The sequence below is a fragment of the Nostoc sp. genome (assembly GCF_036917655.1).
In the GTDB taxonomy this organism is placed as follows: domain Bacteria; phylum Cyanobacteriota; class Cyanobacteriia; order Cyanobacteriales; family Nostocaceae; genus Nostoc.
Genome location: NZ_JBALCY010000018.1, coordinates 1 through 57671 on the forward strand (window position 1 = coordinate 1; position 57671 = coordinate 57671).

At 43.5% G+C, this 57671-nt stretch carries 53 protein-coding genes, 1 tRNA gene and 1 pseudogene (1 of these 55 running past the window's edge); 28 read left to right on the forward strand and 27 right to left on the reverse strand.

Annotation, left to right across the window (positions count from 1 at the left end):
- Positions 1-156 precede the first annotated feature (156 nt).
- The 5 genes from V7K30_RS09930 to V7K30_RS09950 all read right to left on the reverse strand — a co-directional run bounded on the left by V7K30_RS09930 (position 157) and on the right by V7K30_RS09950 (position 4068).
- Complete coding sequence (locus V7K30_RS09930) at positions 157-294, reverse strand: hypothetical protein (protein WP_334998886.1); 138 nt, start codon at positions 292-294, stop codon at positions 157-159.
- Between the two features lie 516 nt (positions 295-810).
- Positions 811-1701 carry a peptide chain release factor N(5)-glutamine methyltransferase gene (gene prmC / locus V7K30_RS09935; RefSeq protein WP_334998887.1) on the reverse strand — a complete coding sequence of 297 codons (891 nt, stop codon included), beginning with the start codon at positions 1699-1701 and terminating at the stop codon, positions 811-813.
- 25 nt (positions 1702-1726) lie between these two features.
- Complete coding sequence (locus tag V7K30_RS09940; RefSeq protein WP_334998888.1) at positions 1727-2572, reverse strand: Tic22 family protein; 846 nt, start codon at positions 2570-2572, stop codon at positions 1727-1729.
- Between the two features lie 570 nt (positions 2573-3142).
- Positions 3143-3216 (reverse strand) — tRNA-Pro (locus tag V7K30_RS09945).
- A 300-nt stretch (positions 3217-3516) separates the two neighbouring features.
- On the reverse strand, positions 3517-4068 hold the full coding sequence (locus V7K30_RS09950) for a GNAT family N-acetyltransferase (protein WP_334998889.1): 552 nt from the start codon (positions 4066-4068) through the stop codon (positions 3517-3519).
- Positions 4069-4493: 425 nt separating this feature from the next.
- Here V7K30_RS09950 and V7K30_RS09955 point away from each other — a divergent pair, with 425 nt between their 5' ends.
- A complete protein-coding gene (locus tag V7K30_RS09955; protein WP_096591211.1) occupies positions 4494-5213 on the forward strand; it encodes a hypothetical protein in 720 nt (239 codons plus the stop codon).
- A gap of 146 nt (positions 5214-5359) precedes the next feature.
- Positions 5360-6271: an alpha/beta fold hydrolase gene (locus V7K30_RS09960; RefSeq protein ID WP_334998890.1), complete on the forward strand. Its 912-nt coding sequence runs from the start codon at positions 5360-5362 to the stop codon at positions 6269-6271.
- 64 nt (positions 6272-6335) lie between these two features.
- On the opposite strand, the gene tsaD is transcribed toward V7K30_RS09960, so the two are convergent.
- Complete coding sequence (tsaD, locus tag V7K30_RS09965) at positions 6336-7385, reverse strand: tRNA (adenosine(37)-N6)-threonylcarbamoyltransferase complex transferase subunit TsaD (RefSeq protein WP_334998891.1); 1050 nt, start codon at positions 7383-7385, stop codon at positions 6336-6338.
- 272 nt (positions 7386-7657) lie between these two features.
- On the opposite strand from tsaD, the gene V7K30_RS09970 reads away from it, so the two are divergent.
- From V7K30_RS09970 to V7K30_RS09980, 3 genes are all read left to right on the forward strand, one after another.
- A complete protein-coding gene (locus V7K30_RS09970) occupies positions 7658-8152 on the forward strand; it encodes a Photosystem I reaction center subunit III (protein ID WP_334862157.1) in 495 nt (164 codons plus the stop codon).
- Between the two features lie 39 nt (positions 8153-8191).
- Positions 8192-8341, forward strand: coding sequence for a photosystem I reaction center subunit IX (gene psaJ / locus V7K30_RS09975; protein WP_334998892.1), 150 nt, complete (start codon positions 8192-8194; stop codon positions 8339-8341).
- A 272-nt stretch (positions 8342-8613) separates the two neighbouring features.
- Positions 8614-9135, forward strand: a complete 522-nt coding sequence (locus V7K30_RS09980) for a photosystem I reaction center protein subunit XI (RefSeq protein ID WP_334998893.1) — start codon at positions 8614-8616, stop codon at positions 9133-9135.
- A 92-nt stretch (positions 9136-9227) separates the two neighbouring features.
- On the opposite strand, the gene gmk is transcribed toward V7K30_RS09980, so the two are convergent.
- From gmk to tyrS, 6 genes are all read right to left on the reverse strand, one after another.
- Positions 9228-9827 (reverse strand): guanylate kinase, encoded by a 600-nt coding sequence (gene gmk, locus V7K30_RS09985; protein ID WP_334998934.1) that lies wholly within the window; start codon positions 9825-9827, stop codon positions 9228-9230.
- 173 nt (positions 9828-10000) lie between these two features.
- A complete protein-coding gene (remA, locus tag V7K30_RS09990; RefSeq protein ID WP_334971332.1) occupies positions 10001-10267 on the reverse strand; it encodes an extracellular matrix/biofilm regulator RemA in 267 nt (88 codons plus the stop codon).
- Between the two features lie 377 nt (positions 10268-10644).
- A complete protein-coding gene (locus tag V7K30_RS09995) occupies positions 10645-11094 on the reverse strand; it encodes a DUF29 domain-containing protein (protein ID WP_334998894.1) in 450 nt (149 codons plus the stop codon).
- A 42-nt stretch (positions 11095-11136) separates the two neighbouring features.
- Positions 11137-11787 carry a hypothetical protein gene (locus V7K30_RS10000; RefSeq protein WP_442941057.1) on the reverse strand — a complete coding sequence of 217 codons (651 nt, stop codon included), beginning with the start codon at positions 11785-11787 and terminating at the stop codon, positions 11137-11139.
- Between the two features lie 32 nt (positions 11788-11819).
- On the reverse strand, positions 11820-12539 hold the full coding sequence (pyrF, locus tag V7K30_RS10005) for an orotidine-5'-phosphate decarboxylase (RefSeq protein WP_334998896.1): 720 nt from the start codon (positions 12537-12539) through the stop codon (positions 11820-11822).
- A gap of 21 nt (positions 12540-12560) precedes the next feature.
- On the reverse strand, positions 12561-13751 hold the full coding sequence (gene tyrS, locus V7K30_RS10010; RefSeq protein WP_334998897.1) for a tyrosine--tRNA ligase: 1191 nt from the start codon (positions 13749-13751) through the stop codon (positions 12561-12563).
- Positions 13752-13924: 173 nt separating this feature from the next.
- On the opposite strand from tyrS, the gene V7K30_RS10015 reads away from it, so the two are divergent.
- Positions 13925-15850, forward strand: coding sequence for a transglycosylase domain-containing protein (locus V7K30_RS10015; protein ID WP_334998898.1), 1926 nt, complete (start codon positions 13925-13927; stop codon positions 15848-15850).
- Between the two features lie 71 nt (positions 15851-15921).
- Here the strand turns inward: V7K30_RS10015 and V7K30_RS10020 are convergent, their stop codons facing one another.
- Both V7K30_RS10020 and V7K30_RS10025 read right to left on the reverse strand, forming a co-directional pair.
- Positions 15922-16245 (reverse strand): DUF1825 family protein, encoded by a 324-nt coding sequence (locus tag V7K30_RS10020; protein ID WP_334998899.1) that lies wholly within the window; start codon positions 16243-16245, stop codon positions 15922-15924.
- A 125-nt stretch (positions 16246-16370) separates the two neighbouring features.
- The gene (locus tag V7K30_RS10025; RefSeq protein ID WP_334998900.1) at positions 16371-17303 is read right to left on the reverse strand and encodes a DnaJ domain-containing protein; all 933 of its coding nucleotides are present in this window, start codon (positions 17301-17303) and stop codon (positions 16371-16373) included.
- An 86-nt stretch (positions 17304-17389) separates the two neighbouring features.
- On the opposite strand from V7K30_RS10025, the gene V7K30_RS10030 reads away from it, so the two are divergent.
- Positions 17390-17764, forward strand: coding sequence for an NINE protein (locus tag V7K30_RS10030; RefSeq protein ID WP_334998901.1), 375 nt, complete (start codon positions 17390-17392; stop codon positions 17762-17764).
- Positions 17765-17778: 14 nt separating this feature from the next.
- A complete protein-coding gene (locus tag V7K30_RS10035; RefSeq protein WP_334998902.1) occupies positions 17779-18312 on the forward strand; it encodes a ComEA family DNA-binding protein in 534 nt (177 codons plus the stop codon).
- Between the two features lie 81 nt (positions 18313-18393).
- Here V7K30_RS10035 and lepB read toward each other — a convergent pair whose 3' ends face one another.
- Entirely contained in the window at positions 18394-18966 is a 573-nt protein-coding gene (gene lepB, locus V7K30_RS10040; protein ID WP_334998903.1) for a signal peptidase I, read from the reverse strand.
- 1596 nt (positions 18967-20562) lie between these two features.
- Here lepB and V7K30_RS10045 point away from each other — a divergent pair.
- Positions 20563-21474, forward strand: a complete 912-nt coding sequence (locus V7K30_RS10045) for a polysaccharide deacetylase family protein (RefSeq protein WP_334998904.1) — start codon at positions 20563-20565, stop codon at positions 21472-21474.
- A 999-nt stretch (positions 21475-22473) separates the two neighbouring features.
- Here V7K30_RS10045 and gltB read toward each other — a convergent pair.
- On the reverse strand, positions 22474-27195 hold the full coding sequence (gene gltB / locus V7K30_RS10050) for a glutamate synthase large subunit (RefSeq protein WP_334998905.1): 4722 nt from the start codon (positions 27193-27195) through the stop codon (positions 22474-22476).
- A gap of 775 nt (positions 27196-27970) precedes the next feature.
- On the opposite strand from gltB, the gene V7K30_RS10055 reads away from it, so the two are divergent.
- The 9 genes from V7K30_RS10055 to V7K30_RS10095 all read left to right on the forward strand — a co-directional run bounded on the left by V7K30_RS10055 (position 27971) and on the right by V7K30_RS10095 (position 37832).
- Positions 27971-30082, forward strand: a complete 2112-nt coding sequence (locus tag V7K30_RS10055; RefSeq protein WP_442941056.1) for a phosphodiester glycosidase family protein — start codon at positions 27971-27973, stop codon at positions 30080-30082.
- A 403-nt stretch (positions 30083-30485) separates the two neighbouring features.
- Positions 30486-30905, forward strand: a complete 420-nt coding sequence (locus V7K30_RS10060; protein ID WP_334998907.1) for a cupin domain-containing protein — start codon at positions 30486-30488, stop codon at positions 30903-30905.
- Positions 30906-31150: 245 nt separating this feature from the next.
- Positions 31151-31480 carry a HesB/IscA family protein gene (locus V7K30_RS10065; RefSeq protein WP_334998935.1) on the forward strand — a complete coding sequence of 110 codons (330 nt, stop codon included), beginning with the start codon at positions 31151-31153 and terminating at the stop codon, positions 31478-31480.
- 124 nt (positions 31481-31604) lie between these two features.
- On the forward strand, positions 31605-31988 hold the full coding sequence (rpsL, locus tag V7K30_RS10070) for a 30S ribosomal protein S12 (RefSeq protein ID WP_012410236.1): 384 nt from the start codon (positions 31605-31607) through the stop codon (positions 31986-31988).
- A 526-nt stretch (positions 31989-32514) separates the two neighbouring features.
- Positions 32515-32985 carry a 30S ribosomal protein S7 gene (rpsG, locus tag V7K30_RS10075; RefSeq protein ID WP_229545708.1) on the forward strand — a complete coding sequence of 157 codons (471 nt, stop codon included), beginning with the start codon at positions 32515-32517 and terminating at the stop codon, positions 32983-32985.
- Positions 32986-33122: 137 nt separating this feature from the next.
- Positions 33123-35201 carry an elongation factor G gene (fusA, locus tag V7K30_RS10080; protein WP_334998908.1) on the forward strand — a complete coding sequence of 693 codons (2079 nt, stop codon included), beginning with the start codon at positions 33123-33125 and terminating at the stop codon, positions 35199-35201.
- Positions 35202-35224: 23 nt separating this feature from the next.
- Positions 35225-36454, forward strand: a complete 1230-nt coding sequence (gene tuf / locus V7K30_RS10085) for an elongation factor Tu (protein WP_334998909.1) — start codon at positions 35225-35227, stop codon at positions 36452-36454.
- Positions 36455-36634: 180 nt separating this feature from the next.
- Positions 36635-36952, forward strand: coding sequence for a 30S ribosomal protein S10 (rpsJ, locus tag V7K30_RS10090; protein ID WP_008232935.1), 318 nt, complete (start codon positions 36635-36637; stop codon positions 36950-36952).
- 232 nt (positions 36953-37184) lie between these two features.
- Positions 37185-37832, forward strand: coding sequence for an LON peptidase substrate-binding domain-containing protein (locus V7K30_RS10095; RefSeq protein ID WP_334998910.1), 648 nt, complete (start codon positions 37185-37187; stop codon positions 37830-37832).
- A gap of 199 nt (positions 37833-38031) precedes the next feature.
- On the opposite strand, the gene pheA is transcribed toward V7K30_RS10095, so the two are convergent.
- Positions 38032-38907: a prephenate dehydratase gene (gene pheA / locus V7K30_RS10100; RefSeq protein WP_334998911.1), complete on the reverse strand. Its 876-nt coding sequence runs from the start codon at positions 38905-38907 to the stop codon at positions 38032-38034.
- Between the two features lie 223 nt (positions 38908-39130).
- Here pheA and V7K30_RS10105 point away from each other — a divergent pair, with 223 nt between their 5' ends.
- Entirely contained in the window at positions 39131-39517 is a 387-nt protein-coding gene (locus tag V7K30_RS10105; protein WP_334998912.1) for a VOC family protein, read from the forward strand.
- A 72-nt stretch (positions 39518-39589) separates the two neighbouring features.
- Entirely contained in the window at positions 39590-40177 is a 588-nt protein-coding gene (locus V7K30_RS10110) for a DUF1997 domain-containing protein (protein WP_334998913.1), read from the forward strand.
- Positions 40178-40185: 8 nt separating this feature from the next.
- Here V7K30_RS10110 and V7K30_RS10115 read toward each other — a convergent pair whose 3' ends face one another.
- The 4 genes from V7K30_RS10115 to V7K30_RS10130 form a co-directional block, all read right to left on the reverse strand.
- Complete coding sequence (locus V7K30_RS10115) at positions 40186-40842, reverse strand: ribonuclease HII (RefSeq protein ID WP_334998914.1); 657 nt, start codon at positions 40840-40842, stop codon at positions 40186-40188.
- Between the two features lie 8 nt (positions 40843-40850).
- The gene (locus tag V7K30_RS10120; protein WP_334998915.1) at positions 40851-43052 is read right to left on the reverse strand and encodes an Rne/Rng family ribonuclease; all 2202 of its coding nucleotides are present in this window, start codon (positions 43050-43052) and stop codon (positions 40851-40853) included.
- An 846-nt stretch (positions 43053-43898) separates the two neighbouring features.
- Positions 43899-46634, reverse strand: coding sequence for a TIGR03960 family B12-binding radical SAM protein (locus V7K30_RS10125; RefSeq protein WP_334998916.1), 2736 nt, complete (start codon positions 46632-46634; stop codon positions 43899-43901).
- A gap of 147 nt (positions 46635-46781) precedes the next feature.
- Complete coding sequence (locus V7K30_RS10130; RefSeq protein ID WP_334998917.1) at positions 46782-47111, reverse strand: STAS domain-containing protein; 330 nt, start codon at positions 47109-47111, stop codon at positions 46782-46784.
- Positions 47112-47582: 471 nt separating this feature from the next.
- On the opposite strand from V7K30_RS10130, the gene V7K30_RS10135 reads away from it, so the two are divergent.
- Positions 47583-47786 carry a hypothetical protein gene (locus tag V7K30_RS10135; RefSeq protein ID WP_334998918.1) on the forward strand — a complete coding sequence of 68 codons (204 nt, stop codon included), beginning with the start codon at positions 47583-47585 and terminating at the stop codon, positions 47784-47786.
- A 219-nt stretch (positions 47787-48005) separates the two neighbouring features.
- Positions 48006-48515: pseudogene (locus tag V7K30_RS10140) on the forward strand (aminotransferase class I/II-fold pyridoxal phosphate-dependent enzyme); the annotation flags it as partial.
- Here the strand turns inward: V7K30_RS10140 and V7K30_RS10145 are convergent.
- On the reverse strand, positions 48510-48875 hold the full coding sequence (locus V7K30_RS10145) for a hypothetical protein (RefSeq protein WP_334998936.1): 366 nt from the start codon (positions 48873-48875) through the stop codon (positions 48510-48512). The pseudogene V7K30_RS10140 and the gene V7K30_RS10145 overlap by 6 nt on opposite strands.
- 300 nt (positions 48876-49175) lie before the next feature.
- Here V7K30_RS10145 and clpS point away from each other — a divergent pair, with 300 nt between their 5' ends.
- The 3 genes from clpS to V7K30_RS10160 all read left to right on the forward strand — a co-directional run bounded on the left by clpS (position 49176) and on the right by V7K30_RS10160 (position 50975).
- Positions 49176-49457: an ATP-dependent Clp protease adapter ClpS gene (gene clpS / locus V7K30_RS10150; protein WP_334860704.1), complete on the forward strand. Its 282-nt coding sequence runs from the start codon at positions 49176-49178 to the stop codon at positions 49455-49457.
- A 71-nt stretch (positions 49458-49528) separates the two neighbouring features.
- Positions 49529-50353 (forward strand): CPBP family intramembrane glutamic endopeptidase, encoded by an 825-nt coding sequence (locus V7K30_RS10155; protein ID WP_334998919.1) that lies wholly within the window; start codon positions 49529-49531, stop codon positions 50351-50353.
- A 142-nt stretch (positions 50354-50495) separates the two neighbouring features.
- Entirely contained in the window at positions 50496-50975 is a 480-nt protein-coding gene (locus tag V7K30_RS10160) for a hypothetical protein (RefSeq protein WP_334998920.1), read from the forward strand.
- A 63-nt stretch (positions 50976-51038) separates the two neighbouring features.
- On the opposite strand, the gene V7K30_RS10165 is transcribed toward V7K30_RS10160, so the two are convergent.
- The 5 genes from V7K30_RS10165 to V7K30_RS10185 form a co-directional block, all read right to left on the reverse strand.
- The gene (locus V7K30_RS10165; protein WP_334998921.1) at positions 51039-51272 is read right to left on the reverse strand and encodes a hypothetical protein; all 234 of its coding nucleotides are present in this window, start codon (positions 51270-51272) and stop codon (positions 51039-51041) included.
- 123 nt (positions 51273-51395) lie between these two features.
- Complete coding sequence (locus V7K30_RS10170; RefSeq protein WP_334998922.1) at positions 51396-51638, reverse strand: hypothetical protein; 243 nt, start codon at positions 51636-51638, stop codon at positions 51396-51398.
- Positions 51639-51695: 57 nt separating this feature from the next.
- Positions 51696-52334 (reverse strand): pentapeptide repeat-containing protein, encoded by a 639-nt coding sequence (locus V7K30_RS10175; RefSeq protein WP_334998923.1) that lies wholly within the window; start codon positions 52332-52334, stop codon positions 51696-51698.
- A complete protein-coding gene (locus tag V7K30_RS10180) occupies positions 52331-53719 on the reverse strand; it encodes a DICT sensory domain-containing protein (RefSeq protein WP_334998924.1) in 1389 nt (462 codons plus the stop codon). The genes V7K30_RS10175 and V7K30_RS10180 overlap by 4 nt, the downstream gene beginning before the upstream one ends.
- 102 nt (positions 53720-53821) lie before the next feature.
- The gene (locus V7K30_RS10185) at positions 53822-55411 is read right to left on the reverse strand and encodes a photosystem II high light acclimation radical SAM protein (protein ID WP_334998925.1); all 1590 of its coding nucleotides are present in this window, start codon (positions 55409-55411) and stop codon (positions 53822-53824) included.
- Between the two features lie 588 nt (positions 55412-55999).
- Here V7K30_RS10185 and V7K30_RS10190 point away from each other — a divergent pair.
- From V7K30_RS10190 to V7K30_RS10200, 3 genes are all read left to right on the forward strand, one after another.
- Positions 56000-56395, forward strand: coding sequence for a DUF1830 domain-containing protein (locus tag V7K30_RS10190; protein WP_334998926.1), 396 nt, complete (start codon positions 56000-56002; stop codon positions 56393-56395).
- A 142-nt stretch (positions 56396-56537) separates the two neighbouring features.
- Complete coding sequence (locus V7K30_RS10195) at positions 56538-56999, forward strand: DUF4079 domain-containing protein (RefSeq protein ID WP_334998927.1); 462 nt, start codon at positions 56538-56540, stop codon at positions 56997-56999.
- A 117-nt stretch (positions 57000-57116) separates the two neighbouring features.
- Positions 57117-57671, forward strand: partial view of a hypothetical protein gene (locus tag V7K30_RS10200; RefSeq protein WP_334998928.1) — the 5' portion only. It continues 12 nt past the right edge of the window; the window shows 555 of its 567 coding nt (coding positions 1-555); its start codon is at positions 57117-57119; its stop codon lies off the right edge, out of view.

Below are 57671 nucleotides of genomic sequence, written 5' to 3' on the forward strand. Positions count from 1 at the left end.
TTAAACGAGCGCCCATATCTTAGTCACCTCGGTAGATGCATTTTCCGTATTTACTTATCTTCACATAGTTTGGTTTTTTCGTGCCGACTTACTTAGATACTCTCAAAGCTTCAGTTTGTTGAAAAAGCATAGATCCTCCAAAAGTTAGACTAAAAATTAGTTAGCAGTTTTTTTCGCTTCAATCATTCCTAGCGTGGGAACTTTAACATCCCAAGCTAAACCCAATACTTCAAGAGTGCGTTTGATAAAAACTATGTCTACCTTATTGGTAAAGGTATTCAGAATAACAAGCAATTTTTTCCTGAATAAAGGCTCTCTTACTAGCACTTTTTCTATTATCTATATACTGGAGCTTACAAAGCACTTGTATATCAGGAAAACGAGAAATTAATGCCTTGAGGGAAAAGGAATAGATGTATTTTCTAACCCAATTGCATTACCGAATTTACGATGTTTAAATTTTGGAAAATGGCATTGAAGATTCAAGATCCAAAATTTAAACAGGTCTGTTCGCGCAGCGTCTTGTAAGAGTTGCCCCCGAATTTAAACGCGAGAATAATTCTATTATCTAAAATTACTTGACTTGCCCCTGACTTGATTGCTCTTTTCAATCTAAAATCTAAAATCTAAAATCTAAAATCCAAAATTGATTGACGGTTTAGTAATCAAGGGAGTCTAGGAAGCAGTTGATTGATTCGGGTGCAGGTATGGGGGAAACAGTGGAAATAAGTTCTCTTGCAATTGATGATATTCCAGTGATATTGGAATTGCTCAAACAGATGGAGATAGCCAAATTGAGCAAGGGGAACCCTAACTTCTATAAGCAAGTGCAAAGCGTTCAATTCCAGCTAAATCAGCGTGAATTTGAATCTTACAATAGCTACCTTGATTTTGCAAAAGTTCTCGCACTGCATCCGCCTGTCCTGCCATCATCTCAATTAACCACACGCCACCCGGTTGCAAATAGCTAGGAGAAATTTCTATCAAATGGCGAATACAATCCAAGCCATCACCGCCACCATCCAGAGCTAGATGTGGTTCATGGTTAACTACTTCTGGTTGCAAAGTAGGTAAGGTACTGGTGGGTATATAAGGAGGATTCGACACCATACCACTGAACTGACCTTTGAGAAATGCCAGTGGTTCCCACCAAGAACCTTGATAAAATTTAATCCGGTCAGCAAAACCCAAATTATGGGCGTTGGTTCTTGCGATCGCCAAAGCTTCTAAACTGTAATCAACAGCATGAATTGTTGTTTTTGGCAAGATATCTGCTAATCCTATAGCGATCGCTCCACTCCCAGTCCCTAAATCTGCCCAGTGTCCTGAAGTATTGCTAGCAGATGCTTCAGCTAAATCAATTAAGCACTCTGTTTCTGGTCTAGGAATCAAAACCGCACTCGATACCGCGATTTTAAACTGACGCCAAGGTGTAACTCCGGCAATGTACTGCACTGGTAAGCGATCGTTTAATCGCCTCTGCCATAACTGCTCTAACTCTTCTAGAGGCAATTGCAGCTGAATTTGCGGCCAGTTTTTAAAAGACTCCAAACGCAGTGCCAAGCGGTCTAACCCAGCTACCTCTTGGAGCAGCCAATCTACCTCCATTGGTGGGACATCAGTGGCTCCTGCTGCTTGGTGAGCTGCATTCCGCCACTGCCAAAGTTGTAAACCAGAAACTATCAGATGTTTCTCCCCCATGCCTCAACCTTGGAGTGTATGTCCGTTATTTTTTCGGAGCGGGCGCAGCCGCTGGTGATTGATTCGGCGCAAGCGAGCGAATAAAATTGATGGACTCCCGCGATGGATACAGAACAATTTTATTTATACCAGGATCGTTGCTGCTATTTAGAGCCTCCATAACACCATACAAATCCACCACCTGGATTTCAGTGTTGTCTGCTTCCTTTGGCACGGCTTTTTTGAATTGGTCTAACAGAGCCACTGCTTGCTCTTTCTCAAAAAAGAAAGGGATTAATCGCTCGTTGCCTTTGGGGACGGGAATGGTCAAATAGCTATTATCTTTCTTAAATTTGGGTACAAATAAGGGAATACCATTGAATTGCTGCCCTTTTTTACCATTTTGATTCAGCATACTAGTTGCCGATGCTACCTGTTCTTGCGTCGGCACTAAAGTATAAATTACAGAGTCTGATTTCTTTTTGCTTTCTTGGACTATTTTATAGTAGTCTGCCAAGGACAAAGGTCTTACCTGTAGCGTACTTGCCAATTGGGGATTTTCTTTTTTGAGCCGATTGTCAAGGAATTTTTGAGCATCTTGCTTGCTAATAAAAAATCCCACTTGAGAGACAGGCTTGGATGCGTTGTTCCTCGAAAGAACTACGAATTCGCCTTTAGGATTGGTGAGCGTGAATACAGGCACTTCTTGAAGCTTTTTCACTACCTGATCTTGTGGCAATGCCATCGCCTCTAGATTGCCTATTCCTGGTAGATTGCCTATTCCTGAAAGTCCCGCTAAAAATACACTGCCAGCTATACCCAATGTTGCGCCCAAACGAATAAATGATTTCATGACTGCTCCTCGCATCAATAATCCAATTAAATTAAACATGGTTGGATTTGCACAGCACCAACTAGCTTTAGTTATATAGCAATCTATTTCAGTTGTGAAAAATTCATTGTGCGCGTTGAGGTTGAGTGTTAACCGTCAACGGTCAAAATCCAATATTCCACAACTATTTAGGGTTGCTATATTATCGTTTTCACAAATTGACTGTGTTCAAGTTGTGTTTTTTTCGATTTCGCTTTGCTATTCACCACCAAATGCTGTAGATGCCTATTATATGTCTTTTCAAACAGTTAAAAGTCTCTCCACCTCTCGACCTTGGAGATGATAAATGCCATTTTATCGGCTTTTTCTAATATCGGGTGACGCTGTTAGTTAATCAATCGTTCCATCTGCGCTTGCTTTAATATCTTCTCAAATCTATACATCTATACAAAGCTCAGTCTCAGGAACATCTTACTGCTTAAGGAGGAAATTTGCCTGTTAGGCTTCAACAGCCAACCCAACATCAGAACAGCCTAATTGATCTTCTGCCTAAAAATGTACAATTTAATTGCACATCTTAGCAAGAAAACTCTAGTTAATCCACCCTAACTGTTAACTATATTAATTAAATCGGGATGACAGGATTTGAACCTGCGGCATCCTGCTCCCAAAGCAGGCGCGCTACCAAGCTGCGCTACATCCCGGTTAGACTTATCTGCTTTTTGCGGTTTGGTTTTAATTTACCATCAAAGCGATCGCGCTTTCACAAAAGCATTAAATTAATCATATCAGATAACACGGCTCATGCCTAATATATTTTATTTTCTGTAAAGACGAGCTAGATTACATCATTACACTGATAAAGGTTTTTCTGCCGACTTAGTTTTACAAGATATATACTTGCTCGTTCGTCGGCTAAACCTTGCCAAACCAAATCAAAATAATAGATTTATACTATTATACCTAATTTTATTGTGCGAATCGGGTTTTATTTGGATTGAGCGCTAGTGAGGATACCAAAACATACCTTTGATGCCTTCTGGATCAGCCATAAACCCCATAGTTCGGTAGAAATCTACAACATGCGGGTCGGCGAAGAGAGTAACATTACTAATTTCTTCACTCCTAAGTTTTTTGAGAACGTATTTCATCAGTGCCTTGCCCAGTCCTTGACTTTGAAAGTCTGGGTGAACCACCACATCCCAAATAGTGGCATTAAACGCGTGATCTGAGGTAGCGCGGGCAAAACCAATGAGCCGCTTTTGGTTTCCTCTCACCTGCCACATTGAGGCGACAAGAAAACTATGCTCAATAGCTTTTTTCACTTTTCTTAGAGGACGACGCGACCAGCCAACTGCATCACAGAGTTCTTCTAGCTCATACAGGTCAATGTCTCGCTCCGTGCTGAAGACGATGCGAGCTTCCTTTGAAGAAGCTTCGCTAATGCTGCTGGGGTTAGAGTTGCCCGCAGCATCCGCTGTATGCTCTTCAAAGGGGTTTGTCCTAGTTGTCGCTACAGATTCAGGAGTACTAAACCAAGTTTTCCAAAAACCCATGCCAACGTGGTTCGGGTAGTATAACTGAATTGGTTTCCACTCTCAGGAGTGTTGATTCACGTTTAACACAGCTACCCCCATTTACTACCCCTTACACTCAAATTTTTTCGGTTGCTTTCGGGATTTGCAATGGTAACAGCCAGTTAGAGCGTGTTTCACACCAATCATTTTCAACTTTAGCATTTTGTTGTAAAGGCTAGGAGAAATTCACCAAAAGGGTAAGGATACAAGCAATTCAAAATTCAAAATTCACGCATTCAAAATGGAAAAACCTAATCCTGGCAATTGCTCGTATAGAGCTTAAATGCACGTTAGCTTAGGAGTGAATTGTATACAAGGGATTATTTGGGAAAATTCTTCCCTAGTCCCCAGTCCCCAACACCCAGCCCCCAGGTGACGAAAGCAAGCGAGTCTTACCCTTAACAATGGCTTCTGGTTTAAAATCTTCGACACTGGAACTCCTAAAGCGCTTTAACCGAGCGTTTCCCCAGTTTTATGAGCAATTCGTCAGCAGTGAGATTCAACTGCAAAATTTACGGCTAGCCTACCGTCTTTATAAAACTAGACGCGCTGTTATTGAGCTGAAACCGGAAGGTAGCAAAAGTGCCTTGCATTTTGCTTACCGCAACCAGTCTTTTCTCCTCAGCGATATTTTTGGTGTACTAGCAGCTTATGGGTTGACTATCCACGGTCTGAGTCTATACGGTCAGATCCGTCCGCCGATGTTAGTTTTTATCAAACTGTTGGTGTCTCGTGGTAGTAAAGCCTTGACCGAGAAAACCGCAGATAATGTGTGTCGTGCCATTCGCGAGGCTTTAGGAGGTCGGTTTGAGGTAGAAGAAATGCTGGCAGTGGAATTCAATCTTGACACTGGCTTAGAGCAGGTACAAACTGAGTTCTATGTCGATCCGGTCTTTCATCTCCCTGCCCTAGTGATTGAAGCCGATAATCAACCAGGATTATTCTACAAAGTGATGTACGCCATCTGGCAGGAAGACCTGCTGGTAGTCAATGCCAATTTATTGGTTTGGCGTGGACGTACACGGCTAATTCTCTACTTGTTGGGGCCGAATGAAAGCCTCATTCCTGAATATCTCGGTCACAAAATTGCCGAAGGGGTGCGACAGAGGTTGCTGGGTAAATGAAAAAAGTGAGGAGTTAATCAGTTAGGAGTTAGGAGTTAGGAGTTATGAGTTAAAAATTAACAACTCCTCACTTCTGACTCCTAACTCCTAACTCTCTTCTTAATTCCGTATTTAGTCGCACCCGCCCTTAGGGGTACGATATAAGTATGGCAACTATCGAAATCTTGGGCGTTCCACACGCATACGAGCTAACGGCTCCCACTTCCTGCCCCCATGCTTTAGTATTTATCCACGGTTGGCTCAATAGCCGTGGATATTGGCAACCTGTGATTTCCCGCCTATCAGATGATTTGCAGTGCCTTTCCTATGATTTGCGGGGTTTTGGTGAATCCCAATCCCAGGTAAAAACCGATTTTAGTCGGGCACAAACGTCTCTGAGTCTGATGCCCATCTCCAATAGTGCGCTTGGCTCACCAATCGATTCTCTTTATACTCCTGCTGCCTATGCTCAGGATTTAGCAATTCTCCTGAAACAGCTGAATATTACCAGTGCTTGGCTAATTGGTCACTCCTTGGGAGGCACGATCGCTCTTTGGGGAGCAGATCAAATACCTGAGTGTGTTAAGGGAGTTATCTGTATCAACGCTGGTGGTGGTATTTACCTCAAAGAAGCCTTTGAGCAGTTTCGCTCGGCGGGTCAGAAATTCTTGCAAGTCCGTCCGCGTTGGCTGTCCCAAGTGCCTTTGATTGATTTGCTGTTTACTAGAGCCAGTGTGGTACATCCTTTGGAGCGCTATTGGGCACGTCAGCGGCTGATTGCTTTCGTTGTGGCTGACCCGGAAGCAGCTCTGGGAACTCTGCTAGACTCCACAACTGAAGAGGAAATCAATCGTTTACCTGAGCTAGTATCCCAATTGAAGCAGCCAGTTTATTTTTTGGCTGGTGCCGAAGATAAAGTTATGGAACCCAAATATGTACGTCATTTAGCTAGCTTTCACAGACTGTTCCAATATTGTGGTGACAATGTTTTGGAAATTCCTGATTGCGGACACCTGGCTATGTTGGAACAGCCGGATGCAGTGGCTGATCACATCCGGTCGATAGTCAAAAGTCTATAGTTATTGGGCATTGGGCATTGGGCATTGGTTATTTTCTGCCCTGCTCCCCTGCCCCTGATGCCCCTCACGACTCAGGGTGATACAACTTCATCACCTGGGTAAGCGCTAACCTAGACTCAACGCCCAGCGTGAGGGGGGATGTATGACCACGGGATAGATGGTCAGCGGCGGCACAGCCGATCATGGCGGCGTTATCAGTACAGAATTGCAGAGGGGGAAATAGGACGCGTAGGTTATGTTCAACGGCGGCGGCTTGGAGGTTTTTTCTCAACCCGCTATTAGCTGCTACACCGCCACCAATGGCAATTGTGTCTAGACCATAGTCTAGGGCACAAGCGATCGCTCTTTTGGTCAGCGATCGCGCTACGGTTTCCTGAAAGCTAGCTGCTACATCTGCCACTGGTACTTGTCCACTATCTTTCTCTAACTGCTGCACCAAACGTAATACAGCCGTTTTTAACCCACTAAAACTCGTATCATAACGATGAAACCCCCCGCCCGGTAGAGAAACTTTTCCTTCTGGTAGGGCAAAGGCTTGAGGATTGCCCTGTTGTGCCAACTTGTCAATTATTGGCCCACCCGGATAACCCAGCTTTAACAATCGCGCCACTTTATCAAAGGCTTCACCCGCAGCATCATCACGGGTTTGTCCCAAGGTTTCGTAATTACCACAATCCTTGACATAAATCAAGCTTGTATGTCCGCCAGAAACTAATAAACTCAAGAAAGGGGGATTTAAAGTTGGTTCGCTCAAATAAGTGGCGTAAATGTGACCTTCAAGGTGATGAACTCCCAAAAATGGTTTGTTGTGTACCATCGCTAGGGTTTTGGCAGCAGTTAACCCCACCAACAGCGCTCCTACGAGTCCAGGGGCACAAGTGGCGGCAATTGCGTCAATTTTTCCCCAGTCTAGTTGGGCTTGCTCTAGGGCTTGTGCGATCGCAACATTTATCGTTTCCAAGTGCTGGCGAGACGCTACTTCCGGCACTACCCCGCCATACTGCTGATGGACTGGAATTTGCGAGGCTACGATACTGCTGCAAACTTTACGATTGTTAACAATTGCGACGGCTGTTTCATCACAACTGGTTTCTATTGCTAAAACGGTTGTCATTGAGAGTGCTGAGTGCTGAGTTTTGAGTAGTAGAGACAAAATCTTGCTTCTTTACTACCCTACAACAACAATTCTTATACTCAAGACTCGTTACTCACCACTTAGCACTCGATAAAGACTTGGTTGAGAAGCTTTAACTTTTATTTACTTAAACTTTACTCGGTTCCCACCCAAGAGTATGATGACTTCCTAGTTATGCAAATAAACAACTGTACAAGCCGCTTCGTTTTGTACAAAGAACTTTTTGTTTTGTAGTAAAAGGAAACAACTCTATGCGACGATTGTTTGCTTTGATGTTAGCGATTTGTCTTTGGTTCAATTTTGCCTCCCCAGCACAAGCTTTAGGGGCTAATTTGACACCGTGCAAGGACAATCCCGCTTTTCAAGAGCTAGCAGCTAATGCCCGTAATACCACCGCTGACCCGGAATCCGGGAGAAAGCGGTTTGAGCGTTATTCTCAGGCGCTGTGCGGTCCTGAGGGCTATCCCCACTTGATTGTTGATGGTCGTTTGGATCGTGCTGGTGACTTTTTGATCCCCAGCATTCTGTTTCTATATATTGCTGGTTGGATTGGCTGGGTAGGTCGTGCCTATCTGCAAGCGATTAAAAAGGAATCTGACACTGAACTAAAAGAAATCCAAATCGATCTTGGTTTGGCACTACCCATAATGGCGTCAGGCTTTACTTGGCCAGTAGCAGCAGTCCAAGAACTTCTCTCTGGCAAATTAGCAGCGAAGGATTCAGAAATCCCTATTTCGCCACGCTAAATCAGCTTAACTAATTCATTCGTCTAGGAGACTAAATTCATGGCAGACAAAGGCGACCAATCAGCTTATTTGATTAAATTTCTTTCCACAGCGCCCGTGGCAGCTACCATCTGGCTGTCCATCACAGCAGTTATCTTGATTGAATTCAACCTGTTTTTCCCCGATCTACTTTTCCACCCACTGCCATAAGTGGAAAATGAGATTTGGAAAAGTTGAATGTCTTGTTTTTTGCCTAATATTGTGTAGTTGATTTATTCAGCTTAGTTAGGCAGAATTATCACCAAAATAGGCAGCAAAAATGGTTTTTTGAAACTCGTGATTCTGTTTACAGATCGCGAGTTTCAAAGTTTTTAAACTAGCTAAATTAATTTTTCTAAACTTCCTAGCTAAAAGACATATTTAGCTACAATTATTATTAATATAAAAATGCCACCATTTTAATTTAGAGGCGAACATAAAATATGGCACAAGCAGTAGATGCATCAAAGAATCTCCCCAGCGATCCCAGAAATCGGGAAGTTGTTTTTCCCGCATTCGGCGATCCACAGCTAGGCAACCTAGAAACCCCGATTAATGCTTCTCCCTTGAGCAAGTGGTTCATTAATAACTTACCTGCCTATCGTCCAGGTCTTAGCGCTAGTAGACGTGCGGTAGAAGTTGGTATGGCTCATGGTTACTGGATATTTGGCCCCTTTGCCAAATTGGGCCCACTGCGGGACACAGCTAATGCTAACTTAGCTGGATTATTAGGAGCCATAGGCTTGGTTGTTGCCCTCACCGGCGCTCTATCCCTATATGCGAATAGCAATCCGCCCAAAGCACTTCCTAGCGTTACCGTACCCAAACCTCCAGCAGATGCTTTTAACTCTAAAGAAAGCTGGAACGACTTCGCCTTTTATTTCTTGATTGGTGGTATTGGTGGTGCAGTAGTTGCTTACTTTTTGACTAGTAATTTGGCACTAATTCAAGGTCTATTTGGTTAATTAGTAGGAGTTAGGAGTTAGGAGTTAGGAGTTTAAATTCATAACTTCTAACTCTTAACCGGAGGCGGAGCATCTCCGGCTCCGCTCCTAACTTATTTAAACAAAACAGCTTCAATATCATTTAAAGCAGTTTCAAAATCGTCATTAACGATTTGAATATCAAATTCATCTGCGGCTTGAATTTCTTCTTGGGCGCGGAGTAGACGACGAGCGATCGCTTCTTCAGAGTCTTGGGCACGAGAGCGTATCCGTTTCTCTAATTCATCAAAGGAAGGCGGTAAAATAAAAATTCTGAGGGCACTGGGGAAGGAAGCACGAATTTGTCTTGCTCCTTCTAGTTCAATTTCCAGCACCACCAACTTACCGGAATTAATTTGGTTAAGTACAGCTTCCCGCGGAGTGCCGTAATAGTTACCAGTAAATTCTGCCCATTCTAAAAATTCACCTTCAGCAACTAATTGTTCAAACTTATTGCGGCTGATAAAGTAATAATTTTTGCCATCGATTTCCCCTGGACGGGGAGAACGAGTCGTCACGGATACGGAATAATATAGTTCCGGGTGACGTTGTAAGAGCGATCGCATTAAAGTACCTTTACCGACCCCACTGGGGCCAGTTAAAACAATCAACCTGCCTAAATGTAAGCATTCTTCGGTAGTAGCACTACTCTGAATGGGTAAAACTGGCATCATCCCTTCAACCTGTGAATCAATCAATCAATAGATATTATTTATTAGTCTTGTGTTCCTGGACAAGTCCACTAGTGACTAAAGAATTTGTAGCAAGGGTGACAGAAAACTTGTCTAATTCACATGGTACTGCCGCTATGGTGCAAATAGAAGTGGGATTGTTAATCTACTGCTAGTCAATTATCTACAGTTTGATGATCGCGGGAAATCACAAAGCGATTCGCTACCGTTTCCGGCTGAATCGCTGACAGAATTATGTGGCTGGAATCGGTGATAATTACAGCTCTAGTCCGACGACCGTAAGTTGCATCAATCAGTTGACCTCTATCCCGTGCATCGGTAATAATCCGCTTAATCGGGGCAGACTCTGGACTGACAATGGCAACTACTCGGTTGGCAGACACGATGTTACCAAAGCCGATGTTGATTAACTGAATGTCCATAAAAAAACTGACGCTAAACGCGGTTTGAGAAGCTTGAAATAAACTTATTCCCATGTTATCGCCAAAAAACGGGAGTTACAACGCTTAAATTCAAGCCAGCATTCGTTTTTAAATAATGTCTGCTTTTTTTAGCTGTTTATCAGCTATATTTCCTGAAAATCTTCCCAAAGATATATGTGCAATTCCACTGATACAAGCTAGTTAGGTGATGTACATTTATAAAAGGATTAGGAACTAGTACACTGTGGCGGAAGTTTGCCTACCTTTAACAAGGAGCTAGTCCGCGCCAGAGCAGTTTCTTAGTAATAGCTCTTAAAACTCTTATCAATAAAGCGTTTGAGCTTATTCATCAAAACTTTTCTTACTTGTACACCTGATCAATAAATAAATGGTGGTAAATAATCCACATCTAAAATTTGCTCAATGCTATAAGGACAAGTTTGCGGAAAACAATTCAATCCACTTTTCTTTTTTGCTTGTCGTAGCACATCAATATAGACTTCTTCAACCACTGTGAGCAGATAGTTGTAGAGGTTTTTAGATTTGGTTAATTTCCTGAGTTCCACCCGAAAATTATCAATTTCCACTTCCCAATGATTTTTACATCCAGGAAGACTCCAATGTTGATACAAAAGCAGATGTTTGAGAAGTTGCAGTAGATAACTTTCGAGCTTGTGTTTGTGTTCATTACCCAATCTTTCAATCTCCTCAATCAAATGCTCCCAATCCAGATGCTCTAAATCTCGTTCTTGCAATTGTTTCAACGTAGTTTCTAACCACAAGTGATAATCCTGTTCATAAAGAATTTGAGTGAGTATTTTAGACATTATTTAATATTCTCCTAATTTACGAAGATTTGGAATTAGGTTTTATTGACGTACACTTCCAGCTTGACAATCACGTAACCAAGCATTAACCGCTTGAGCGATCGCACCATTACTACTATCACGTGGCGGAGATAGTGGCTGCTGTGCTGAATGGGAAGCAATTTGAGAAAACATCATCACTAAACGCCAACCTGTTGTAGTTTTAGTCAACAACAGCCAGTGGAATTCCTGCAATTCTACCGCTTTCTTTCCTATGTACTGCCGCTCCAAGGTAGTAAAGAAAACTTGCTCAACGCCTGATGCAGAGCTTTTAGCCGCATCTGCACTATATTCTTCAAGGTTAAGGGGTAGAGGAGTAAACTCAGGTCTTCCTGCCACTAGCATATAACTGTAAACATCACCGCTTCTACTGAGGCGACGGGCGCGTTGACTAACACGGTTGGTATAACTAGGCAAATCTTGCAGTAGCTGTACAGTTAATGTTTCTAAATTTTGCTCAGAACACAAAGACTTCACCCCGTCGTTGACATTTTCCCTTTCTGCGATCGCAAAGGGTTTAGGGGTGAGGTTTGTCGAGAACGCTGGTAAAGCTTGGTTATTTGATCCTAAAACCCAGAAGCCACAAGCTAAAAGCCAACTATAATTTTTCTTCCTGAGCGAAGAGGCAAGATTTTTCTCCCCAACACCCTGCATCCTATCGCCCATTTTCTTACTGACTCTTAGCTTCATGCCACTGTGGTTAACTCCTCAGAAATCCTCTTCCAGGCTAACTCCGGCTCAGTAGCAGTAGTGATGGGACGCCCAATTACTAGATAATCTGCACCAGCTTTAATAGCTTCGCCTGGGGTGAGCGATCGCTTTTGATCATCAATATCAGCCCAAGTTGGTCTAACCCCCGGACAAACTAGCAAAAAGTCATCTCCACAAGTTTGTCGTAGTTGTGCCACTTCTTGCGGCGAACAAACTGCCCCATCCAATCCCGCCTCTTGAGCCAGCAACGCCATTTTTAGGGCATATTCTGGTAATTCTAGGGGAATCTTTAAATCAAACGCCAGCTGTCTAGCAGAAATGCTCGTTAACAAAGTAATGGCAATTAATTTAGGCGGTTTTACACCTGCTTGGGCTGCCCCTTCCTGTGCCGCCTCTGTTGCGGCTTTGAGAGCATCCATACCAGATGGAGCATGAATTGTCAACAAATCCACCCCGTAACGAGCAGCACTACGACAAGCACCAGCGACTGTGTTAGGGATATCGTGAAACTTTAAATCCAGGAAGATGCGCTTTTCCTTAGATTTCAGCACTTCCAGAATTTTCGGGCCAGTGCTGGTAAACAACTCTAAGCCGACTTTCCACCAAACCACTTGCGGAAGTTGCTCCACAAGAGCGATCGCCCTTTCTTCATCCGGCACATCCAAAGGCACTATAACTCGTTGTTCTGCGTTCATTTGCGATTCCCCACTCCCCATTTAAGGTACTAAGCGCACAAACTTATTTTTCCCAACTTGTAAAACCTTACCTTGTAACTCAGCCGCAGAAGCAAAAGTAGTATCAACATCGGTAATGCGATCGCCATCTAAGCGCACCCCACCTTCTTGAATTTTCCGCTTTCCTTCCCCGGTACTTTTGCACAAGCCACTGACATTGAGAATATAAGCTAATTTAGCGGGGAACTGCGATACCTCAGCTAGAGAGAATTCTGGAACTGCACCTTCCTTGCCGCCGCTTTGTGCAGCTTCTTTCGCTTCTTGGGCTGCGATTTCGCCGTGGTACTGTTTGACAACTTCCCATGCTAGGAGTGTTTGGCGATCGCGGGGATTTTCTGGCAGTTTATCCAAAGGTAAATCCGTCAACAGTTCAAAATACTGTTCCAGGAGATGATCGGGAACTCCTTGCAACTTTTGATACTTTTGTCCTGGGTGTTCTGACAATCCGATATAATTACCTAAAGACTTAGACATTTTTTGCACGCCATCTGTGCCAATCAAAATTGGCAACAGCATCCCAAATTGGGGCTTTTGACCAAAATGGCGCTGCAAATCTCTGCCTACAGCAATGTTAAATTTCTGATCAGTGCCACCTAATTCCACATCTGCCTCAACTGCAACCGAATCAAAACCTTGCATTAACGGGTACAGGAACTCATGGATAAAAATCGGATTCTCTTTTTTATAGCGATCGGCAAATCCTTCCTTCGCCAACATCTGCCCCACCGTCATCGTGGAGAGTAACTCCAAAATTTTCTCTAAGTTGAGCTTAGAGAGCCATTCGGAGTTATAGCGCACCTCCAACCTTCCTGGTGTGTCAAAATCCAAGATAGGACGTACTTGGTCAAGATAAGTCTGAGCATTTTGCGCTACGTCTGCTTCTGTCAGCTGACGACGCACCTCAGATTTACCAGTTGGATCACCAATCCGGGCTGTAAAATCGCCAATAATTAAAACTGCTATATGGCCTGCATCTTGAAATCCTCGCAGTTTTCGTACTGGTATGCTATGACCGAGATGAATATCAGTACCTGTAGGGTCAATCCCCAATTTGACCCTCAAAGGTTGCTTTGTAGTTAGCAAGCGTTTTTCTAGACTTTCGCTGTTAACATCAACTGATTGTGGAAAAACTTCTACTACACCACGACGCAGCCAAGCAAAATCTTGCGTCATACTAGGAGACTCATTATTAGCTATGTTTTGCACACTAGAAGTTAAGTTGGTTATAAACACTGGCAATTTATCCGCTTTCTCATCTGCCAAACTACTATAATTGCAAAAAACTAACCGCCTTGCTTCGCCCAATCAATTACAGTTAAATTTACAAGTGAGGAAGTGAAATAGCCGTGTCGTCGTCTAGGACTTTTGAAGATAAACAGCCACAGCGTCGGGCTTCATCAGGTTTTGAGTTTTTGAAAGGAGTCGGTCAGGTAACTGGCGGTACTCTCCTTTCAATCACCATGCTGGCAAGTTCCATTGTAGCCGGAGGACTGGTTGGTTTAGCCATCAGTTTCCGTAATTTGCCAGATGTGAGACAGCTACGTAACTTCTTTCCCTCAGAAACAACTTACATTTATGACGTTAAAGGCAAACTCTTAACGAGTATTCACGGGGAAGCCAACCGGGAAGTCGTACCCCTAGATAGAATTTCCCCGAATCTTAAACGGGCGGTGTTGGCAAGTGAAGATAGCCACTTCTACGATCACCACGGTATTAACCCCGTGGGCGTTGGGCGGGCTGTAGTAGTTAACGCTGTAGCAGGCGGAGTCAAAGAGGGTGGCTCTACTGTTACTATGCAATTGGTAAAAAACCTGTTTTTGTCTCGCAAGCGTGCTTTTACCCGGAAGTTAGCAGAAGCGGTGCTAGCAATTCGGTTAGAACAAATTCTCAATAAAGACCAAATTTTAGAAATGTACCTCAATCAAGTTTATTGGGGTCATAACAATTATGGTGTACAAACAGCAGCCCGCAGTTACTTTAATAAATCAGCAGAATATTTAAGCTTGGGTGAGTCAGCAATGATGGCGGGTTTGATTCAAGCACCAGAAGAATTCAGTCCGTTTGTGAGCATGAAGCTAGCAAAACAGAAACAAAAAGAAGTGCTGGGACGGATGCTGGAATTGAATTGGATCAACCAGTCAGAGTACGACGATGCCCTCAAGCAAGAAATCAAACTTGGTAGAATCAAATCCTTTCAAGGTAGTGCCCTACCTTATGTAACCAATACCGTAGCGCAGGAGTTGGCTAAGAAGTTTGGGCGTGAGACACTACTCAAAGGCGGGATGCGGGTGCAAACTACAGTTGACGCCAACTTCCAAATGATGGCAGAGGAAACCGTCACGAAGTGGCATAAATTACTACTAGAGCAGGGATTATCTAAGAATCAAATGGCCCTGGTAGCAATTGATCCGCGCACACATTTTATCAAAGCACTGGTAGGTGGTATAGATTCTAAGACTAGTGAATTCAATCGGGCAACTCAATCTCAACGCCAGCCCGGATCTTCTTTTAAACCGTTTGTATATTATACTGCTTTTGCTAGTGGTAAATATACGCCGGACTCAACGGTATTAGATGCCCCAGTTAGCTATCGAGATGGTAACGGTTGGTACTTTCCCAGAAATTATGATGGCACTTTTAGGGGAGAGATGGCAATCCGCACAGCTGTAGCCCAATCGCGCAACATTCCCGTGATCAAAATTGGTAAGGCTGTGGGGATGAATAGAGTCATAGAAACCTGCCGGACTTTGGGGATTATGAGTCCGATGGAACCTGTGTCTTCTTTGCCACTTGGGGCAATTGGTGTCACTCCTCTGGAAATGGCTAGTGCCTATGCTACCTTTGCTAATTATGGCTGGCAATCTCCACCAACTGTAATTGCCCGCGTCACCGATAGTAGTGGTAACGTGCTGCTAGACAATACCCCTAAACCCCAGCTAGTTCTCGATCCTTGGGCATCAGCAGCCATTATCGATGTGATGCGATCGGTAATCTCTGAAGGTACAGGTAAAGGTGCTGCGATCGGTCGCCCAGCCGCAGGGAAGACGGGAACAACATCATCAGAAAAGGATATTTGGTTTGTTGGTACTGTGCCACAGTTAACAACTGCTGTCTGGGTAGGGAGAGACGACAGCAGACAATTAGCTGACCATGCAACAGGTGGTGTTATGGTCGCTCCCATTTGGAAAGATTTTATGGAGAAGGCACTTAAGAACGTACCAGTAGAAAACTTCAAGCCAACTTCCCAGTTTTCTCGTCCCAAGTCACAATAATTTTAGATTTTAGATTTTAGATTTTGGATTAATTGCCAATCCAAAATCCAAAATTCAAAATCTAAAATTGACTAAGCCTGTTTTTCTAGCTCGGATTTCATCCGTTCTAAAGTGAGGTGCATTTGATCAAACATTTGTTGCGGGGTGACACCGAACTGACTTAATTGCGTTTTCAGTTGTTCTACTGTCATTTGTGCCATGAAATCTTCTGATAGCTCGAAGCGCTTCATAAAGATGCGATACCGATCCATCATGGCTTCCATTTGCTCAATAAATAGCTTTTTGCCCTCGCGGTCAAATTTTCCGTAGCCGTTGCCAAGCTTGATCAGCGCTTGATAATCCTCAAACAGCTGTTTTGCTTCTTGCTGAACTATTTCAGAATCGAAGAATCCCATATTGCTTATATTAAACTGAGTGCCCAGACTCAGTAGCTTAATAGTTTTACTTCTATTTTTATTTTAGTCTAGGGGAGTAATCTAGTCACAAAGCTTCGGTTTTAGTACGGTTTGTTACCGAAATTTCAACACTTGACTTGAGAACGTTTCCCCTCGCTAAACCGACTTAATAAAGCCGCAATACTTACAGCTTTAGCCATTGATTTAGGATTAATGTTTTCACCCGGTTGAATTTTCAGTCCAGGAGCGTATTTCAAAGCTAGTGAATCTTCGGGGTTCAGTTTTAAGGCTTGACGGATGTAAACCCTAGCCATGCCGATCAATTTCTGTTGGAGATGTACCAAACCTAATAAAGCATAATAGTCGCTGTTATTTGGCTCTAACTTGATGGCATCGCGCAATTCTTGCACGGCTAGAGTCCAGTTGGCTAGCCTGACGTACTCAATAGCTCGCTGGTAGTGACGTTGAGCGTAGTTTGTCAAAACTGGTTTGACATTAGTTTTTTCATCTAATGTCAATTCAACTGGTTTGACTTCTACCTCAGGGATGATGCAAACAGCTTTTTGCGGTAAGAACAGGTCAGTTTTATGCAACTGTAAGTAAACTAAATTTAGTATACTAATTTGTTGTGTAACTTGATAAAACTGATGGAGTGATTTGTGTTGAGCTTCTGCATAGCAGGCGATCGCTTCTTCGTAAAATAATTCTGCTTGGGGTGCAGACATTTCCATAATTTCCTGAGCTATGGCACTTTGAGAAGATAAAGCTTGCTGCTGTAAGACTCTTGCGTTTGATCGCAGCATAGCTATGGCAATAAAGCGCTTGTGTCGATGTTTCAATTGTTCATAAGCTGGATTGATTAAATGGCTAAATATTGCCGTTGCTAATTCTTGGTCTGGATTGCAGCTTTTGGTATAGCGATCGGGATGTAGCAGCTTCGCTAAAGTGTGATAGCGTTTAAAAATCTGACGATCATCAGCACTCACAGAAATTCCTAGCACAGCGTAAGGATCACAAAGCTTTTCAAGCCATTCTGGCGGTAGGAAGGTCTGTGACATGGCAGTAATCTAGATCCGTTAAAAACTTAAAATTAGCATCAAAGCTCAATGCACAGTCATGTGAAACTTACTCAAATATTAGAAATATGTTGACTAAGCGCAAAAGCCGAAGTGTTGCCGCTGTTTTAGCTTTTTCTGGCACGCTGACAATTTCAGGATTACATAAATTTTATCTGGGACAGCCGCTGTGGGGTGTTTTGTATGTGTTGCTTTCCTGGACGCCTATCCCCAAGGTAGCTAGTGCTATTGAGGGAGTTTGGTATTTAGCCCAAGACGAAGAAGCTTTCGATCGCAATTTTAATCTAGGCAAGTCAGGGGCAAGGAACTCACAACGGGTGAGTAATCAGGTAGGAGCGATCGCTGATGCAATGCGAGAATTAGATGCTCTGCGCCAGGATGGACTGATTACAGAGTATGAATTTGAGCAAAAGCGCCGCCAATTGCTAGACCAGATTTCTTGAGGTAAGCGACAATCATGAATAACTGGCTACCTTTGAACCCCAGGCTGCAAAAACTCCGCGCCAAGCTCCTCAACGATCCTTACTATCGCCTACAATCTGGGGAAGAAATTCAGATAGCGGCCAAATTAGGTATCCGCATTGATGCTAATCAAGCGACTGTAGATGATTGGTTACGCCTACCAGGTTTGTCAATTCACCAGGCGCGATCGCTTGTGGAACTTTCGCGTTCGGGTGTTAAATTTTACTGTATTGAAGATATCGCTGCGGCTTTGGCTATACCAGCGCCGCGCCTAGAGCCATTAAAGCCTCTGCTGAATTTTATTTACTATGACCACGAATCTCTAGAAAATCCGACCCATTTAGTCAACCCAAACACAGCAACAGTTGAAAAGTTAGCACAAATTCCATTTATAGATTTGTCTCTTGCAGAAGCAGTTATACAAAATCGGCAATCAGTTGGGCCTTACCGGAACCTGGCTGATTTTCAGCGGCGATTGCAGCTATCTGGTGATGCGATCGCTCAACTGATGTATTATTTAAGGTTTTAAATTAAAAGTTAGAAGCTTTAAATTGTAGTAACTCCTAACTCCTGTACAGACGCGATTAATCGCGTCTGTACTCCTAACTCTTTAAATGAACCCGATGCGATTGAGAGGCCAAAAGCGAAACGTTGCTCGACCGATGATATTTTTTCTGGGTAAAAAGCCCCAATAGCGAGAGTCATTACTATCGTTGCGGTTATCGCCCATGACAAAAAATTCGTCTTCTGGAACTTTCACCGGTCGATATGGCTGATTTGGTGGTTCAGCGATGTAGTCTTCTGCCAAAGGTTTACCGTTGAGGTAGACTTTGCCAGAAGCAACACTAATGACCTCACCAGGCTGGCCAATAACCCGCTTGATGAAAGCTTGGTCTTTGGGATATCCTCGACGTTGTAGTTCTGCGGGTGGCTGAAAAACAATAATATCCCCAGTTATGGCAGGGTGAAAATGGTAAGAGATTTTTTCAACTACCAAGCGATCGCCTGTATGTAAGGTGGGCAACATCGAGTCAGAAGGTATATAGCGGGGTTCGGCGATAAAAGTCCTGATCAGGAATGCCAAACACAATGCGATCGCAATTAAAATCAGATTTTCTTGCCAACTACGCCATACTTTTAACGACGCACGCTCTTTATTTGCATCACTTTCGTGAGGAATCATAAAAGTTTCTAGCCAGTTTCAGAAGTGGGACAAATACCTTGATTATTTTGACTCAAAAGGTATACTGATAGACAAGTCTGGTTTCTGTACCAATCTATACAGATATTAAATAATACAGTTATTGCATCTACCAAGGATAAGCAAAAGTAGTGTAAATAAACTATGACCCATCTTAGGCAAGATAAGCCGATGATTAGGATTCCTAAATAGATAATTAAAAACTTAATTCTAATTGCTGTAATTATAAGGCAAGTTATTAGATGATTTTCAGTTTTGCTTACTTCTGCTAAAAAAGCTAGTGACCGACTGGTAGAGCGATACAGCCAGTACGTTTTTTATTTGAGCAGAAAATTGGTCGTTGAGTGGTAAAACAGTTTACCGAATGTCTGACAATATCTGCTTCACTTTACCCAAAAAAGGCAGAGGGCAGTCTTGCTGGAGGCTGAGTTGAAAGAAATATATTTTGATATGTATTATTAAGTGATATTACATAAAATTCATCGCGACTTAAATGTACTTTTAAATACAAATTTCTCGCTTAATCAAGTGTTATTAGTAAAAAATATTACATTTAAATGTAATATTTAATGGTTCAATAGATACGTACCATACTATTGCAATTTTAACAACTTGCCCATATATGATATATGCGATTAAATTCCGTAATTACACGGTGACAGTACATATTGAATTGTACTATTAATAAGATATAAATCTCTTGAATTATCGAGAAAAATATTAACAAACAGAAAGCTACCAGCAATTTAGGCTAAAGTATCAGCATCAAAAATAAAACTATACTGCCAATAAAATTATTTTTGCTGAATGAGTCAAAAGTATCTAGATTAACGAATAAGTGCCCCTTGGCAATGAGAAACTATATTGAATCAATTTTCGTCTGTCTATTTCATAGAAAGTACAAGGCAACATTCTGCCAGTTAAAAATTTAACTTTTTCTTAAAAAGGAAGCAATGGCAGCAGGCAGTAGAATATATCTTATCAAGAATAGAACTAATAGTTTATTATCCTCTTTTTTGAAAGATACTCCGTCTCTTGTAAGTAGTTTTGTATGTTAATAAAATAATTCACTAAGGTGGAAATTAGACAACTTTCCTGTTAGAAAGTCTTGCTATAAAAACTTCAGCCCGTGAAAAGTGGAAATTGTAGGCGCAACAGCTTGGCTCATCTTATTTGCAAAGCTATAAAACTTGAAAGCATAATGCTGCCTTAGCGGTGAAGTGAAAGACAGTAACTAATTCAGAACTCCTATTAAGAGGATTATTGGGGTGTGGTTAATTCTCTGATTGTGCTCCTTCTTAAAGATAACGGTAAGAATATGGAAGTGCAGACTTTGCCTTTTATGAGTGGGTTGACATTAAACAGTACCAAGTATTGTATAAGCTTTGTCTAAATCTAGAGCATCTAGATTTAGACAAAGCCATATAGTCTGTCTTCTCGATTGTGAATTTCCGTTAGTTTCAATTCCAATTTTAAGGATTACCAGAAAGCAACTGGTATCTAAGATATCTAAAAAAATGTGCTATAACGTACCGTCATAACTGTGGTTTATGGTTCGATCTTTGCAGGAGCTATCAGGTGGAAAACAATAAGTCGTTTCTGTGGCCAGAAGGAATATTAATTGCACTACTTGCATTAGGTGGTGTTTTTAGCCTTGCTTTTATGATGCTTCTAAGGCCAAATGCTTCGGAGGCTCAGAGTAGACAAAGTATAAATGTCAAGGATGTAGCTGCAAACGTAGGAACTCAGCAGCGCATTGAGAAATTAAAGGCGGCGATGCTTACAAGTTGGCAGCAAGAAGCACAAACAAAAGGACTATCCTACGCTGTACCATCACGTTTTCAAGGGGCAATAATTGAGAGTGCGAAACTTACTCAGGGTGAGAAAGTAATTGCTCTCACCTTTGATGATGGCCCTTGGCCTGAGACTACAGAGCAAGTGCTAGATATCCTGAAATCAAATAATATCAAAGGGACGTTTTTTGTCGTCGGGCAGAACCTGAAAAATTATCCAGAAATAGGAAAGCAAATTGTCGCTCAAGGTCACGTCATTGCCAACCATACTTGGCATCACTGGTATCACTTCTTGAATCCACAAGCAGCTGCTTTTGAAATAGATCGCACAGAAGACCTAATTTATCAAGTTACAGGTGTTAAAACAAATCTCTTTCGACCGCCTGGTGGCTTCCTGCACAATGGATTAGCTGCTTATGCTAAAGGCCAAAAATATGCTGTGGTGATGTGGTCAGCTGACTCCACAGACTACAAGCAGCCAGCTGTACCAAAGTTGATCAATAACGTGATTAAAGATTCAAAACCTGGTGGGATTGTGCTAATGCACGATGGTGGTGGGAACCGTTCTAAAACTATACAAGCTTTACCAGAAATTATTAGCAATTTTAGAAAGCAAGGCTATCGCTTTGTGACTATTCCAGAACTTTTAGAAATAGAAGATGCAGACCAAAAGTTGCTTGCTAACAAAAAGCAATAATTATTAATTAGGGTTAATTGGTCAATAGTAATTGGCTAAAAACTAAAATTTATCATCATGAATAATTTAGATTATGTGTAAACCAGACGATCTAACATTATCAATACTTCTACCAATATTTTTTGAATCACCTTTTCCTGAACCACCAAGCACTCTAGAGTTCTTAATTATTCTCGCAACAGTATTTTAACCATGTTTTTTTGTAGGAGCATTTGCTGGAATAGCTACTCTAATTATCACAAGGAAAACCAATTTATTTATTGAAATATTTAGACTATTAATTGCGCCTATAGGAGGGTGTGAAGGTCTAATATAGCAGTCGCCAAAGCCGTTAGGACAAGTTGGCGGTAGACGCGTTCAACAGCATACATTGTGAATTTATCGTTGTCCTAACCATCTTGGCGACTGCTATAATAGTGAAGATTTTTCTTATTAAAGATTCACTGAAAAATCTAAATGAAATACTTAAACTAATTATTGATTCTCATCAAGGTTTCCCTGGATTATTCATTTTGAGTATATCGAGTATCTTGGGTGCAATAGGTGCAAGTATAGCTATATTTATGATGAGAAAGGTATTTCGCTGGCGTTCATAAATTAATGAACTATAATTCAATACGCTTGGGTTAGAGCCAAAAACCAAAACCAGCGTAGGTTGGGTTGAGGAACGAAACCCAACATTTTGCAGGGTTTGTTTGGTTTCACTTCCCTACGGGACGCTGTTCGCGAACGTTCAACCCAACCTACAATTATCCTTAACTGAACTGTATTGAACTATAATTGAGCCTTTTTATGTCGTTTTATTGTATAAGTATTCGTTTTTAGATTATTATTTGGGATGTTCGACGGAGCTATTACAGGAGTGTTTTTAATTAAAATTATCAAGCACAACAATAGCTCAATATAGCGGTTCTCGGTTGAATGAGGTAGAAAAACCCCACCCCCAACCCCCTCCCCGCAAGCGAGGAGGGGGCTATGATGTACCTCATCTGATTATGTCTAATGACTAGTTACTAAACTGAACTCAGTTGTTTTTTCAGGATTAGCTTCGGGACTATCAGCTTCAGAAGGTGGAACCAACTGCCAGAATTTCGGCAAAAATTCTTGCCAGTTTTGCAGAATTTTCTTCGCCTTTGGTGAACCAGTGCATTCTGCATGAGTTTGGATTAACTCTTGCAGTTGTTTTGCACCTACTTCTGTAATCACCCGTTGGATTTTGACAATTTCCGGGTTGACTAACTCACGAAATGAGTCGTCTTCATCTAAGAAGTATGCCAGTCCACCAGTCATTCCAGCAGCGACGTTGCGCCCTACCTTGCCAAGGACGACAATTACACCACCAGTCATATATTCGCAGCAGTGATCCCCTGCGCCTTCAATCACTGCTATGCCTTTGGAGTTTCTCACAGCAAAGCGCTCTCCTGCTAGACCGTTGGCAAATAACATGCCACCAGTAGCACCATATAGGCAAGTATTGCCAACTATGACGTTTTGTGATGCGTTATAGGTAGCATCAGTTGGAGGTTTGATGATGATTTCACCACCGTGCATCCCTTTACCTACGTAGTCGTTTGCCTCTCCTTCCAGGGTTAGAATTATGCCGGGGAGGTTGAAAGCACCAAAGCTTTGCCCAACACTGCCTGTAAAGTTGAGATTAATTTGTCCTTCAAAACCACTGTCACCGTATTGAGAAGCGATCGCTCCCGCTAATCTTGTGCCTACTGTTCTGTCAGTATTGACAATAGGGTATGTCTTGGTGACAGTAGACTGGTTGCGAATGGCAGCTTGAATATCGGGATCGGCAAGGAATTTGTCATCTAGAACCACGCCGTTGCTGTGGACTTCTTCATGCAGCAACCAGCTACGATTTTCTCTGCTATCTGGTAACTGAAGTAAACAGTCCAGATTTAGCGATCGCGTTTTGGTGAGTTTTGCCTCTGGGCGCAGTTTCAACAAATCTGCACGTCCAATGATTTCTGACAAAGAACGGTAACCTAATCGGGCTAGCAGACTCCGCACTTCTTCGGCGATGAAGTAGAAGAAGTTGACAACCTGTTCCGGTATTCCCGTAAACCGTTTGCGGAGTTCTTCTTTCTGAGTAGCAACACCTACAGGGCAGGTATTCATGTGGCAAACTCGCGCCATGATACAGCCTTCAGCAATCATGGCAATGGAGCCGAAACCGAATTCTTCACCGCCCATCAATGCACCTATTACCACATCCCAGCCACTCTTCATACCGCCATCTACGCGTAAAATCACGCGATCGCGCAGGCTATTTTCCATTAAGACGCGATGCACTTCGCTTAAGCCCAATTCCCACGGTGAGCCAGCGTGTTTAATCGAACTTAGTGGTGATGCACCTGTACCACCATCATGGCCAGAAATCTGGATGATATCAGCGTTTGCCTTAGCTACACCAGCAGCGATCGTGCCAATGCCAACTTCGGCAACTAGCTTCACCGATACCTTTGCTTTCGGATTAATTTGGTGCAGGTCAAAAATCAGTTGCGCTAAGTCTTCAATGGAATAGATATCGTGGTGTGGTGGCGGCGAAATCAGCGTCACACCTGGCTTGGAACGCCTTAACATCGCAATGTATTGGCTCACCTTGGGGCCTGGTAGCTGTCCACCTTCTCCAGGCTTGGCACCTTGGGCAATTTTGATTTCAATTTGTTTGGCGTTGACTAGATACTCTGGCGTGACACCAAAGCGTCCCGATGCAATTTGCTTAATGGCGCTATAGGCTTTATCACCATTCCGCAATCCTTTTAAATGAGGTAGGGTTGGTGAGTGACCAGACTCGTCCACATCATCTAAAACTGTATAGCGCACTGGGTCTTCGCCACCTTCTCCAGAGTTAGATTTACCGCCAATGCGGTTCATAGCGATCGCTAAAGTTTCATGGGCTTCTCTTGACAAAGCGCCTAAAGACATGCCACCTGTGCAGAAGCGCTTGACAATCTCAGCTACCGACTCCACTTCTTCTATAGGAATTGCAGTTTGATCGCCTTGGAAGTCTAGCAAGTCACGCAAGGCTGTTACTGGTCTGCCTTGGAGGTGCTTTTTGTAAACTTCGTAGTGGTCGTAGCTTTTGCCATCTAGAGCCTTATGCAGCGCCTTGACCATTTCTGGGCTATTCATGTGGTACTCGCCACCGGGACGGTACTGCACAAAGCCGAGGTTTTCTAACTTCTTGGTCGTCAGTTCTGGGAAAGCCTTGCTGTGGAAGGAAAGCACTTCATCAGCGAGTTCACTAATACTCAAACCACCAATGCGGGAAGTTGTACCCCGAAATCCTAGTTCGATTAAATCCCCACCAATGCCAATAGCTTCAAATATTTGGGCTGCTTGATAACTGGAGAGCAGAGAAATTCCCATCTTGGAGAGAATTTTTAGCAAACCTGACTCTACCGCTTTGCGATAGTTTCCTAAAGCTTGTTCTACGGTGAGGGCTGGAATTTTCTCCACAGCCATTAACTTTTGGGTTTTGGGATCAATGCACCAATCACGCACCGTGTCCAAAGCCATATACGGGCAAACTGCACCAGCACCGTAGCCAATCAGACAAGCAAAGTGATGAGTACTCCAGCATTGGGCAGTATTGATAATCAGGGATGTTTTCATTCGCAACCCTTCACGAATCAGGTGGTGATGTACGGCACCCACTGCTAACAAGGGAGGAATGTAGGTATATTCTGTACTGATCCCTTTATTGCCCCCCTTATCAAGGGGAGTTGGGGGGATCTGGTCGCTTAATATTAAAATCTTTGCACCTGCCCGGACTGATTCAGCTGCTTGTGCTTGTAAAGACTGGACTGCGGCTTTCAATCCTTCCGGGCCAGTGGCGATCGCAAATAGGGTTGACAACTCGGCTGTGGCAAATCCTGACAGCTTAATCGCCTCTAATTCAGCATCCGTTAACACTGGCGATTCAAGTTTCAATCTCCGAGCATATTCTGGCTTGGGTTCTAATAAGTTACCCCGCTCACCCAGTTCGACTTTCAAAGACATCACTAGCTTTTCCCGTAGGGGATCGATCGCTGGGTTAGTCACCTGAGCAAAGCGCTGTTTGAAATAGTCATAAAGCAGGTGAGGTTTTGTTGACAGCACTGCTAAAGGAATATCATCCCCCATACAGAAAGTCGGCTCTGAACCTGCGATCGCCATTGGATGAATCACCATTTCTACATCTTCTGTGGTGTAGCCAAAGGCAGTTTGACGCTGAAGCAAGGTTTGCTTGTCAATTTTGTCAGTTGTACTATGCCCATTACCATTTTCAGCAGCCAGATGTCCATTTCCATTCACATCTGACGACTGACTACTGACAATTTTTTTAAGTTCTTGACGATGCTGTTGCAGCCATTCTCCATAAGGGTGCTGCTTGGCGATCCGCTGCTTAATCTCCCAATTCTTCAGCACTTCCTGGTTTACTAAATCCACGGCAATCATTTGCCCTGGGCCAAGTCTACCTTTCTCGACAATATCGGCTTCTGGAAAGTCCACTACACCAGCTTCGGAAGCTACGACAATGTAGTCATCTTTGGTGATCACGTAGCGAGCTGGTCTTAAGCCATTACGATCTAGTGTTGCACCAACTTTTTTGCCATCGCTAAATACTAAAAGTGCTGGCCCGTCCCATGCTTCTTGCAGACCGCTGTAATATTCGTAGAAATCAACAATTTCTGGAGAGTCACGTAAAGAAGGCTGATTTTGGTAAGCCTCTGGAACCATAATCATTAAAGCTTCCAAGGGAGTGCGTCCAGAACACACCAGCAATTCCAGTACGTTGTCTAAGGTAGCTGAGTCGCTGTTATCAATATGAACTAATGGCTTGAGTTCGTTGATGCGATCGCCCCATACAGGATGATTTAGGCTAGCTTCTCGGGCCATCATCCAGTTGATGTTACCCAACAATGTATTGATTTCGCCGTTGTGACCCAAAAGCCGCATTGGTTGAGCTAGAGGCCACTTGGGCATCGTGTTGGTACTAAAGCGGCGGTGATAGACAGCAAAGGGGCTTTTGTAAACCGGATTTTTTAAATCTTTATAAAATTCTCCCAATACAGCGGAACGCACCATGCCTTTGTAGACAATTGTGCGATTTGACAAGGAGCAGATATAAAATTCTTCTGAGATATTGGTTGCAACTTTACTAATTCGGCGGCGGGTAATATACAACTGTCGTTCCAATTCATCGCCGCTTTTGTCAACAGAAGCTAACAAAACTTGTTCAATCTGGGGTTGATTTTCTCTTGCTTGTACCCCCAATAAATCAGATTGCACTGGCACTACTCGCCAACCCAGTACAATCAATTTTTCTTCGGTAGCTACTTGCTCAACTGTCGTCCTAGCTTTTTGTGCTGCTTCCTTGTCTTGTGGTAGAAATATCATCCCCACAGCTATATTATTGGTGGATGGAAATTCCTTCCCCTTTTTAGCAAAGTCTTCTTGGAACAACTCCCAAGGGATAGCTGTCAATACTCCAGCACCATCACCAGAGTCTTGATCAGCGCTACAACCTCCCCGGTGTTCTAAGCAGGTTAAAGCAGCTAAGGCTTTTCCTACAATTTCGTGGCTGGTATGATTCTGACGATGAGCAATAAAACCGACACCACAGGCATCTCGTTCTTCTACTAACCACTTTTGCCCCTGATAGGTATCTCTTGAGTTTATATTCGCTGTGATTTTCTGGTCTTGATTCATCGGTTGATTATTCATACCCTGTTCCTGAAGTATTGAGTTATCAATTTTGCCACTACTTATGGAATAAATTTCTAAATTCAGCGATGTGAGAAATATATAAGCACCGAAATTTAGGGAAAAAAAATTTTAACTTCGGTTTTACTTTATTAGTTCACCCGTGTTAAAATAGCTGCGTGTTATTTATGTATTTATGCGGTGTTAGACAAGCTACCTCCGCCAAGACATGATTTTTGCCCTGACAGTTTCTTTTTTATATTGTGAAACTAAGTATTTTCTCAATTCCCTTTTTCCAGATGCACGGTAGCTACTCACAGAGCCTATTTCGGCTCACCTGAAACAAAACTAAAACTGAACGCTCTCTTATGCTTTTAAGCCAAACTCATCCTGATCCGGCAATAAATTCAGCGTATTACAATATATACCCATTTGACAATTCCCAAATATTTTTGTTGTTGTCTGGAGTTTTGCTGCTTACCAGTTGCTACATGTCTTACTATTAACTAGACCTTACTGAAGTAGCAACACTAGCAACGTTCAGTAAGGATTGAATATCTTAATCTAGTTTTGATAACCAAGACTACCGTGTATAGTGTGGTTATAATTAGTGCCAGTTAAAACACTTGATTGCAGTGGCTTTAGCGTCTAAATTTCTTGATGTCTAAAAGAGATAGCTAGCCAATGTATATAATACCATGTATTTTCAAAAATAAAGTCATATTTTTTTTATATTTCCAAATAATTTAGTTAGTTTATACCTTGGGTGATAGTTTTCAAAAGTACCTAGTGAATTATGGTAAAAATGCCGAATTGTTGCCAACAACAATACCCCAGTGCTATTTCCCTTATTAGCGATGGCTTCTCTACGAGACGCTGCGCGAACGCCAACGCCGAACGCAGATTTTTCTGGGCTACTGTGTCACCAATACTTTTAACAGTACTGTGCTTAACTACTACCTGTGCTACCAACGCCCAGGAGTCTCTGAAAAACACCAAACCAATACCAAGGCTTACCTCCCAGTCACCTGCACCTCCTTTAACAGGCGTGGTATCCTCTGGTAATCAAATTTCCCTCAATGGTCGTACTTTACCAGGAACTTGGTTACAGCGACCTGGAAAATCTGGTCAGGTGACAACTCATCTCAGTGATGGGGTATTTAGGCAATTAATTGGAGTAAATTTCTTAAACAGTAGTAATTCAGCGAAGCAACCAATACAGTGGTTTTCATCGGTGACAACGCCACTGGTTTTAGCCACCAGGCTACTAGGAGCATATCGCTATCTGGATATTACTAATTTTGCTCAAACATCAGGATGGCAAATCCAAACCAATGGCAACATTTTGATGATTGCTACTCCAAAGGCGCAAATCACAAATATTGTTCAGAGCCAGGAACCTCCATCCGCGAGTGCCCCTTTGCAACAGGCTCGGATTCTTGTCAATTTAGATTATCCAACTCCCTGGCAAGTTGCACAAGGGTCAGCTGTTAAAAAAATTCAACCTCCATCCTCCGATCAAGATACACCAACCCCCAAATCCACTACACCGCCAAATCGAGAGTGGACAGTTACCCTGGATGGAATAGCCGATCCCGTTTTGATAGAACGCTATACCCCCCAGCCACCAGCACCAACAGTAGCACCACCAATATTGCTGCCAAACCTGCTTAAACAATTATCACCAGCGACACCAACACAACCAATACTACCAGCACCAGCACCAGCCCCTGAACCACTGATTCAACAAGTGGAGGTGGTGAAAAACCAAACCATTATTTCTCTGAGCGTTCCCTTTGGTCTATCGCCTCAAGTTAGTACTGTAGGTAGTCCCAATCGCCTGATTATTGATATTCGACCCGATCCTCTAGAAGAACGAGATATTACTTGGGCCCCAGGATTGCGCTGGCGACAGCATTATGTCAACTTAGGCACAGAACGCTTTCCGGTGGTTTGGTTAGAAGTTAATCCCCGCAAATTTGGGCTAACGTTGAAACCTATGTGGGCTAGTCCTGATGGGCTTGCGGGTACTGCTCCCTTAATTCAAACAGCACAACGTTACTTAGCGGTAGCTGGAATTAACGGTGGTTATTTTAACCGCAATAATAGATTGCCATTGGGTGCGATTCGTCGGGATAGTCAGTGGTTATCAGGCCCCATTCTTAACCGGGGTGCGATCGCTTGGAATGATTCTGGCCAATTTTACTTCGGTCGTCTCACCTTGGAAGAAACTTTAATCACGGCAAATAACCAGCGCCTACCAATTCTATTTCTCAACAGTGGCTATATCCAGAGCGGCATTGCTCGTTACACCCCAGTTTGGGGATCAACTTACACGCCCCTGACAGACAACGAAATTATCCTCGTGGTACAGAAAGACCAAATTACTAATCAGTTACCAGGCGGCAAAGTTGGTGGGACGGTGGTTCCCATTCCTCAAGATGGCTATCTACTAACCTTACGCGCCAACGCTGTTACTGCTGCCTCACAGCTACCTATTGGAAGTGCAGTAAGTATTTCCAGCGCCACTGCTCCGGCTGATTTTAGTCGTTATCCCTACATTATCGGAGCGGGGCCGCTATTAGTCCAAAATCGTCAAATTGTCCTCGATGCCAAAGCCGAAAAATTCAGCAATGCCTTTATTGCAGAAAAGGCTATTCGGAGCGGTATTTGCACAACGGCAACAGGCACACTGATGATTACTGCTGTCCACAATCGTGTCGGCGGTTATGGCCCTAATTTGGCGGAACATGCCCAATTGATGCAACTCATGGGCTGTGTGGATGCCCTAAATTTGGACGGTGGTAGTTCTACCAGCCTTTACTTAGGAGGACAACTACTCGACCGATCGCCTAGTACCGCTGCTCGTGTTCATAACGGCATTGGTATTTTCTTGAAACCACGATAATCAGGGAGTAGGGAATAGAAAAGTCTTTTAATTACCCATATCCTATACCCCCTCAATTTGGGATTTGCGTTAGCGAGTCTACGGCACGCCTTGGCGAACGAGCGTCTTTTAGATTTTAGATTGTTCAATCCAAAATCCAAAATCCAAAATCCAAAATTTAAAATTATTCTGCCCAATGCCCTATCCTTTTTTAAAGTTTAGAACAAGCTGTCATTTTGCTTGATGAAGACTTAGTGTAGATACAAGAGTTTTAGTAGTGATGATTTACACCATAACGTCTGATTTTGCTATGTTTATCAAGGTGTCACAAAATTGCTGATTTTTAACGTTGCAAGATAGCGCCAGATTTTTTATCAATAGTTAAGAGTACCAACGGTTTGTTATGTCTCCAAATGAGGTAACTATGGCTCGATATCAAGAAACTACACAGACTGACACTCTACACCTACCTCCAGCCATCACTTCCAGAGGCGTTGCTGCAACTGAGTTACGTCCTTGGGGTGCTTTTACAGTTTTGGAAGAAGGGCGCGGATACAAAATCAAGCGCATCGAAGTTAAGCCCGGACATCGCCTCAGTCTACAAATGCACCACCACCGCAGTGAACATTGGATTGTTGTCTCTGGTACAGCTAGGGTAACTTGTGGCGAGAAAGAAGTACTACTGAGCAATAATGAGTCAACCTATGTACCCCAATGTACATCTCATCGTTTAGAGAATCCTGGCGTCATCCCCTTGGTGTTGATTGAAGTGCAAAATGGCGAATACTTGGGAGAAGATGATATTATTCGCTACCAAGATGACTATGCCCGTACCAAAGATTAAAATCAAAAGAAAGCTATTAAAGCTCTAATCCCAAAACTAAATAAATTTTTGGGCAAACTGTCTTTGTGAACCACTGCACCCCAGAAGTCCCTACCTAGTCAAGGTGGGGACTGAAGCATGTTAGTGCTATAAATGTAGTAATAGCGATCGCGCTCATGGGTTCGATAATTTGGCATAGAGAGATAGCGACTGTCAACCCATCTGTAAAATCAAGATGGGGTATTCAATTACAAAAAACAAGTTCCATGATTCATCTGAGTCAAGCAGCCGCCAGTGAGATTGGGCGAATAAAGTCCAAGCAGCAGCCAAATGTATTGTTTCGATTGGCAGTAAAACCAGGTGGTTGTTCTGGGTTCTTTTATGATATGTCCTTCGATAAAGCAATAAAAGTTGGCGACCAGGTTTTGGACTTGGATGAGATTCAAGTAGTCATAGATAAAGCAAGCTTAAATTACCTCAACGGTTTGAGGGTGGATTATTCAGAAGACTTAATGGGTGGTGGTTTTCGCTTCCACAATCCCCAGGCGATCGCTACCTGTGGCTGTGGCAATTCCTTCTTGACAACTAGTCAATAGTCCTTAATTACTGATCGTTTGCCAATGATTAAGGAAAAATAATGATTGACATAAAACTGTAAAAAACGATATAATCAGGATTTGTTAAAACTTAGACCATAAGCAGCTTTACGCGCTGTAACTCATGCCAACAATACAGCAGCTAATACGTAACGAGCGCGAACAAGCGCGTCAGAAAACCAAGTCACCGGCTCTGAAACAATGTCCCCAACGTCGGGGAGTTTGTACCAGAGTATACACGACCACACCAAAAAAGCCTAACTCAGCTCTACGCAAAGTAGCAAGAGTCAGACTTACCTCTGGATTTGAAGTCACAGCCTACATTCCAGGCATTGGTCACAACTTACAAGAACACTCAGTTGTGATGATTCGTGGCGGTCGGGTAAAGGATCTACCAGGCGTGAGATACCACATTATCCGTGGCACCCTAGATACAGCCGGAGTTAAAGACCGCAAACAAGGGCGTTCCAAGTATGGAACCAAGCGTCCCAAAGAAGCGAAAAAATAGGATTAGGCGATTAATCGCACCCAACACGGTTAATCGTCTACCTTAGAAGCGCCCAAGGACAAAAAAACTATCAGGTCTATAGTTCTAAAAGCAGTTATGAAAGCTGCTCAAGTGTGTTTAAAAAAATCAAGCAAGCTACACCTACACTAAGCGAGCAAGTGTAGAAGTTCTGAGGAGAACGCTGTAACCCACAGCAGAATTCTAATCTGGACATTAAGGTTTAGAATCGTGTCGCCTTGAGTATTTAGTTGCAGGTAGCAAGTCAATGAATTTTAGATTTTAGATTTGCGGTTTTGGATGGGTCGAACCCACAAGGGGATGAGGCTTACAGACTTTTGATTTTTTCCAATCCTTGTGGTCGGAACATCTACCAAAACTCTAATCCAAAATTGGCAGTTAATAGGTCAGCCTTGCTGCAACAGTCGAAACAAAATTGAAAAAGTCTGAGGGTTGGGTTCCACAGCTTTTAGTTTCCGGTGTCTGATAGCATATAATTTCGTTGCCAATTCCGAATTAAAGGTGAAGTATGTCTCGTCGTGGTGTTATTCAAAGGCGCCCAGTTCCGTCTGACTCCGTATATAACAGTCGCCTTGTGAGCATGATTATCAGGCGGATCATGCGTCATGGCAAGAAATCACTTGCCGCACGGATTGTTTATGAAGCATTGAAAACTATTGAGGAACGCACTGGTAACGCTGCCTTAGAAACCTTTGAAAGAGCAGTGCGAAATGCCACGCCTTTAGTAGAAGTAAAAGCTCGGCGAGTTGGCGGAGCAACCTACCAAGTACCAATGGAAGTGCGTACAGAACGGGGCACTACCCTAGCACTGCGTTGGTTAGTGCAGTATTCCAGGTCTAGACCAGGCCGCACAATGGCAAGCAAACTGGCAAATGAGTTAATGGATGCTGCCAATGAAACTGGCAATGCCATTCGGAAACGGGAAGAAACGCACCGGATGGCGGAAGCAAACAAGGCATTTGCCCACTATCGTTACTAAGTAGAAAAGCGATATATCGCCCTCCCGAAGCGTTATATCGTGGATTTACAAAAAAAGACGGTTTTCCCTAAAAGTATAGAATCTTAACAAAGAGTAATATACAAGATATCATGAGGCAAAAACTATAGGAGGCAGCTGTGGCACGCACGATCCCGCTAGATAAAGTACGCAACATTGGTATTGCGGCGCATATAGATGCGGGCAAAACAACAACAACAGAGAGAATATTATTTTACTCTGGGATAATTCATAAAATTGGCGAAGTTCATGAAGGAACTGCCGTCACAGACTGGATGGAGCAGGAACGGGAGCGGGGAATTACTATTACTGCTGCTGCTATCAGTACCAGTTGGAAAGATCATCAAATTAACATTATCGATACTCCAGGTCACGTAGACTTCACAATTGAAGTTGAGCGTTCCATGCGCGTGTTGGATGGTGTAATCGCAGTATTTTGTTCTGTGGGCGGCGTGCAACCGCAGTCTGAGACAGTGTGGCGTCAAGCAGAACGCTACAAAGTTCCTCGGATAGCCTTTATCAACAAGATGGATCGCACTGGAGCGAACTTTTATAAGGTTCACGAGCAAATCCGCGATCGCCTGCGGGCGAATGCGATCGCCATTCAACTACCAATTGGTAGTGAAAACGACTTCCAAGGTATCGTTGACCTAGTACGGCAACGTGCGTATATTTACGCAAATGACCAAGGAACCGATATCCAGGAAACCGATATCCCGGAAGAATTGCAAGCGCAGGTAGACGAATTCCGCACCAAGCTAATAGAAGCGGCAGCAGAAACCGATGATGCTCTGATGGCTAAGTACTTCGATGGCGAAGAACTTACAGAACAGGAAGTTCGGACTGCCCTGCGTAAAGGCACAATTGCGGGGAAAATTGTACCAGTACTTTGCGGTTCAGCATTCAAGAACAAAGGCGTGCAGCTGATGCTGGATGCCGTTGTAGATTACCTGCCAGCGCCAAGTGAAGTACCGCCAATTCAAGGCTTATTGCCGAATGGCGAGCCTGTTGAGCGGCGGGCTGATGACAACGAACCCCTAGCGGCTCTGGCATTCAAGATTATGGCTGACCCTTACGGTCGCCTCACATTTGTTCGCGTTTATTCTGGTGTCCTGAAAAAGGGCAGCTACGTCCTCAACGCTAGTAAGAATAAAAAAGAACGGGTTTCCCGCCTAGTTCTAATGAAGGCAGATGACCGACAAGATGTCGATGAACTGCGAGCCGGGGATTTGGGAGCAGCTCTGGGATTGAAAGACACCTTGACAGGTGACACGCTCTGTGATGATGCATCGCCAGTAATTCTGGAATCCCTATTCATTCCTGAGCCTGTAATCTCGGTGGCGGTTGAACCCAAAACCAAGAACGACATGGATAAACTATCCAAGGCTCTGCAATCTCTCTCAGAAGAAGACCCCACCTTCCGTGTCCGCGTCGATCCGGAAACAAACCAAACCGTGATCGCGGGGATGGGAGAGCTACACCTAGAAATTCTAGTAGACCGGATGTTACGAGAATTCAAGGTGGAAGCGAATGTAGGTGCGCCACAAGTAGCTTACCGAGAAACAATTCGGAAAGCTGTGAACAAAGTTGAGGGCAAATTCATCCGTCAAAGTGGTGGTAAAGGTCAATACGGTCACGTTGTGATCAATTTGGAACCTGGAGAACCCGGTACTGGCTTTGAATTCGTCTCCAAAATTGCCGGTGGTACAGTACCTAAAGAGTACGTTGGCCCCGCAGAACAAGGAATGAAAGAAAGCTGCGAATCCGGTGTTCTAGCTGGATATCCGTTGATTGACGTCAAAGCGACGCTAATTGATGGGTCATACCACGATGTAGACTCTTCAGAAATGGCTTTCAAAATCGCTGGCTCAATGGCGATGAAAGAGGCTGTGCTGAAAGCTTCACCCGTCATCTTAGAGCCTATGATGAAAGTTGAAGTTGAAGTTCCTGAAGACTATATCGGGAACGTCATTGGCGACCTCATCTCCCGCCGAGGGCAGATTGAAAGCCAAAGCACCGAACAGGGACTCGCTAAGGTCGCATCCAAAGTTCCACTGGCGACCATGTTTGGCTACGCCACTGATATCCGGTCGAAGACGCAAGGTCGGGGTATCTTCACGATGGAGTTCAGCCACTACGAAGAGGTGCCTCGCAGCGTAGCTGAAACTATCATTGCTAAAAGCAAAGGGAACGCTTAGTTAAAATAAGGAAATGAGCATTCATGGCACGCGCAAAGTTTGAAAGGAATAAACCCCACATCAATATCGGTACTATTGGCCACGTTGACCACGGTAAAACCACGTTAACAGCAGCCATCACTATGACCTTGGCGGCTATGGGTCAAGCTATAGCTAAGGGCTACGATCAAATCGATAACGCGCCAGAAGAAAAGGCACGGGGTATTACCATCAATACCGCTCACGTTGAGTATGAAACCGCTAGTCGGCACTATGCTCACGTAGACTGCCCTGGACACGCCGACTATGTGAAGAACATGATCACCGGCGCTGCTCAGATGGATGGTGGCATCCTCGTAGTAGCTGCTACCGATGGCCCGATGCCCCAAACCCGTGAACACATCCTGTTGGCAAAACAGGTGGGCGTTCCCAGTCTGGTTGTCTTCTTGAATAAGGAAGACTTGATGGATGACCCAGAACTCTTAGAATTAGTAGAACTAGAACTTAGAGAACTGCTTTCCAGCTACGATTTCCCTGGCGATGATATTCCCATTGTCAAAGGATCTGGTCTGCAAGCTCTTGAAGCAATGGCCAAGAATCCCAAGACCCAACGTGGTGAGAATCCTTGGGTAGATAAAATCTACGAATTGATGGACGCTGTGGATTCTTTCATCCCCACTCCTGAGCGGGATGTTGATAAGCCCTTCCTGATGGCTGTAGAAGACGTATTCTCCATCACAGGTCGTGGTACTGTCGCCACTGGTCGGATTGAACGGGGTATAGTCAAAGTCGGCGATAACGTTGAACTAGTGGGTATCAGAGATACTCGCGCCACTACCGTAACTGGTATTGAAATGTTCAAGAAGAGTCTCGACCAAGGTATGGCTGGGGACAATGCAGGCGTACTCCTCCGGGGTATCCAGAAGGCTGATATTGAACGGGGTATGGTAATTGCTAAACCTGGTTCAATTAAACCTCACCTGCAATTTGAAGGTGAAGTGTACGTCCTAACGGAAAAAGAAGGTGGTCGGAAGACTCCATTTTTCTCCGGCTACCGCCCCCAGTTCTACGTGCGGACAACCGATGTAACTGGTACCATCAAAGCTTTCACCTCCGATGATGGTAGTGAAGCGGAAATGGTGATGCCAGGCGATCGCATCAAGATGACAGTAGAATTGATCAACGCGATCGCTATTGAACAAGGAATGCGCTTCGCTATCCGCGAAGGTGGTCGCACCATCGGTGCTGGTGTAGTCTCCAAAATTCTGAAGTAGCACCTTTTGGCTCATAACAAAGGAGCAGAGATGGTATAATGCCTCTCTGCTCCTTTCTCTTCCCTCTATAAATAAGGTAATAGGTTACAGGGGACAGGTGATAGTTTTCTGTAACCTTTACCCTGTAATCTTTACCCTCTAACTACATCCCCTAATTACGCAGAACCTGGAAAACTAAAGATGGCAACTCTACAGCAGCAGAAGATTAGAATCCGCTTACAAGCCTTTGACAGGCGCTTATTAGATACATCTTGCGAGAAGATTGTAGACACAGCTAACCGCACCAACGCTACAGCCATAGGCCCAATTCCTTTACCCACAAAACGCCGGATCTATTGTGTGCTGCGATCGCCTCACGTAGATAAAGATTCACGGGAACACTTTGAAACCCGTACTCATCGCCGGATTATTGACATTTATCAGCCCTCTTCTAAAACTATTGATGCCCTGATGAAATTGGATTTACCATCGGGTGTGGATATCGAAGTCAAACTTTAATTGGTCATTGGTCATTAGTCATTAATACTCAGGCAAATAACATCCACATGCCAGCGGCTTACAGCAGGGTAGGACAAACGACTAATAACATTAGTATTAATATTTACATAGCCCTGAAGAAATATATCTCAGGGCTTTTCTTTAGCTAGGAAACAAATGATAGAATGTAGACAAAATACGGGAAAAGCAGAGAAAAATAAATTTTAAAGATTAAGTTTATACCAAGGTAACAATGACATCATCTTCTAAAATTGCAGTTCGTGAACTACCTCTGTTCCCGTTACCCGAAGTAGTTCTGTTTCCTACTAGGCCATTGCCCCTGCACATCTTTGAATTTCGCTACCGAATCATGATGAACACGATTTTGTCAAGCGATCGCAGGTTCGGTGTTTTGATGGTCGATCCTGTTAAAGGTACAATTGCAAACACTGGTTGCTGTGCAGAAATCGTTCATCACCAGCGACTGCCAGATGATCGGATCAAGATGATGACTTTAGGGCAGCAAAGATTTCGTGTATTAGAGTATGTTCGTGAAAAACCATACCGCGTTGGCTTAGTTGAGTGGATTGAAGACCAACCACCGATTAAAGATTTGCGACCTTTATCAACTGAAGTAGAACAACTACTGCGAGATGTTGTGCGTCTGTCAGCCAAATTAACCGAACAAAATATCGAACTGCCAGAAGATTTGCCTGACTTACCAACAGAGCTATCTTATTGGGTAGCCAGTAATCTTTATGGTGTCGCGGCAGAGCAGCAGTTGTTGCTAGAAATGCAAGATACTGCAACTCGTCTAGAGCGAGAAGCAGAAATTTTAACTTCTACTCGGAATCACTTGGCAGCTCGCGCTGTTCTCAAAGACACATTTAATGAAAAGTGAGGAGTTAGGAGAGACGCGATTAATCGCGTCTGTACAGGAGTGAGGAGAGACGCGATTAATCGCGTCTGTACAGGAGTTAGGAAGAAATAACAAAAAATAAAAGATTGAGAACTTATAATTTATATTCCCTAACTGATAACTCCTAAATCCTAAATGATAACTCCTAACTCTTAACATCTAATTTCTAACTCCTAATTTATCAAGTAACAGCACTGATCGGCAAAACATTGTAAGCGCCAAGAATTTTTAAAATCTCTGTGTGGATAGTTAATTCTGCTAAAGCAGATTGCATTTGTGCTTCGTTGGCATCCGCTTCTAAATCCATGAAAAACAAGTATTCGCCTAGCGATCGCTTCGTCGGACGAGATTCAATCCGGCTAAGATTAATCCCTAACTGAGCAAATATTTGCAAAGGTTTGACCAATGCTCCGGGTGCATTGGCAGGCATACTAAAAGCTAGCGATGTATGGCTGGCTGGCACTTTTGATATCTGGTATCCGGCATCCGCCTCACCCTGACTTACTACCCAAAAACGAGTAAAGTTTTCTGGAGAGTCGTTAATGTTACTAGCAAGTATGGGCAATTTGTAGAGTTGAGCAGCTCTACTTGAAGCGATCGCTGCCGTTGTTGTGTCTTGCTCTAATCGCTGTAGTGCTTCGGTTGTGGAATTGCTGGGAATAATCTGTACAGTCGGGAGAAACCGCTCTAACCATCGCTGACATTGTGCCAAAGCTTGCGGGTGAGAGTAAACAGTTTTAATCCTATCTAAATTAGACGCGCAGGAAATTAACATATGGGCAATGGGTAATACCAAAGCCAACTGAATTCGCAAACTGTCCAACTGCCAGAGTGTATCCAGTGTTGTGGTAACACTCCCTTCAATAGAATTTTCTACTGGTACAACAGCCAAGTGGGCTTGGCCATCAGCAACGGCGTGGAGTGATTGAGAAATGGTGGGATAAGGGCATAATATAGCTTCAATTCCCGTACTTTTGCTCAACCAGTTGACATAAAGAACAGCTGCTTGTTCTGTGTAAGTGCCGGGAGGCCCTAAATGTGCGATCGATAAAGTCATGGTGTTTATTAGTTATCTGTTCAATTTATAGACTATATCGTGGCTAAACCCAGCCTTTCTTTATTGATCGAGAATATTGGTTGAACTTAATTCCTTTGATTGCGTACCGTTTTTTTAGGTGGCGTAATTATACAATTTGTCACTGTTCAACGGTGGGGGCTTGACCAAATAGAGCAAATGTACTATTTTATTTCAGTGGTTATTTAAGTGAGAAGTAAATATTATGAAGTTCTCCTACACAATTCTCTATGTAAAGGATGTTGCCCAGTCGGTCGCTTTTTATGAAAAGGCGTTCGGACTAAAACAGCAGTTTATTCACGAGAGCAAACAATACGCCGAGATGGAAACGGGTGGAACAACTCTGGCTTTTGCCTCAAATGAACTTGCAAAATCTAACCTTCCCCAAGGATTCCAAGAAAACAGTCTGTTAAATCTACCTGCTGGTATTGAGGTTGGTTTTGTAACAGACGATATAGCAGCAGCTTTGTCGCAGGCCATAGAAGCTGGTGCTGTGGTTGTTGTAGATGCCAAAGTTAAGCCTTGGGGACAAACAGTGGCTTATGTCCGTGATTTGGATGGAATTCTTGTTGAAATTGCTAGTCTAATATAAACTAAATTAAAAAAAATAAACATAATAAATTAATCAATAATAGAAATATCAAACAATTACTTCCTTCTATTCATGGCTACCAAGTTTACTGCCTCCCAATCAGTAGAAATTGCTGTTCCAGAGCAGCCTATTCCTATTCAGCACTACTTGCGTCAGCCTCAACGTTTGGTTAAAGCTTTGGCTGACAACAGCCGGATTGAGCAACTTTCTGAGGAGGTATTTCGCTTGAAAATGCGTCCGCTAAGTTTTATGTCACTAAGTATTCAACCTACTGTAGACATGAGAGTGTGGGCGGAATCAAATGGAGTTATTTATTTGCGATCGCTAGGCTGTGAAATACTGGGTTTCGAGTATATTAACCAGCGCTTTGCCCTCAATTTAAAAGGGCATTTGTCTCCCAAAGAGTTTAGCACTGGCACTCGCCTCCAAGGAAGGGCTGATTTAGAAGTGCTGGTGGATTTTCCACCGCCATTTTCCTTCACTCCTAAGCCGATTTTAGAAGCTACAGGCAATGGTTTGCTCAAAAGCGTGCTGTTGTCAGTCAAGCAACGGTTATTAAATCAACTTTTGGCGGATTATCGCTACTGGGTGATATCACAAACCAAAGATAGAGGACTTGACGGTGATAGTACTGAATTACCAATCCTGAATGCTGAGTAATTATTTAATCACTCAACACTCAGCCGTTTGATTTGGCAAGGACGAAAAGACTGACGATGCAGGGGCGAAGGCCCGTATTGTTGTAAAGCCAGCAAATGCTGCTGGCTACCATAACCCTTGTTACGCTCCAGGTTGTACATAGGGTATTTTAATGCTAGACGCAGTACCAATTCGTCACGCCAAACTTTAGCGACAATACTAGCAGAGGCAATAGCGAGCGATCGCTCGTCCCCTTTAACTATTGTTTGTTGCGGCAGTAGTAAGTCTTTGATTGACTGATTACCGTCAATCAAGCAAAGTGCAGGCTGTACCTTTAACTTCAGCACAGCCCGCTTCATTGCTAACAGCGTCGCTTGCAAAATATTTATCTTGTCAATTTCGGCAGTAGAAGCAAACCCAATTTTCCAATCTATAGCCAGCCCAGAAATTTGCTGCGCTAGCTGAGTTCTACGAGAACTAGACAACTTTTTACTGTCTTTAATTTTAGCTGCCATCAGTATTGGCAAAGCATGATCTGGTAGGATCACTGCTGCCGCCACCACAGGGCCAAATAGAGCGCCTCGCCCGACTTCATCCACACCTGCAATCAACCCTGGAATCCCTGACAAGGTAGAAAATTCCAGCCAACTGGATTGTTCCAAGGGTGCTGGCGACGTTTCTACCATAAAGCAAATTAATTATCCTCGATCGCTGAGGAACGGCGGCGGCGGCGACGGCTGGCAGTAGCGGCGCTGTTCGCGTCACTTTCATCTGCGATCGCGTTGGCGGCAAAGGTGCTGTTCGCGTCACTTTCATCTGCGATCGCGTTAGCGGCAGAGGCTTTCGCAGACAAACGTCCCGAAGGATTCACAGTCAACTCCGATGCTTCAGTTGTCTCTTCTATCAAAGATTTTTGTTCTGGTTCAATAACTTTTGGTGCTGGTATCTTGCTTGCGGTTATTTCAGGTGTTGCTTTTTGAGCAATAGCGGTTATTTCAGGTGTTACTTTTTGGGCGATAGTTGATTCTGAGGTTGATTCAGTTGGAGTCGTTGGTAATTGACCAGGCTGAATCACGTTAATAATCACAGATTTGGTATTTTTAACCTCTTGCTCTAACTTCACCAAAGGAGATATTCCCATCAAGGCAAACATATCCTGTTCCTGGAGGCTCATTTCTACAGTTCTAATCTCCGGTGGTTCTACCACTGGTTTAACTGGCTCTGCCTTGATAACTTTAGTGCGCTCTACAGTGCGCTCTACTCTTTCACTCCAACCTGGTTTACCAAGTGTGGGTGAGGGGATCTCTGGTGCAACTCCTAGTTCTGGTTCCACATCAAGGTCTAAGTCTGGCTCGTTGACAAAAGCCAGGGGATTGGCAACAACCCGAGCTTCATCTTTCCCGTTTAAGCCATTGATGCCAATTCGACTGCGGCGAGTGCGGGTACGACGCTTATTATCATTAAGTTCTTGATAACTAGGATGATTGATCAGATTTAGGTTACTCAATTCCGAGTCGCCGTCAAATGCTTCCCCAAATCCATCATAGGTTTCTCGTGGTTCCGGGATGCGGGCAGATGGTTGACGTGGTTCTCGGTGAGGTAGGGATATAAAACGCTCACGCTCTGGCGTTTCTGCTGGTATTGGTAATCGGTTTTCGATTTCTCCAGGCAGACGCACCGTATGTCCTAAACCGCCACAGGTGGGGCAAGTTTCACCAAACAATTCGTAAATGTTTTGACCCTGACGCTTGCGGGTCAATTCTACTAAACCCAGTTCGGTGAGTTGGGCAATCTGGGGACGAGCTTTGTCTGCTTTGAGTGCTTTATTAAAGTGTTCGAGAACTTGCAGTTGGTCACGTCGCAATTCCATATCAATAAAATCAACGACAATCACCCCGGCGATATTCCGTAGACGCAACTGGCGAGCAATTTCTGTAGCAGCTTCGCAGTTTGTCCACAAAACTGTTTCTCTAGCTGTTGCCGATCGCGTGAAGGAACCTGAGTTAACATCGATTACGGTTAATGCCTCTGTCGGCTCAATGATGATGTAACCTCCAGAAGGTAGGTCTACTCTCGGTTTCAGAGCTTCTCGAATAGCGGCAGTGATGCGGAAATACTCTAAAATTGGGGAGCGATCGCGATGATGGTCTATTAACAATCCTTGCGGTGTTTGACCTCCACTCCAGTTCTGCAAGTACTGCTTCACGCGCTTCAAACCAGTACTGGAATCCACGACAATCCGATTTACATCCGCGCCATACATATCCCGCAATACGCGCTGGATAAAGTCATCATCCCGGTTGAGCAGTGCTGGAGCACGGGTGGAATGCGCTTCCTGCTGAATAGCCTCCCATTGCTTTTGCAGCAACTCCAAATCTTCCATAATCGCTTCTTCTGGTTTGCCTTCGGCTTCTGTACGCACGAGCAAACCCATTCCCGCCGGTTTGACCAAAATCGCCAGCGCCCGCAAGCGGTTGCGTTCACTTTCACTTTTAATCCGTCGGGATAAATTTACGCCCCTACCATAGGGCATCAGTACTACGTAGCGTCCGGGTAAGGTTATGTTACCCGTAAGCCTGGGCCCTTTTGTCCCCGTTGGCTCTTTCATTACTTGCACCAAAACTTTCTGCTGTGGTGCTAGTAGTTCTGTAATTGCCGCTGCGGTACGCTTTAGCTTCAATGGCCCTAAGTCGGTAACGTGAATAAAACCGTTGCGCTCTGGGTCGCCAATATTGACAAAAGCTGCATCTATCCCAGGCAATACGTTTTCTACTACTCCTAAGTAGATATCACCTATTTGATGATGACCTGTAGCAACAACAAGTTCCTGTATTTGATCTTCAGAAAAAACCGCAGCAATTTGGTGCTGCTCCGCGATGATAATTTGTTTTGGCATTCAATTTCCTCAAAAACTGGCAGCACCAATAGGTCTGGAGGTTTGTTATACCTTTGTTGTCCCTACAACCTTTAAAAGGTGCTACTGGTAATAAAAATCGCAAACCTGAGCTTCTAAGTTAAATAGCTATTGGCGCTCTTAAGAGCCTTTCCACGGCTGATTATTCCAGAACGGCTGCATATTAGCAATTAGAATCAACCGTCAGTGGTTGATTCATGATGCAATACTCTCAATCAAGAGAGTTCTGAGTTGAAAGTTCTCAATCCTGAGTCAGCTTTTAACTCAGGACGCTTCATTTGAGAGTAACCTACTGAAGTCGTTAAGAAAATGAAACTATTTCTATTTTCCATTCCCCGGATTTATCCTTAGGGTTATACTCAGCAACGCCAGCTGCTACCCTACCTTGAAGCCGCTCTAGCCTAAGCCAAGCCGCGCTTTGCGCGTTTGTGAACGTCTACAAGTCGGCATAACCGACGGCAGTTGCTTCAACTCTAGAAAAATAATGCACTAGCTCTTAGGCACTACTCTGGATTAGACACTCAGCAGTTGTTTAAAAAGCATGGATTTAGAGAAGCTAACCGAGCCTGCTGTTAGTTACTGATTCACAAGGTAGCTATAGAGAGAGTGTACGTTCTTTAATCTGCCTTTTGTTTATCTGGGATAAAATCTTAGAAGTTGCACTCTAATATGTATGCTTTCGCCCCCTGAATACCAGGGTAGTGAACCAGCTAATTCAATGCAGCGCCAGAAAATTTCTCTTCACCCCATTCTAACGCAACCTTGCTAAAAATCAATTTCTCCGATGTGCCATGTTAGGACAACTACTAGCAAGCTGCCCTACAGGGATTATACCCTTAAAATTAGCCGATTGCGGTGGATGTGCAGGAGTTGAAATTCTCCACTAGCCACTGCCTCTAGCATAAACAGGATTTGTTCGGGACGCAACAGCAAACCGTCCGGGCGATAGCTACCTAGATAACGGATCACAGATGATATAGATTCTGTAATGCTATTGTGGGTTTCTACTAATTCCAGTTCAAATAAGCGATCGCGCAGATTTATTAACTGGCTCTTGCCTGACTTAGTTGTGTGCTCGTACCAAAGTTCTTCTTTTGCTTTGATTGTATCAATCCAGTCTTGCCATTGTATAGGTGTTGCTTCTTCAAGTGCTGCTACAGTAATCAAATACTCTGCGGACTCTAGCAGTTGGGTAGCGGCACTAGCTTTTAAATCTATCTGCTCCACATTATATATAGGTATGTCTGTGGGCATTTCACGAGCCAACTGTTCTCGGAAAGCATCAACTGCCACTGGCACAGTTAACTCAAAATCTGCAATTTCACCACTGCTAGTAGCCCCTAAAGCCAAAGCAGTTGCTAGAGAAATTCGCGGCATTGGATGAAACCCACCAGTGAAAGCGATTGGCAAGCCAGCTCGCCGCACAACTCGGTCAAACAGACGGATTAAATCCAGATGGCTGATCAAAGCCATATTACCCTGTTTCCCAAACCAAACTCGCAGTCTTTGTGCCTTAGTTGTGTTGGGGACAAATTCGCCAGCGAATTTTGGGATAGCAGGTGATTCAATTACGACGTTATGCCCAAAGTCGGTGCCACAGACACCACAGTGAGAACAACCTTCAAAAGAGCAGTCAGGGACAATTGCGGCTTCTAGGGCGCGTTGCAAGTCTTCTTGGAGCCACTTTTTGTCAATTCCGGTATCAATGTGATCCCAAGGAAGGGGAATATCGAGGGAGTGGGGAGTGGTGAGAGACGCGATTAATCGCGTCTGAGTGGGGAGAGACGCGATTAATCGCGTCTGTACAGGAGTGAGGAGTTGGGTATTTTCCTCATCTCCCGATCTCTTGTGATCTTGTGCGTGAAACAAATTCCATTCGCCATTTTCTACTTGGCGGTATTTCCAGTCTAGATCGGCTTGGGCGATCGCAGACCCCCAAGCACTAAAAGCCTGATCTAAATTTTCATACCAGGAATCCATACCTGCACCCAATTCCCAGGCACGGCGCACTACCTTGCCCAAAGTGCGATCGCCTCTTCCCACAAAATCTTCCATTGCTGAAATGCGGACATCGGTAAAATTTACCTTCACTCCCTTTATCCGGCGGAATTCTTGCCGCAACAGGTTTTGTTTGCGCTTAAATTCAGTGGTAGAGACTGAGTGCCACTGGAATGGTGTATGCGGTTTGGGTGTAAAGTTAGAAATTGTCAGGTTAAAGTTTAGGGGTTTTCTGCCCTTGCCTCTACATTCTCGCTGTAGCCAGCTTACTGTTTCCGCAATGCCTAAAACATCAGTATCCGTCTCCCCCGGCAAGCCAATCATAAAATACAACTTTATTTTATCCCACCCTTGCTCCCATGCCGTTTTCACCCCCCGCAACAATTCTTCATTCGTCAAACCCTTATTCACGATGTCTCGCATCCGCTGAGTTCCAGCTTCTGGAGCAAAGGTCAGTCCACCTTGGCGCGTACCTCCAAGGATGTTGGCAATATTCTCATCAAATCTGTCTACCCGTTGGCTTGGTAGAGTCAGAGAAATGTTTTCATTTTTTAAGCGATTTTTGATTTCCATCCCCACTGCTGGTAGGGACAAATAATCAGAACAACTCAGAGATAGGAGGGAAAACTCATTGTAACCAGTTGCCCGCATCCCCTGTTCAATTGCTTCTACAACCTTATCGGGTTCTACATCCCGTGCTGGTCGAGTCAGCATTCCTGGTTGACAGAAGCGACAGCCACGAGTGCAACCACGCCGAATCTCAATGGTCAAGCGGTCATGCACCGTTTCTACGTAAGGAACTAACCCAATGGAATATGCTGGTATAGGAGTTGCAACCCGTCGCAGAATTCGTTTTGGCACGTCTGGGCGACAAGGATGAACTGAGCCATCCTTTGCCATGTCGTAAAACTGGGGGACATATACGCCTGGTATCTGTGCTAAATCCAGTAACAGATGTTCCCGACTCAATCCTGCTTGTTTGCCTTCTTCCAACACCAAACCAATTTCTGGCAGCAGTTCCTCTCCATCTCCAAGGGCGAAAAAGTCGAAGAAGTCGGCATAAGGCTCAGGATTCGATGTCGCTGTTTGTCCACCAGCAAAAATCAACGGAAACTGAGACTGGAGATTCGTAAATTCTCCCCCTGCTTCTCCTGCTTTTTGGCGTTCTCGCCACGTCAAGGGAATTCCAGCCAAATCCAACATTTCCAGGATATTAGTTGCACCCAGTTCGTAACTGAGGCTAAAGCCTAAAATATCGAATTCTGTCAGCGATCGCTTTGACTCTACCGCAAACAATGGCGTATTGGTTTCGCGTAGTTTGGCTGCCAGGTCTTGTCCTGGGAGGTAGGCGCGATCGCACAATTGACGCGGTTGGGCATTCAAGATGTTATAGAGGATGATGTGCCCTAAATTGGATGCACCGACTTCATATACTTCTGGGTAGGTTAACACCCAGCGTATTGCTGTCGTATCCCAAGGTTTGTGTACAGCTAAACGCTCGTTACCCAGGTAACGCGCTGGTTTTAAAATATCCGATGTTATTAATTTTTCAACTGCAACAGCCACTGTGCTATCTTCTAGCTACCTTAATTACAGCTACTCAACCCCAACATTAGCATTGAATTAGGTCTTTTAACAGAGTTTGTCGTTGCAACTTATAACTCCTTTACATAAAGTCCACTTCTTATCCGAACTTTGGGCTTTTACATCAAGTTATGTTGCAGCCAACTCAACTTCACCATCCAATATTTCAAATACCCTGTCGAGTTGCGTTAGTTCAAAAATAATTCTAATTGACGGAGCAACAGCGCAAAGTCGGAAACCCCGTCCTAAACTTACAGCCAGCTTGTGTATAGATAGCAATGCCATCAACCCCGCGCTGTCTAACGATTCTACTCCTGCTAGGTCTAGTACCAAGATGGAAATACCATTTTGTGCCAACGCTGTGGTCATATCTCGTTCAAATTCCAAGGCGTTTGCAGCATTCAAACAGCCTTGGGGGCGAATGACTGCAATCTTGGGATAGTTAAGCACTGCTTGCATAGTTACATCCTATTGAGAATTGTTGAAGCGTCAAGCTAAGGATTATTTGAACATAAACTCTATTTTGTTGCATCGACCATATGTCTTAGCTCTCTTAGCTGAATCTTTATTGCTTTCGTATCTCTGTTTAAAGATTGTTATAGTTCCAGTTTAAAATGTATTTCTGTATACTTTTTTTTTATCTCACTTCAAAAACAATCAACATAGACAGCCTAATTAGCAGACAAATCATCAGTAACTATGCTGAGAAAACTTGCTTAGTCTATAACTAAAGCTAGTTTAGCCAAGTCTTAACGGGAAGTTAAATTTCCCACTTTAGCGTTGCTGATGGCATCCGACAGAGACATAGCGAATTATCTATTTAACTAATTAAATGTGACCTATATCACTAGTAAGTTAGTATTTGGATCACTCTTTATACTTAGGGTTATCTGGGATAATTTAGTATCATATACAGTTGGAATATTACTTATGAGAACTAAGTACGCTATTCGTAAATTGGTAGAAAAAGCTCTTGACATTAAAAAACTAACTCCTGAGATAGAAAATGAAATCAACTCAGAACTGACGCAATTGGGTTATATTTCTGACGTTGACTACGAAGCTCTGGAATTATTAATGTCGGAGATGGATGCTGGTAGAATTAAGTTGGTTCCTAGCTTGGGATATTCCTAATTCCTTAAGCATAGAGGTTTCTTGCCTATATCCAGTGAATTTGATTATGACTGGAGCAATCACAATTTCAAGTAGGTAAAACAAGTTTTAGTAAAGGCAGGGAGGATACAAGGGCAATATCATTGTTTGTATTTTTCTATGAGGTTGATTATTTAAATACCTAAGGTTGCGTAAACTGTGCTAATGACCCTCTACATTGTGCATTCGTAGTAAATCGCCATGCAGTTCGCTAAACGCCTAGAAAAAATTCCTCCCTATCTGTTTGCTGAAATTGTCCACAAGCAGAATGAACTCGTTGCTAAGGGAGTTGATATCATCAATATGGCTGTTGGCGATCAAGATAAAGCGACTCCCAGTCATATCCTCCAGGTAATGCATGAGGCGATTGACGACGCTTCCACCCACAATTATCCACCTTACCAAGAGACAAAAGAATTCCGGGAGACTGCGGCTAAGTGGATGGAAAGTCGGTTTGGGGTGACGGGGTTGAACCGGAATACAGAGGTTCTTTCTTCAATTGGTTCCAAAGAAGCAATTCATAACACTTTTTTAGCGTTTGTGGAAGCAGGAGACTATACGCTAATACCAGATCCTGGTTATCCCGTTTACCGGACTTCGACAATTTTCGCAGGTGGTGAGTCTTTTCCTATGCCCCTGAAGGCAGAAAACGGTTTTTTGCCTGATTTGAGTCCGATACCTGAAGAGGATGCGGGGACGCAAAGACTAATGCCCAATCCCCAATCCCTCTTGATATGCTTGCCAAAGTTGGTGAATAAACTGATTGAGTTGCTGCTTGGCTGCTGAGTCAGGTTCAGTTTTTGGTTCTTTTGCTAAAACTTGGCTCAAGAAGGTAATTACTTCTGTGTCTAAAGCTGGCCGAAATAAATTAGCAGGCCAAAGCAAGTCAGACGCATCTCGCAAATCGGTAATTAGCGGCGATTCTTGAATAAAAGTGACCATTAATAAAGGACGCACCCAGCACAACTGGCGGGAAACCACAAATTGAATGACTTCTGCATACAGATTCCTGTCGCCATGCTCTAAAGACACAATTTGTCCTGGTTGAAGAAAATCTCGGCTAATGTCCATCATTATGCAGTTTGGGCAGGGGCAAGGATTATTTGGCAACTTCCTTAATCTTAAAAGTGAAAATGCGCTACGTTTAAGGAAAGCTTCTGTAAGATTAGGGTAGCACTCTTACGGCAGCGATGTCTTAGACATCTGCCTTACAAGTGCCTACGTAAAACTAATACGATCAATCCCTGGCAGCAAAGGGTTTTCCTAGCATAGTATCTGAGCAGAAATACTATAGAATGGGTAAACGACTGTTGAGCGATCGCAAGACAGATACTTTGTTGTAGTGAATTAACGAGAAAAGAGCAAAGAGCCGTGTCAGTTGAAACTATTGAAAAGCCTTCCACAACCCGTAAGCTCGCGCCTCGGTATCGCGTTTTGCTCCATAACGACGACTACAACTCGATGGAGCATGTTGTACAGTCATTAATAGCCACTGTACCTAGCCTTACCCAACCCCAAGCTGTGAGCATCATGATGGAAGCCCATACTAACGGGCTAGCTTTAGTCATTGCTTGCGCCCTGGAACACGCTGAGTTTTATTGCGAAACATTGCAAAGTCACGGTTTAAGTAGCACGATTGAACCTGACGAATAGTCATTAGTCATTGGTCATTGGTCATTGGTCGAAATTTAGAGTGTTGACTGGTGATTGGTGACTTATTTAGTATGAAAAAAAACTTTGTCCGTTTAGCTGAACGCCCTGCCCCTATTAGGCTGGGTGCTTTTATTTTGACTTTAGGGCTGCTATGGTTGCCATTGGCTACACCAATATACTTACTAGTGCATGATTCAAACTTAGAAAGTATATTGACATTAGTCTTGTTATATGTAGTGTTTATTTTTCTCCTGAGACTATGGGGTAAATATGTCTACCAGCAGCCCCAAATTCTGCAACATTATGGCTTAGAATTCACGCGGCAAAATGGTGTGGATTTACTGCGTGGCTTGGCTATAGGGATAATTAATATTCTGATCCTTTTTGGGGTAGAAAGTTTGTTGGGTTGGTTGGTGTGGCAGCAACCGAAAGTTTTTTTACTGAAAGTAATTTTAGAAGGTTTACTTGTTGGCTTGGGCATCGGATTTGCTGAGGAATTGTTATTCCGAGGCTGGTTGCTAGATGAGTTACAACGAGATTACAGTCCGCGTGTGGCACTGTGGACAGATGCAACTGCCTTTGCTACATTGCACTTTATTAAACCCTTGGAGGCAATTATTCATACACTGCCGCAATTTCCAGCTTTAGTGCTGCTGGGGTTAACGCAGGTATGGGGAAAGCGTTGGCGACGGGGACGCTTGGGTTTACCAATTGGTTTACATGGTGGTTTAGTAGGGGGCTACTACATTATTAATGTTGGGGAATTAGTGAAATATTCTGGTGAAGTTCCTGATTGGGTAACTGGTGTGAATAATAATCCCTTGCAAGGAGTGATGGGAGTGTTGTTAATGAGTGTACTAGCTTTGGGTATACGGGGGCGAACAGTGAAAAGTTAAAAATGGGTAATGAACTTGTAGAAAAATAAAATATCGGCTAAAAAGGAACTACATTAATATTTCATTTAGGCAAAGTGTCAGAGTGTAGCCAAAAGGTTTTTAGAGATTCAACATCAAATAAAGATTTAGGCTTATATAAATAATGGATTGTAGTCGTCTGGAATATATCAAAAATGTCAATGATGAGGAAGATTGGGCGTATGAAAGTTCTCCTATTGGATCTTACTTTCAGTTGAACTTTAAAAAGAATAATGATACAGGTGTAAATACAGGTGTAGATACTCATGTATTTAACTTACCAAAAGGATCTCTTATCATCCTTTCTCAAAAACCGCATGGGTACGACTACCGATACTTGACGCATGTAGTGGAACTGGTTAATGAGGGAAGTGAAGATAAACCTCAATGGAAAACAGGTACATGGCGTATTTTCCGATGGGTTAAGGTTCATTGGATTGCTGATTTCACCAATCCCAGCCGTATTCCTCTTGATAAGAAGGAAATGAGAGCCGAGTGGGGTTTGTTTGACACTAAAGCTAAATTGTTGTCTAGTCCAAACTTGATGTCTCAGTGGGGTAGTATCGATAAATTAAGAGCGCACTTAGGAGAAGTCTTTAATTAGTTGTTAATCATTTTCACCAAATGGTATTCACACTAGATAATTTGATTTTGCTATCTCGACTAATCACTGGTACTCCCGTGGAAAGCTAGCCCATTCTTCACTACGGGCTGCATCAATTTCCTCTGCGGAAGGTGCTTTTCCCAAATCCGCACATAGTCCCCACAATGATTTGCGGAGAACAATAGATGATTTATCTGTTAACTCGCGTTCTATATCAGGAGCAATTTGCTGGATCAAACGTACTTTGTCCACGGTTGAAAGTTGCTTTGCTAATCTGATAACTTCTTTTAGGGTCACAAATTTTCACCTGCTTCATCTGCGAAAATTTTAACAATAGCTAAGAATATTGCGAAACGGCGAAGTAGTAACCTTCGGATGAGAATAAAAACGATCGCTATGATTCACTTTGCGCGATCGCACCTACGCCACATTTTTGACTGATATAATTCCTTCACCACACCACTGGATCAGTAGCCATCTGTCAGAATCTTTATCTAGTGCTGGCTTGAGACGGAAATTAAAAACCTCTTGCCATACCTCTAATCCATACTGGGATACAAAATCTGCCTCCAGTTCTTTGAACTGTTCCCATTGCCGATTTCCAATAGCAGTCAACATGGGAATCATGGTGGTAATTGAAACTTGGGAGGCGACGGTTGTCATTCTGGGTACTCCTCAAAAATACAAATAATCGGCATAGGTAGTTTTTGGATGCAATATTTACGCCCGTGTCTCAACCACTGTACCCACCAAACACGCCTTATCCAAATTAACGCCGCTCAAATTTGCACCTTCTAACTCTGCACACAACAAATTCGCTCCCGTCAAATTCGCCCCTGCCAAATTCGCCCCCCGCAAGTCAGCTTCTTCAAGATTTGCTTCACTCAACAAAGTCCCTTGCAAATCGGCGCGACTCAAATCTGCACCTTTGAGATTTGCTCCAGTCAGGTTTGCACCCCGCAAGTCAGCACCCCGCAAGTCAACGCCTTGCAAGTTCACGTTCATTAAATTGGCACCACTCAAGAAAGCACCCACCAATGACACATCACTGAGTCTTGCTCCCATCAAGTTAGCGCCACGCAAGTTGCTACCCCGCAAGTCAGCGCCCGTTAAATCTGCTTGCATCAAGTTCGCTCCCATCAAATTCGCCCGTAAGTCAGTTTCTTGAAGGTTGGCTCCCATCAAATTCGCCCCCTCCAAATGCCCACCTTCGAGTTTAGAACCAGCGAAATTAGTACCGACAAGGGTAGCGCCAGCAAGATTAATCCGGCTTAAATCCAGTCTGGAGAGTTCCTCGTCTTCTAAATTTGCCCCTGGAAGTTGTTTGAGTTTTCCTAATTTAATGGCTTCAATATTCATGTAAAGTAACTACCAATCTCCTCACTAATCTTGCTGTGGCTATCCCATTGGGAATCAAGTATCCAGATGCCGGCGCTGAATTTGGGTGTCATCAAGGGTAAGTCGAGTCCCTGTTGTAAACCCATAACTAATAAAGTTAGGGTATCTACAAGTTTAGGGTCAAAGCGGATAGATTCTTGCTGTTTGCACTCATCTAAAGCTTGAGTAAATATCTGTTCCCGGCTTAGATTGGACGATTTTCGCTGATTGATTCGCCACTGAAAGTCTGCCAATAATGCTAAAATTCTCGACTCTAGGGGAATTTCATCTCCAGCTAAACCTGCTGGTTCCCCTGCGCCATTCCACCACTCGCTTTGATGAGTAATAATTTGGGCAACTGCTCGTAATCGTGGCATGGTTCGCAATACTTGCGCCCCTGGTATTAAAGGACAACTGGGGGCATCTTCTTTGTAACGTGTCGGTGTATTACCAGAAGTGAGAACGCTTTCGGCGTTTTGTAATGGATCTATGCGATGCAACAAACTCGCCAGCCGCAACCTTTTAATTTGCCATGCGGGAAGATCCAAAAGCTGGGCGATCGCTTCAGCAAGAACTACTACTTCCGCAGCTGCCATTGGATTGTTGACATCTGCCATATCCATCAGCTGCGCCATTCGCAAAAAGGCTTGGATTTCGTTAGAAACCAAGTTCCGATCTAGCGTTTGTTTCTGAAGCGCTGTTGGGATGGATAAATTATCTTGCCCAGTCTGGAGATAATCTACTACACGGGAGACAACTGCACCTAGATTTTGGGATCTTTCCATTGACGGTACAATTTGTTCTTTATCGGCTGTGAGTTTATTTGCCAGTTCTGGGTTGTATTTTTTGATGTGAGCGATCGCTATTTCTGCTGTCTCTTGCACTAACTCTGGCTCAAATGTCCACAAACCATAGAATTTCCGCTCTAAGTCTGATGTCGGCACTCCAGTGCTGCCATAATCAGCATCTGATAATTCTTGACAAATTACCATTGCTGTGTATTTAGGCGATAAAATAATTAAATGCCACTCTTGAGCTACAGGATCGACTGAATCTAATCCCACTAAGTCTACATTCGGTAAAAGGCTTGTGGGATGTTCAGCAAAGCCAGATTCAGAGGCAGCCATAATCACAATTTCGCTGCTGCGCTGGGCGATATCTGCATATCGTTGAGCTTCTTGTAGATACCATTTACCCCGTTGGAAGGCTGTGATAACTAGGGGTGTACCGTCGTCCGTTAAAATATGGTCTTCTAGAGCGTGGCACAGGGCAACTAAGGTATTTTTGTAGTAAACACCGAATCGAATTGGCCTGGTAGTATGGCGATGGGCTGTTTCTAGCTGTTGTAGGATTGAACCTTCTAACATGGGATTGGGTGAAAATAACCGCAGAGGGGGAGTTAAGTAGGGCAGGGGACAGGCGAGAGACAAGGAGATGAAATTTACTCTTGTCTGATTCTGAGAATTTTATCAAACAGCTGCTAACTGTTTGTCTTTCGTTTCTATTGGTGCAGAAAGTGCTGCTTCTAAGTCGGCACAACCCAGTTTTTCTTCTAAAATTTTCATAACTTCGCGTCCGAAATCGTTGGGGTTTTGTTGCCAAGCTTGCAAGCAGACTTCGCCGAAGAATGAACCAAGGGGTTCGGGATTCCAGAGGAGTTTTTTGGCTGTCCACGGCATCAAACTCATTGGATCATACCCTGGTTTGAGGATGCCTTCTTTAAAAGCGTATTCTTCTAGATGAGTATGGGGTTGTAGTCCAATAAAGAAAATGGCAGGTTCGACTTTATCAGCACCAAAAATCCGTTCTAGTTCGCGGTGGTAGGCGATGGTTTGGCGGATGGTTTCGGGACGTTCGTCAATCACATTAAAGGAGTAATTGACGGAAACTAAGTCGTTGAAACCAGCTGCTTTTAAATCGCGGCAGTTTTGCAAGACGGTTCGCAGGTTATACCCCATCCGCATTTTCCGCACGAGTTCTTGAGAACCACTGGTAATTCCAATTTCAAAGTAGTTCATCCCGGTTTTCGCCATCAAGTCGCACAACTGGGGTGTCAAATTGTCGGCTCTGATATATGCTGCCCAGTGGATATCTGTCATACCAGAATCGACGATTTTTTGCAATAGTTCTATGGCATCGTCGATAAATTTTTTCGCTGGGATAAATTGGGCATCGGTAAACCAGAAGTTGCGAATGCCGCGATCGTATAATTGGCGCATCTCAGCAACTACTTCATCTGCTGGGTTGATGCGTACTTGTTTTCCTTCCACAACAGTGTAGACGCAATAGCAACAGTTGTGAGGACAACCACGCTTAGTTTGTACACCTATATAAAAATCTTGCTCTTGCAGGTAATAGTTAAATTCTGGCCAGATGCTTTCGATATAGTCGTAGTTACAAGCTGTTTTTTCTAGTGGGGTGGGTTGTTCGTGAATTAGCCGTTTCCGTGGTTGAGTTTCTCCGACAACATAACAGCGTTCATCTCGAAAATCTCTGCCACTTAAAAGTTTTTCTAGCAGGGTTTCGCCTTCACCCACAGAAATAATTGCCCCTTGAGGTAAGCTTTTACCCAACTGTTCATAAAATACACTTACTGCACCACCACCTACAACTACACGAGCATCAGAATTATATTTTTGGGCACGCTTTAAACCGCGTTTGATTAAGCCCTGGTTTTGCCACAATTCTACATAGTAAGCGATGAAGATTCGTAAACCGCCGAATCCGCCACGTAGTTTTAATAGAGGATTCTTAGCGTAGTAAAATTCAAAGGCGTTTTGCAGTGGGTTCCCACCACGTCCACCAACTGGGGCATAAATTTGAATATCCCGCCAAGAAAATACTAGCAGTGTCGGTTTAAATTCATCGATACACCGATCCAATGCGGAAGTGTAATCTAAAGGTGGGACTGTTCCTAAATCAAAGATGCGCTGTTCGATATTAGGAAACTGCTTGTGGACATGATCGCTCAGGTAGACAACCCCAATGGGAAAGATAGGGTTACAAGGAAGGCGAACGTAAAGAATTCGATTTTCCATCATGGGTATTTTGACTTCCATCTTGCCAATCTTGGGGGAAAACGAGATAAATTCCAGTTTTAAGGGGTATTTTTGCTTTGTTTGCTCTTAATCTCTGACAATCTTGCTTGACATTGAAGCCGATTATTGATAAGCGCGAAATTTTCGTTCACAGATGTAGGTATCAATAAAATTGCTTTGCATCCCAAATGCAGGGTATCAAGAGAGGCTTTATGAAGAAATTTTTCATATAGCTTTACGATAACATTGAGTTTATTCATTAAGCGATGATCCCAGGTTTTTAATCGTGGGATAGATGAAACACAAAAATACACTCCTGAACTAGGCTCAAGCTAAGGGTATCTTCACCATACCTACTCTGTAATTATCTGCCCTCAAGAAGTTAAAGGTTTTTTGCCAGAGATTAAAAACTCAAAGATATTTACATAGTGTAAAATTTTAGAAAAATCATAAATATTTACAAAATTTTTATAACCTCCGATATATCTTTAGGTAGAAAAAATCTAGAAAGGCTTGAGTTGGTATTCGCAGTTACAACAAGTGGGGATCAGTGGGTGTTAGGCTTGGCTAGTGTAATGTAAAATTGTGGCGTAAAGCTCCTCAGCAGTTATGGCTCAAATATTAGATCCTCTACCACCTGAGCAATCGGGGAAAATTCTCTGCTGCTACATTAATGCCACGAGCAAAATACAGGTAGCTCGCATCTGCAATATTCCCAACTGGTACTTTGAAAGGGTTGTTTTTCCAGGACAACGTTTAGTCTTTGAAGCTCCGCGAAAAGGTCAAATGGAGATTCATACAGGGATGATGGCAAGTTCAATTTTATCTGATAAAATACCGTGCGATCGCCTGATGCTCAATGAACCCAGCGCTTATGAGTTTGATACCGACTCATCAGATGGAAAAGACCCTATTAATACCAAACCAATGGTGCAGCAAATTAATACAAAAATCGGAGATACTACAAAACCTTTACAAATCCTTGGTTTAGCATCGGTTGATTAAAAAAACAATTTTACTAAATTTGAGGGTTGCTAATTCAGCAGCCCTTTTTGTTTATTATTTATTATTTATTGGGCATTGGGGATTGGGCATTGGGGATTGGTTATTCTCCTCATCTCCCTCATCTCCATCTACAATCATTGTTATGAATCTGCCTTCTTTTCTTTGGTTGTGGAAAATAGCCGCCTGGTCGATGGGGTTGTCCCTGCTGGCATATCTGATGTTAGCAGTCACCGGCATTTGGATGTTTCGGGCGAGAACTTCGCAGCAATTCCCTTTTATTACGCCATTTCTGGGCGGAAATAGGGAGGTGCGATCGCTCCACTATACAATGGGCATCAGCATGGTAGGTTTAGTAGTACTATTGCTAGCAATCGGCATTGTTGGCACTTTCGGTCACTTTGGTTCTTTAGGTCACTCGTCACACCTAATCGCTGGATTGATAGTGGTAGCGTTAGTTTTACTGTCTGCTTTCAGTGCAACGCAAATTAGTGCTAGACGACCTTGGGCTAGACCTTTACACATCGGCGTAAATATTATTCTGTTTGTCGGATTTGCCTGGGTTTCCCTTACTGGTTGGATTGTAGTGCAAAAGTATTTACCTTAAAGAATTAGTAATTACGAATTACGAATTACGAATTGTTAAAGTGGCATAACTGATGTACGACAGGCGAGGTATGACATAGACCTATCCTACAATGAAGAAAAGCATTGTAATTGAGCCGTGACAGCAAACTCAGCCAATATCTCAGCTTCTGTTTTTCGTCTGTCTCCTTTGATTCGGATGACGCTGCTGAGTCTATATATAGCACTCACAGTCCCATTACCCTTCTTATCGCAGGTAACAGCTGCACCCGTACCCCCAACATTATTGTGGCTAGGGATTAGCATCGGCTTAGTTGCCTTGTATGCTGTATTGACTGAACAAGTAATGGTAGATGACGAGGGAATTCAGGTTACTTACCCCGCCTGGGTGCCTCGCTTTTTTCGTAAAGGCTGGTTTTTACCTTGGTCTGACGTCAAAGAGTTAAAACCCCGCACCACTGGTCAAGGAGGGTTAGTTTATTACTTCGTCAGCCAGGATGGGAAAGCTTATTTACTACCGATGCGTGTAGCCGGATTTGCCCGTTTCGTCCAAATTGTGCAAGCAAAGACAGGTATTGACACCACAGATGTTCGCCCTTTAGCACAACCGTGGATGTATCTGATTCTGCTGGGATTAACGCTACTGTTACTGTTGGTCGATGGCTGGGCGATCGCTACAGCCTTAAATACCACA

What these genes read in the sequence shown, in the direction of transcription:
- V7K30_RS10160 (WP_334998920.1), top strand. Translation starts at nt 50,496, where the DNA reads ATGGATTGTAGTCGTCTGGAATATATCAAAAATGTCAATGATGAGGAA.
- pyrF (WP_334998896.1), bottom strand. Translation starts at nt 12,539, where the DNA reads ATGAACGCAGAACAACGAGTTATAGTGCCTTTGGATGTGCCGGATGAA.
- V7K30_RS10120 (WP_334998915.1), bottom strand. Translation starts at nt 43,052, where the DNA reads ATGCCAAAACAAATTATCATCGCGGAGCAGCACCAAATTGCTGCGGTT.
- tuf (WP_334998909.1), top strand. Translation starts at nt 35,225, where the DNA reads ATGGCACGCGCAAAGTTTGAAAGGAATAAACCCCACATCAATATCGGT.
- V7K30_RS10025 (WP_334998900.1), bottom strand. Translation starts at nt 17,303, where the DNA reads ATGTCACAGACCTTCCTACCGCCAGAATGGCTTGAAAAGCTTTGTGAT.
- V7K30_RS10105 (WP_334998912.1), top strand. Translation starts at nt 39,131, where the DNA reads ATGAAGTTCTCCTACACAATTCTCTATGTAAAGGATGTTGCCCAGTCG.
- V7K30_RS10175 (WP_334998923.1), bottom strand. Translation starts at nt 52,334, where the DNA reads ATGAATATTGAAGCCATTAAATTAGGAAAACTCAAACAACTTCCAGGG.
- gltB (WP_334998905.1), bottom strand. Translation starts at nt 27,195, where the DNA reads ATGAATAATCAACCGATGAATCAAGACCAGAAAATCACAGCGAATATA.
- V7K30_RS10030 (WP_334998901.1), top strand. Translation starts at nt 17,390, where the DNA reads ATGTTGACTAAGCGCAAAAGCCGAAGTGTTGCCGCTGTTTTAGCTTTT.
- V7K30_RS10065 (WP_334998935.1), top strand. Translation starts at nt 31,151, where the DNA reads ATGATTCATCTGAGTCAAGCAGCCGCCAGTGAGATTGGGCGAATAAAG.
- V7K30_RS10130 (WP_334998917.1), bottom strand. Translation starts at nt 47,111, where the DNA reads ATGCAAGCAGTGCTTAACTATCCCAAGATTGCAGTCATTCGCCCCCAA.
- V7K30_RS10190 (WP_334998926.1), top strand. Translation starts at nt 56,000, where the DNA reads ATGGCTCAAATATTAGATCCTCTACCACCTGAGCAATCGGGGAAAATT.
- tyrS (WP_334998897.1), bottom strand. Translation starts at nt 13,751, where the DNA reads ATGACGCAAGATTTTGCTTGGCTGCGTCGTGGTGTAGTAGAAGTTTTT.
- V7K30_RS09980 (WP_334998893.1), top strand. Translation starts at nt 8,614, where the DNA reads ATGGCACAAGCAGTAGATGCATCAAAGAATCTCCCCAGCGATCCCAGA.
- V7K30_RS10020 (WP_334998899.1), bottom strand. Translation starts at nt 16,245, where the DNA reads ATGGGATTCTTCGATTCTGAAATAGTTCAGCAAGAAGCAAAACAGCTG.
- remA (WP_334971332.1), bottom strand. Translation starts at nt 10,267, where the DNA reads ATGGACATTCAGTTAATCAACATCGGCTTTGGTAACATCGTGTCTGCC.
- gmk (WP_334998934.1), bottom strand. Translation starts at nt 9,827, where the DNA reads ATGATGCCAGTTTTACCCATTCAGAGTAGTGCTACTACCGAAGAATGC.
- V7K30_RS10145 (WP_334998936.1), bottom strand. Translation starts at nt 48,875, where the DNA reads ATGGACATTAGCCGAGATTTTCTTCAACCAGGACAAATTGTGTCTTTA.
- V7K30_RS10035 (WP_334998902.1), top strand. Translation starts at nt 17,779, where the DNA reads ATGAATAACTGGCTACCTTTGAACCCCAGGCTGCAAAAACTCCGCGCC.
- V7K30_RS10000 (WP_442941057.1), bottom strand. Translation starts at nt 11,787, where the DNA reads ATGCAGGGTGTTGGGGAGAAAAATCTTGCCTCTTCGCTCAGGAAGAAA.
- prmC (WP_334998887.1), bottom strand. Translation starts at nt 1,701, where the DNA reads ATGGGGGAGAAACATCTGATAGTTTCTGGTTTACAACTTTGGCAGTGG.
- tsaD (WP_334998891.1), bottom strand. Translation starts at nt 7,385, where the DNA reads ATGACAACCGTTTTAGCAATAGAAACCAGTTGTGATGAAACAGCCGTC.
- V7K30_RS10055 (WP_442941056.1), top strand. Translation starts at nt 27,971, where the DNA reads ATGGTAAAAATGCCGAATTGTTGCCAACAACAATACCCCAGTGCTATT.
- V7K30_RS09960 (WP_334998890.1), top strand. Translation starts at nt 5,360, where the DNA reads ATGGCAACTATCGAAATCTTGGGCGTTCCACACGCATACGAGCTAACG.
- V7K30_RS09950 (WP_334998889.1), bottom strand. Translation starts at nt 4,068, where the DNA reads ATGGGTTTTTGGAAAACTTGGTTTAGTACTCCTGAATCTGTAGCGACA.
- rpsG (WP_229545708.1), top strand. Translation starts at nt 32,515, where the DNA reads ATGTCTCGTCGTGGTGTTATTCAAAGGCGCCCAGTTCCGTCTGACTCC.
- V7K30_RS09955 (WP_096591211.1), top strand. Translation starts at nt 4,494, where the DNA reads ATGGCTTCTGGTTTAAAATCTTCGACACTGGAACTCCTAAAGCGCTTT.
- V7K30_RS10060 (WP_334998907.1), top strand. Translation starts at nt 30,486, where the DNA reads ATGGCTCGATATCAAGAAACTACACAGACTGACACTCTACACCTACCT.
- rpsJ (WP_008232935.1), top strand. Translation starts at nt 36,635, where the DNA reads ATGGCAACTCTACAGCAGCAGAAGATTAGAATCCGCTTACAAGCCTTT.
- V7K30_RS10110 (WP_334998913.1), top strand. Translation starts at nt 39,590, where the DNA reads ATGGCTACCAAGTTTACTGCCTCCCAATCAGTAGAAATTGCTGTTCCA.
- pheA (WP_334998911.1), bottom strand. Translation starts at nt 38,907, where the DNA reads ATGACTTTATCGATCGCACATTTAGGGCCTCCCGGCACTTACACAGAA.
- V7K30_RS10170 (WP_334998922.1), bottom strand. Translation starts at nt 51,638, where the DNA reads ATGACAACCGTCGCCTCCCAAGTTTCAATTACCACCATGATTCCCATG.
- V7K30_RS10095 (WP_334998910.1), top strand. Translation starts at nt 37,185, where the DNA reads ATGACATCATCTTCTAAAATTGCAGTTCGTGAACTACCTCTGTTCCCG.
- V7K30_RS10185 (WP_334998925.1), bottom strand. Translation starts at nt 55,411, where the DNA reads ATGGAAGTCAAAATACCCATGATGGAAAATCGAATTCTTTACGTTCGC.
- V7K30_RS10135 (WP_334998918.1), top strand. Translation starts at nt 47,583, where the DNA reads ATGAGAACTAAGTACGCTATTCGTAAATTGGTAGAAAAAGCTCTTGAC.
- V7K30_RS09970 (WP_334862157.1), top strand. Translation starts at nt 7,658, where the DNA reads ATGCGACGATTGTTTGCTTTGATGTTAGCGATTTGTCTTTGGTTCAAT.
- V7K30_RS10195 (WP_334998927.1), top strand. Translation starts at nt 56,538, where the DNA reads ATGAATCTGCCTTCTTTTCTTTGGTTGTGGAAAATAGCCGCCTGGTCG.
- V7K30_RS10155 (WP_334998919.1), top strand. Translation starts at nt 49,529, where the DNA reads ATGAAAAAAAACTTTGTCCGTTTAGCTGAACGCCCTGCCCCTATTAGG.
- V7K30_RS10180 (WP_334998924.1), bottom strand. Translation starts at nt 53,719, where the DNA reads ATGTTAGAAGGTTCAATCCTACAACAGCTAGAAACAGCCCATCGCCAT.
- lepB (WP_334998903.1), bottom strand. Translation starts at nt 18,966, where the DNA reads ATGATTCCTCACGAAAGTGATGCAAATAAAGAGCGTGCGTCGTTAAAA.
- V7K30_RS09995 (WP_334998894.1), bottom strand. Translation starts at nt 11,094, where the DNA reads ATGTCTAAAATACTCACTCAAATTCTTTATGAACAGGATTATCACTTG.
- psaJ (WP_334998892.1), top strand. Translation starts at nt 8,192, where the DNA reads ATGGCAGACAAAGGCGACCAATCAGCTTATTTGATTAAATTTCTTTCC.
- V7K30_RS10115 (WP_334998914.1), bottom strand. Translation starts at nt 40,842, where the DNA reads ATGGTAGAAACGTCGCCAGCACCCTTGGAACAATCCAGTTGGCTGGAA.
- rpsL (WP_012410236.1), top strand. Translation starts at nt 31,605, where the DNA reads ATGCCAACAATACAGCAGCTAATACGTAACGAGCGCGAACAAGCGCGT.
- V7K30_RS09940 (WP_334998888.1), bottom strand. Translation starts at nt 2,572, where the DNA reads ATGTTTAATTTAATTGGATTATTGATGCGAGGAGCAGTCATGAAATCA.